The organism is Halomicrobium katesii DSM 19301, assembly GCF_000379085.1.
Taxonomy (GTDB): domain Archaea; phylum Halobacteriota; class Halobacteria; order Halobacteriales; family Haloarculaceae; genus Halomicrobium; species Halomicrobium katesii.
The window spans coordinates 2,236,057-2,289,661 of the sequence record NZ_KB905378.1; the positions used below are offsets into that span (position 1 = coordinate 2,236,057).

The 53,605-nt window shown below is 67.4% G+C and carries 61 protein-coding genes (2 of these 61 running past the window's edge); 28 read left to right on the top strand and 33 right to left on the bottom strand.

Annotated features, from left to right (window positions below; genetic code table 11):
* Positions 1-331, bottom strand: the beginning of a protein-coding gene (locus tag HALKA_RS0111770) for a redox-regulated ATPase YchF (protein ID WP_018258179.1). The gene continues 848 nt to the left of window position 1, outside the view; only the first 331 of its 1,179 coding nucleotides appear in the window; the start codon lies at positions 329-331; the stop codon falls past the left edge of the window.
* 194 nt (positions 332-525) lie between these two features.
* On the opposite strand from HALKA_RS0111770, the gene HALKA_RS0111775 reads away from it, so the two are divergent.
* Entirely contained in the window at positions 526-2,301 is a 1,776-nt protein-coding gene (locus HALKA_RS0111775; RefSeq protein ID WP_018258180.1) for a hybrid sensor histidine kinase/response regulator, read from the top strand.
* Between the two features lie 12 nt (positions 2,302-2,313).
* Here the strand turns inward: HALKA_RS0111775 and HALKA_RS0111780 are convergent, their stop codons facing one another.
* Positions 2,314-3,375, bottom strand: coding sequence for a polymer-forming cytoskeletal protein (locus HALKA_RS0111780; protein WP_018258181.1), 1,062 nt, complete (start codon positions 3,373-3,375; stop codon positions 2,314-2,316).
* A gap of 136 nt (positions 3,376-3,511) precedes the next feature.
* Here HALKA_RS0111780 and HALKA_RS0111785 point away from each other — a divergent pair, with 136 nt between their 5' ends.
* From HALKA_RS0111785 to HALKA_RS0111795, 4 genes are all read left to right on the top strand, one after another.
* On the top strand, positions 3,512-3,709 hold the full coding sequence (locus HALKA_RS0111785) for a DUF5800 family protein (protein WP_018258182.1): 198 nt from the start codon (positions 3,512-3,514) through the stop codon (positions 3,707-3,709).
* A gap of 177 nt (positions 3,710-3,886) precedes the next feature.
* Entirely contained in the window at positions 3,887-5,053 is a 1,167-nt protein-coding gene (locus tag HALKA_RS0111790; RefSeq protein ID WP_018258183.1) for a thiolase C-terminal domain-containing protein, read from the top strand.
* On the top strand, positions 5,050-5,175 hold the full coding sequence (locus tag HALKA_RS22150; protein WP_281170687.1) for a hypothetical protein: 126 nt from the start codon (positions 5,050-5,052) through the stop codon (positions 5,173-5,175). The genes HALKA_RS0111790 and HALKA_RS22150 overlap by 4 nt, the downstream gene beginning before the upstream one ends.
* On the top strand, positions 5,172-5,570 hold the full coding sequence (locus tag HALKA_RS0111795) for a Zn-ribbon domain-containing OB-fold protein (protein ID WP_018258184.1): 399 nt from the start codon (positions 5,172-5,174) through the stop codon (positions 5,568-5,570). The genes HALKA_RS22150 and HALKA_RS0111795 overlap by 4 nt, the downstream gene beginning before the upstream one ends.
* 154 nt (positions 5,571-5,724) lie before the next feature.
* On the opposite strand, the gene HALKA_RS0111800 is transcribed toward HALKA_RS0111795, so the two are convergent.
* The 3 genes from HALKA_RS0111800 to HALKA_RS0111810 all read right to left on the bottom strand — a co-directional run bounded on the left by HALKA_RS0111800 (position 5,725) and on the right by HALKA_RS0111810 (position 8,212).
* Positions 5,725-6,660 carry an alpha/beta fold hydrolase gene (locus tag HALKA_RS0111800; protein WP_018258185.1) on the bottom strand — a complete coding sequence of 312 codons (936 nt, stop codon included), beginning with the start codon at positions 6,658-6,660 and terminating at the stop codon, positions 5,725-5,727.
* Positions 6,661-6,806: 146 nt separating this feature from the next.
* Positions 6,807-7,787 carry a methylmalonyl Co-A mutase-associated GTPase MeaB gene (gene meaB, locus HALKA_RS0111805; RefSeq protein WP_015763753.1) on the bottom strand — a complete coding sequence of 327 codons (981 nt, stop codon included), beginning with the start codon at positions 7,785-7,787 and terminating at the stop codon, positions 6,807-6,809.
* The gene (locus HALKA_RS0111810; RefSeq protein ID WP_018258186.1) at positions 7,784-8,212 is read right to left on the bottom strand and encodes a cobalamin B12-binding domain-containing protein; all 429 of its coding nucleotides are present in this window, start codon (positions 8,210-8,212) and stop codon (positions 7,784-7,786) included. The genes meaB and HALKA_RS0111810 overlap by 4 nt, the downstream gene beginning before the upstream one ends.
* A gap of 104 nt (positions 8,213-8,316) precedes the next feature.
* Here HALKA_RS0111810 and HALKA_RS0111815 point away from each other — a divergent pair, with 104 nt between their 5' ends.
* Positions 8,317-8,895: a DUF420 domain-containing protein gene (locus tag HALKA_RS0111815; protein ID WP_018258187.1), complete on the top strand. Its 579-nt coding sequence runs from the start codon at positions 8,317-8,319 to the stop codon at positions 8,893-8,895.
* 134 nt (positions 8,896-9,029) lie between these two features.
* Here the strand turns inward: HALKA_RS0111815 and HALKA_RS0111820 are convergent, their stop codons facing one another.
* The 3 genes from HALKA_RS0111820 to HALKA_RS0111830 form a co-directional block, all read right to left on the bottom strand.
* On the bottom strand, positions 9,030-9,788 hold the full coding sequence (locus HALKA_RS0111820) for an ABC transporter permease (RefSeq protein WP_018258188.1): 759 nt from the start codon (positions 9,786-9,788) through the stop codon (positions 9,030-9,032).
* On the bottom strand, positions 9,785-10,726 hold the full coding sequence (locus tag HALKA_RS0111825; RefSeq protein ID WP_018258189.1) for an ABC transporter ATP-binding protein: 942 nt from the start codon (positions 10,724-10,726) through the stop codon (positions 9,785-9,787). The genes HALKA_RS0111820 and HALKA_RS0111825 overlap by 4 nt, the downstream gene beginning before the upstream one ends.
* 179 nt (positions 10,727-10,905) lie before the next feature.
* Complete coding sequence (locus tag HALKA_RS0111830) at positions 10,906-11,136, bottom strand: SelT/SelW/SelH family protein (protein ID WP_018258190.1); 231 nt, start codon at positions 11,134-11,136, stop codon at positions 10,906-10,908.
* A gap of 66 nt (positions 11,137-11,202) precedes the next feature.
* Here HALKA_RS0111830 and HALKA_RS0111835 point away from each other — a divergent pair, with 66 nt between their 5' ends.
* Complete coding sequence (locus HALKA_RS0111835; protein ID WP_018258191.1) at positions 11,203-11,958, top strand: sensor domain-containing protein; 756 nt, start codon at positions 11,203-11,205, stop codon at positions 11,956-11,958.
* Between the two features lie 54 nt (positions 11,959-12,012).
* On the opposite strand, the gene HALKA_RS0111840 is transcribed toward HALKA_RS0111835, so the two are convergent.
* A complete protein-coding gene (locus HALKA_RS0111840; RefSeq protein ID WP_018258192.1) occupies positions 12,013-12,699 on the bottom strand; it encodes a DUF7546 family protein in 687 nt (228 codons plus the stop codon).
* Positions 12,696-14,111, bottom strand: a complete 1,416-nt coding sequence (gene cyoE, locus HALKA_RS0111845) for a heme o synthase (RefSeq protein WP_026190289.1) — start codon at positions 14,109-14,111, stop codon at positions 12,696-12,698. The genes HALKA_RS0111840 and cyoE overlap by 4 nt, the downstream gene beginning before the upstream one ends.
* Before the next feature lie 184 nt (positions 14,112-14,295).
* On the opposite strand from cyoE, the gene coxB reads away from it, so the two are divergent.
* Together coxB and HALKA_RS0111855 are read left to right on the top strand one after the other, a co-directional pair.
* Positions 14,296-15,045 (top strand): cytochrome c oxidase subunit II, encoded by a 750-nt coding sequence (coxB, locus tag HALKA_RS0111850; RefSeq protein WP_018258194.1) that lies wholly within the window; start codon positions 14,296-14,298, stop codon positions 15,043-15,045.
* A 92-nt stretch (positions 15,046-15,137) separates the two neighbouring features.
* Positions 15,138-15,575 (top strand): MaoC family dehydratase, encoded by a 438-nt coding sequence (locus HALKA_RS0111855; protein WP_018258195.1) that lies wholly within the window; start codon positions 15,138-15,140, stop codon positions 15,573-15,575.
* 19 nt (positions 15,576-15,594) lie between these two features.
* Here HALKA_RS0111855 and HALKA_RS0111860 read toward each other — a convergent pair whose 3' ends face one another.
* From HALKA_RS0111860 to btuC, 4 genes are all read right to left on the bottom strand, one after another.
* Positions 15,595-15,861 (bottom strand): hypothetical protein, encoded by a 267-nt coding sequence (locus HALKA_RS0111860; RefSeq protein WP_245545391.1) that lies wholly within the window; start codon positions 15,859-15,861, stop codon positions 15,595-15,597.
* A gap of 138 nt (positions 15,862-15,999) precedes the next feature.
* Positions 16,000-16,764: a CAP domain-containing protein gene (locus HALKA_RS0111865; RefSeq protein WP_018258197.1), complete on the bottom strand. Its 765-nt coding sequence runs from the start codon at positions 16,762-16,764 to the stop codon at positions 16,000-16,002.
* Positions 16,765-16,798: 34 nt separating this feature from the next.
* Positions 16,799-18,043: an ATP-binding cassette domain-containing protein gene (locus HALKA_RS0111870; RefSeq protein WP_018258198.1), complete on the bottom strand. Its 1,245-nt coding sequence runs from the start codon at positions 18,041-18,043 to the stop codon at positions 16,799-16,801.
* Positions 18,040-19,128 carry a vitamin B12 ABC transporter permease BtuC gene (gene btuC / locus HALKA_RS0111875; protein WP_018258199.1) on the bottom strand — a complete coding sequence of 363 codons (1,089 nt, stop codon included), beginning with the start codon at positions 19,126-19,128 and terminating at the stop codon, positions 18,040-18,042. Before btuC ends, HALKA_RS0111870 begins: the two co-directional genes overlap by 4 nt.
* A gap of 61 nt (positions 19,129-19,189) precedes the next feature.
* Between btuC and HALKA_RS0111880 the strand changes: the two genes are divergently transcribed.
* From HALKA_RS0111880 to HALKA_RS0111895, 4 genes are read left to right on the top strand one after another with little or no spacing between them, the layout of a single operon-like run.
* The gene (locus HALKA_RS0111880) at positions 19,190-20,323 is read left to right on the top strand and encodes a PGF-CTERM-anchored ABC transporter substrate-binding protein (RefSeq protein WP_018258200.1); all 1,134 of its coding nucleotides are present in this window, start codon (positions 19,190-19,192) and stop codon (positions 20,321-20,323) included.
* 22 nt (positions 20,324-20,345) lie between these two features.
* Positions 20,346-20,624 (top strand): signal recognition particle subunit SRP19, encoded by a 279-nt coding sequence (gene srp19, locus HALKA_RS0111885; RefSeq protein WP_018258201.1) that lies wholly within the window; start codon positions 20,346-20,348, stop codon positions 20,622-20,624.
* Positions 20,621-20,848 carry an H/ACA ribonucleoprotein complex subunit GAR1 gene (locus HALKA_RS0111890; protein WP_018258202.1) on the top strand — a complete coding sequence of 76 codons (228 nt, stop codon included), beginning with the start codon at positions 20,621-20,623 and terminating at the stop codon, positions 20,846-20,848. The genes srp19 and HALKA_RS0111890 overlap by 4 nt, the downstream gene beginning before the upstream one ends.
* 40 nt (positions 20,849-20,888) lie before the next feature.
* Positions 20,889-21,944: a presenilin family intramembrane aspartyl protease PSH gene (locus HALKA_RS0111895; protein WP_018258203.1), complete on the top strand. Its 1,056-nt coding sequence runs from the start codon at positions 20,889-20,891 to the stop codon at positions 21,942-21,944.
* Here the strand turns inward: HALKA_RS0111895 and HALKA_RS0111900 are convergent.
* Together HALKA_RS0111900 and HALKA_RS0111905 are read right to left on the bottom strand one after the other, a co-directional pair.
* Positions 21,941-22,951: an ornithine cyclodeaminase family protein gene (locus HALKA_RS0111900; protein WP_018258204.1), complete on the bottom strand. Its 1,011-nt coding sequence runs from the start codon at positions 22,949-22,951 to the stop codon at positions 21,941-21,943. The genes HALKA_RS0111895 and HALKA_RS0111900 overlap by 4 nt on opposite strands.
* Positions 22,952-23,001: 50 nt before the next feature.
* The gene (locus tag HALKA_RS0111905; RefSeq protein ID WP_018258205.1) at positions 23,002-23,220 is read right to left on the bottom strand and encodes a DUF8015 family protein; all 219 of its coding nucleotides are present in this window, start codon (positions 23,218-23,220) and stop codon (positions 23,002-23,004) included.
* Between the two features lie 670 nt (positions 23,221-23,890).
* Between HALKA_RS0111905 and HALKA_RS21435 the strand changes: the two genes are divergently transcribed.
* Positions 23,891-24,058 (top strand): DUF7331 family protein, encoded by a 168-nt coding sequence (locus HALKA_RS21435; RefSeq protein ID WP_015763732.1) that lies wholly within the window; start codon positions 23,891-23,893, stop codon positions 24,056-24,058.
* A 227-nt stretch (positions 24,059-24,285) separates the two neighbouring features.
* Here HALKA_RS21435 and HALKA_RS0111915 read toward each other — a convergent pair whose 3' ends face one another.
* Together HALKA_RS0111915 and HALKA_RS0111920 are read right to left on the bottom strand one after the other, a co-directional pair.
* Positions 24,286-24,699, bottom strand: a complete 414-nt coding sequence (locus HALKA_RS0111915) for a DUF3054 domain-containing protein (protein WP_026190290.1) — start codon at positions 24,697-24,699, stop codon at positions 24,286-24,288.
* A gap of 42 nt (positions 24,700-24,741) precedes the next feature.
* Entirely contained in the window at positions 24,742-25,314 is a 573-nt protein-coding gene (locus HALKA_RS0111920) for a class I SAM-dependent methyltransferase (RefSeq protein WP_018258207.1), read from the bottom strand.
* Between the two features lie 136 nt (positions 25,315-25,450).
* On the opposite strand from HALKA_RS0111920, the gene HALKA_RS20995 reads away from it, so the two are divergent.
* On the top strand, positions 25,451-25,591 hold the full coding sequence (locus tag HALKA_RS20995; protein ID WP_018258208.1) for a rubrerythrin-like domain-containing protein: 141 nt from the start codon (positions 25,451-25,453) through the stop codon (positions 25,589-25,591).
* 47 nt (positions 25,592-25,638) lie between these two features.
* Positions 25,639-26,178 (top strand): GNAT family N-acetyltransferase, encoded by a 540-nt coding sequence (locus tag HALKA_RS0111930; protein ID WP_018258209.1) that lies wholly within the window; start codon positions 25,639-25,641, stop codon positions 26,176-26,178.
* Here the strand turns inward: HALKA_RS0111930 and HALKA_RS0111935 are convergent.
* Positions 26,161-27,030 (bottom strand): DUF8054 domain-containing protein, encoded by an 870-nt coding sequence (locus HALKA_RS0111935; RefSeq protein ID WP_018258210.1) that lies wholly within the window; start codon positions 27,028-27,030, stop codon positions 26,161-26,163. The genes HALKA_RS0111930 and HALKA_RS0111935 overlap by 18 nt on opposite strands.
* A 96-nt stretch (positions 27,031-27,126) precedes the next feature.
* Between HALKA_RS0111935 and fen the strand changes: the two genes are divergently transcribed.
* Together fen and HALKA_RS0111945 are read left to right on the top strand one after the other, a co-directional pair.
* A complete protein-coding gene (gene fen / locus HALKA_RS0111940; protein ID WP_018258211.1) occupies positions 27,127-28,107 on the top strand; it encodes a flap endonuclease-1 in 981 nt (326 codons plus the stop codon).
* A 107-nt stretch (positions 28,108-28,214) separates the two neighbouring features.
* Entirely contained in the window at positions 28,215-29,621 is a 1,407-nt protein-coding gene (locus tag HALKA_RS0111945; RefSeq protein ID WP_018258212.1) for a class II fumarate hydratase, read from the top strand.
* 195 nt (positions 29,622-29,816) lie between these two features.
* On the opposite strand, the gene HALKA_RS0111950 is transcribed toward HALKA_RS0111945, so the two are convergent.
* Positions 29,817-30,611 carry a hypothetical protein gene (locus tag HALKA_RS0111950; RefSeq protein ID WP_018258213.1) on the bottom strand — a complete coding sequence of 265 codons (795 nt, stop codon included), beginning with the start codon at positions 30,609-30,611 and terminating at the stop codon, positions 29,817-29,819.
* 115 nt (positions 30,612-30,726) lie between these two features.
* On the opposite strand from HALKA_RS0111950, the gene gatE reads away from it, so the two are divergent.
* A complete protein-coding gene (gatE, locus tag HALKA_RS0111955) occupies positions 30,727-32,595 on the top strand; it encodes a Glu-tRNA(Gln) amidotransferase subunit GatE (RefSeq protein WP_018258214.1) in 1,869 nt (622 codons plus the stop codon).
* Positions 32,596-32,679: 84 nt separating this feature from the next.
* Positions 32,680-34,185 carry a DUF7504 family protein gene (locus HALKA_RS0111960; protein WP_018258215.1) on the top strand — a complete coding sequence of 502 codons (1,506 nt, stop codon included), beginning with the start codon at positions 32,680-32,682 and terminating at the stop codon, positions 34,183-34,185.
* Positions 34,186-34,201: 16 nt separating this feature from the next.
* Here the strand turns inward: HALKA_RS0111960 and HALKA_RS0111965 are convergent, their stop codons facing one another.
* Both HALKA_RS0111965 and HALKA_RS0111970 read right to left on the bottom strand, forming a co-directional pair.
* The gene (locus tag HALKA_RS0111965; RefSeq protein ID WP_018258216.1) at positions 34,202-34,927 is read right to left on the bottom strand and encodes an RNA methyltransferase; all 726 of its coding nucleotides are present in this window, start codon (positions 34,925-34,927) and stop codon (positions 34,202-34,204) included.
* Positions 34,924-35,454 carry a DUF8114 family protein gene (locus tag HALKA_RS0111970; RefSeq protein WP_018258217.1) on the bottom strand — a complete coding sequence of 177 codons (531 nt, stop codon included), beginning with the start codon at positions 35,452-35,454 and terminating at the stop codon, positions 34,924-34,926. The genes HALKA_RS0111965 and HALKA_RS0111970 overlap by 4 nt, the downstream gene beginning before the upstream one ends.
* Positions 35,455-35,544: 90 nt before the next feature.
* Here HALKA_RS0111970 and HALKA_RS0111975 point away from each other — a divergent pair, with 90 nt between their 5' ends.
* From HALKA_RS0111975 to HALKA_RS0111985, 3 genes are all read left to right on the top strand, one after another.
* Positions 35,545-35,829 carry a DUF7577 domain-containing protein gene (locus HALKA_RS0111975; RefSeq protein ID WP_018258218.1) on the top strand — a complete coding sequence of 95 codons (285 nt, stop codon included), beginning with the start codon at positions 35,545-35,547 and terminating at the stop codon, positions 35,827-35,829.
* 177 nt (positions 35,830-36,006) lie between these two features.
* On the top strand, positions 36,007-37,182 hold the full coding sequence (gene folP / locus HALKA_RS0111980) for a dihydropteroate synthase (protein WP_018258219.1): 1,176 nt from the start codon (positions 36,007-36,009) through the stop codon (positions 37,180-37,182).
* A gap of 133 nt (positions 37,183-37,315) precedes the next feature.
* On the top strand, positions 37,316-38,014 hold the full coding sequence (locus HALKA_RS0111985; RefSeq protein ID WP_018258220.1) for a 6-hydroxymethylpterin diphosphokinase MptE-like protein: 699 nt from the start codon (positions 37,316-37,318) through the stop codon (positions 38,012-38,014).
* A 73-nt stretch (positions 38,015-38,087) separates the two neighbouring features.
* Here HALKA_RS0111985 and HALKA_RS0111990 read toward each other — a convergent pair whose 3' ends face one another.
* On the bottom strand, positions 38,088-39,086 hold the full coding sequence (locus HALKA_RS0111990; protein WP_018258221.1) for a TIGR04024 family LLM class F420-dependent oxidoreductase: 999 nt from the start codon (positions 39,084-39,086) through the stop codon (positions 38,088-38,090).
* Complete coding sequence (locus HALKA_RS0111995) at positions 39,083-39,853, bottom strand: SDR family NAD(P)-dependent oxidoreductase (RefSeq protein WP_018258222.1); 771 nt, start codon at positions 39,851-39,853, stop codon at positions 39,083-39,085. Before HALKA_RS0111995 ends, HALKA_RS0111990 begins: the two co-directional genes overlap by 4 nt.
* Before the next feature lie 118 nt (positions 39,854-39,971).
* Here HALKA_RS0111995 and rbcL point away from each other — a divergent pair, with 118 nt between their 5' ends.
* On the top strand, positions 39,972-41,243 hold the full coding sequence (gene rbcL / locus HALKA_RS0112000; RefSeq protein ID WP_018258223.1) for a type III ribulose-bisphosphate carboxylase: 1,272 nt from the start codon (positions 39,972-39,974) through the stop codon (positions 41,241-41,243).
* A gap of 59 nt (positions 41,244-41,302) precedes the next feature.
* Positions 41,303-42,319: a phosphotransferase family protein gene (locus HALKA_RS0112005; RefSeq protein ID WP_018258224.1), complete on the top strand. Its 1,017-nt coding sequence runs from the start codon at positions 41,303-41,305 to the stop codon at positions 42,317-42,319.
* A 164-nt stretch (positions 42,320-42,483) separates the two neighbouring features.
* On the opposite strand, the gene HALKA_RS0112010 is transcribed toward HALKA_RS0112005, so the two are convergent.
* Positions 42,484-43,353, bottom strand: a complete 870-nt coding sequence (locus tag HALKA_RS0112010) for an ATP-dependent ribose-1-phosphate kinase (protein WP_018258225.1) — start codon at positions 43,351-43,353, stop codon at positions 42,484-42,486.
* A gap of 276 nt (positions 43,354-43,629) precedes the next feature.
* Here HALKA_RS0112010 and HALKA_RS0112015 point away from each other — a divergent pair, with 276 nt between their 5' ends.
* Entirely contained in the window at positions 43,630-43,899 is a 270-nt protein-coding gene (locus HALKA_RS0112015) for a hypothetical protein (protein ID WP_018258226.1), read from the top strand.
* A gap of 130 nt (positions 43,900-44,029) precedes the next feature.
* On the opposite strand, the gene HALKA_RS0112020 is transcribed toward HALKA_RS0112015, so the two are convergent.
* The 3 genes from HALKA_RS0112020 to HALKA_RS22460 form a co-directional block, all read right to left on the bottom strand.
* Positions 44,030-44,368: a hypothetical protein gene (locus HALKA_RS0112020; protein ID WP_015763710.1), complete on the bottom strand. Its 339-nt coding sequence runs from the start codon at positions 44,366-44,368 to the stop codon at positions 44,030-44,032.
* 187 nt (positions 44,369-44,555) lie between these two features.
* Positions 44,556-45,551, bottom strand: coding sequence for a ribose 1,5-bisphosphate isomerase (locus HALKA_RS0112025; protein ID WP_018258227.1), 996 nt, complete (start codon positions 45,549-45,551; stop codon positions 44,556-44,558).
* A gap of 155 nt (positions 45,552-45,706) precedes the next feature.
* Complete coding sequence (locus HALKA_RS22460) at positions 45,707-46,321, bottom strand: HTH domain-containing protein (RefSeq protein WP_018258228.1); 615 nt, start codon at positions 46,319-46,321, stop codon at positions 45,707-45,709.
* 79 nt (positions 46,322-46,400) lie between these two features.
* Between HALKA_RS22460 and HALKA_RS0112035 the strand changes: the two genes are divergently transcribed.
* On the top strand, positions 46,401-47,297 hold the full coding sequence (locus HALKA_RS0112035) for an NAD(P)-dependent oxidoreductase (protein WP_018258229.1): 897 nt from the start codon (positions 46,401-46,403) through the stop codon (positions 47,295-47,297).
* 55 nt (positions 47,298-47,352) lie between these two features.
* Here HALKA_RS0112035 and HALKA_RS0112040 read toward each other — a convergent pair whose 3' ends face one another.
* From HALKA_RS0112040 to HALKA_RS0112055, 4 genes are all read right to left on the bottom strand, one after another.
* Positions 47,353-48,072 carry a metal-dependent hydrolase gene (locus HALKA_RS0112040; protein WP_018258230.1) on the bottom strand — a complete coding sequence of 240 codons (720 nt, stop codon included), beginning with the start codon at positions 48,070-48,072 and terminating at the stop codon, positions 47,353-47,355.
* A gap of 103 nt (positions 48,073-48,175) precedes the next feature.
* On the bottom strand, positions 48,176-49,018 hold the full coding sequence (locus HALKA_RS0112045; RefSeq protein ID WP_018258231.1) for a hypothetical protein: 843 nt from the start codon (positions 49,016-49,018) through the stop codon (positions 48,176-48,178).
* Positions 49,019-49,106: 88 nt separating this feature from the next.
* Positions 49,107-50,177, bottom strand: coding sequence for a glycosyltransferase family 4 protein (locus HALKA_RS0112050; RefSeq protein WP_018258232.1), 1,071 nt, complete (start codon positions 50,175-50,177; stop codon positions 49,107-49,109).
* A 277-nt stretch (positions 50,178-50,454) separates the two neighbouring features.
* Positions 50,455-51,783, bottom strand: a complete 1,329-nt coding sequence (locus tag HALKA_RS0112055; protein ID WP_245545392.1) for a glycosyltransferase — start codon at positions 51,781-51,783, stop codon at positions 50,455-50,457.
* Here HALKA_RS0112055 and HALKA_RS0112060 point away from each other — a divergent pair.
* Positions 51,776-53,206: an oligosaccharide flippase family protein gene (locus HALKA_RS0112060; RefSeq protein WP_018258234.1), complete on the top strand. Its 1,431-nt coding sequence runs from the start codon at positions 51,776-51,778 to the stop codon at positions 53,204-53,206. The two genes, HALKA_RS0112055 and HALKA_RS0112060, sit on opposite strands and share 8 nt — an antisense overlap.
* Positions 53,207-53,225: 19 nt before the next feature.
* On the opposite strand, the gene HALKA_RS0112065 is transcribed toward HALKA_RS0112060, so the two are convergent.
* Positions 53,226-53,605, bottom strand: the final stretch of a protein-coding gene (locus HALKA_RS0112065; protein ID WP_018258235.1) for a sulfatase-like hydrolase/transferase. It continues 1,042 nt past the right edge of the window; only the last 380 of its 1,422 coding nucleotides appear in the window; its start codon lies off the right edge, out of view; the stop codon is at positions 53,226-53,228.

The following is a 53,605-nucleotide window of genomic DNA, read 5'->3' on the forward strand; positions in this document are numbered from 1 at the left end:
AGGCGTCGACGACGTTGAGGATCACGTCGGCGTTGGTCAACTCGTCGAGGAACTGGTTGCCCAGTCCGCGCCCCTCGTGGGCTCCTGGGACGAGACCGGCCACGTCGAGCAGTTCGACAGGGACGTAGCGCGTGCCGTCCCGGCAGTGTTCGTCGCCACAGCGCTCCGCCCGGTCGAGACAGGGACAGTCGGTCCGGACGTAGCTGACGCCGCGGTTGGCGTCGATGGTCGTGAACGGGTAGTTCCCCACGTCGACCTCCGATTCGGTCGCGGCGGTGTAGAACGTAGACTTGCCGGCGTTTGGCTTGCCCGCCAGCGCCACAGAGAGCATGCCACCAGCTACCGCGGTCACGGAAAAGGGGGTTTCGGTTCCCCGCAGCACCGGTGCCCGTGAGTGACACCGCGGCGTGTCGTAACTCCGTCCTCGGACGGCCGCCGACTTCCGACCGCTCTGGTGCTGTCTGGCCGATATCGTTTCCCGATCTAGGAGTCGAACTTTTGTACGACGGCGCAAACAATAATCCAGTGCAATCCACGATTCGGATCCTGGCTGTCCGTGGGCAGCCGGAGGACGGTGACGACGTGGGGGCGGTGCTGAACCGGTCCGGTGAGGACTTTCGGGTAGACACCGTCACCGGGATCGACGGGATGGTCGGACGGCTCGAAGCGGACGCCGACGCCTTCGACTGTGTCGTCGTCGACCGCGGTCTGTCCTCGCCGCTCGTCCGTGACGCACTCGACGCCGTCCACGAGCGGCGGCCAGCGCTGCCGGTCGTCGTCGCTACGGACGCCGCGGCGACGGGAGTCGCCGCCGACGCGATCGATGCGGGCGCGACCGAGGTCTTCCAGTGGCCGGCGACGGAGCAGGCGACGCTGCTGGCTCGACGGGTGCGGACCGCCGTCTCGTCGGCGGTGACGACCGCACGCACCCTCACGCCGTCCGAGTGGACGGCGGTGTTCGAGCACGTCGACTGTGGCGTCGCGATCGTCGAGCTCTCCGAAGACGACTGCCGGTATCGCCGGTGTAACGAGCGGCTCGCGGAGCTGGCCGGTACGTCGGTCCCAGAAATCGAAGGCCGGACCCCGATCGAGGTGTTCGGTCCAGAGCACGGCCCCGACATCGAAGCCCGGTATCGGGAGTGTCTGGACGGCGACGAGGCGGTATCGTACACGATCGGTCCCGAGTCACTGGACGGACGTGTGTTCCACGAGGCACAGATCCGGCCGATCGGAAGCGGCGGGGACGCCGAGAAGCTCCTCGTCGCGGTTCGAGAGGTCACGAGCGAACACGAACGCCAGGCGGAGCTCAGACAGTCCAGGCGGCGGCTCAGGGCGCTGTTCGAACACTCGCCCGACATGATCAACGTCCACGACGCCGAGGGACGGATCGTCGAGACCAACGCCCAGATGCGCGAGATGACCGGCTACGACGAGTCGACGCTGACCGACATGTCCGTCTGGGACCTCGATCGGGCCGCCGATCCGGAGCGCGCCCGGTCGCTCTGGGAGGAGATGGAGCCCGGCGACAGGCGTCGCTCGGACGGCGAATTCCGCTGTCGAGACGGCACGACGTTCCCCACGGAAGTCCACATCCGTTGCCTGGGCGTCGACGACGGCGAGCGGTTCCTGGCGATCAGCCGCGACGTGAGCGACCAGCGGGAACGCGAGCGCGAACTCCAGCGCAAGAACGACCGCCTCGAAGAGTTCGTGTCGGTGGTCTCTCACGACCTCCGGAACCCCTTGCAGGTGTTGCGTGGGGCACTCGACGGCGCGGCCGAGACCGGCGATCGAGCGCACTTCGAGCGCGGTCACCGCGCGATCGATCGCATGGAGGACATGATCATCGACATCCTCGCCCTGGCCCGCCAGGGCGACGCCGTGGGCGAGTTCCGGACGGTCCCGCTCGCGAAGATCGTCGAGACCTCCTGGCAGAACCTCCGGACCGCCGACGCGACGCTCGTCGTCGAGACCGACCTGCGGATCCGCGCCAGCGAGATCCGGCTCAGACAGCTCCTCGAAAACCTCCTGCGCAACGCGGTCGAGCACGCCGGAGCGGACACGACGGTCCGAGTCGGGACGCTCTCGGACGGCTTCTACGTGGCGGACGACGGCCGTGGCATTCCCGCGGCCGATCGCGACCGGGTCTTCGACACCCAGTACTCGACCGCGCCCAACGGGACCGGATTCGGGCTCGCGATCGTCTCCGGGATCGCCGACGCCCACGGCTGGCGGATCACGCTCACCGAGAGCGAGGACGGCGGCGCACGGTTCGAGTTCTCCGGCGTCACGATCGACGAGTGAGGGTCGGCGACGTCACTCGCGTGCCTCGACCGGCTCGTCGTCGCTCGTCGTCGCGTCGGCTTCTTCGTCGCTCGCTTTCCCCTCTTCGTCGCTCGCCTCTCCCGCCTCCTCCGCGCTCGTCTCGCCGTGTTCGTCCGCGACCGTCTCGTCGGCAGCGGCGACCGCCGCCCGGTCGTCGCCGAGCTCCTCGGCGGCCTCGGCCATCGCTTCGGCCGTCTCGTCGGGACGATCGAGCACCTCGTCAGTGTGCATCCGCATCTCGCCGCTGGCTCGCATCGTCCCGTCGACGGTGGCGTTCTCGTGGAGCGCGACGTTCTCCGCCACCACGTCGCCCCAGACAGTGACGCCTGGGCCGATCCGAACGTCGCCGCTCCGGGTCGTCACGTCGCCTTTGATCTCCGTCCCGCGGCCGACGGCAACGTCTCTCCTCGCCCGGAGGCTCCCGAAGACCACGCCGTCGCGTCCGACCGTCAGTTCCTCGGCCCGGACGTTGCCGTGGAGCCGGCAGTCGTCGCCGATCGTCGCGGGCGTCGAGACCTGCCAGCGGTCGTCGCTCACGGTCGCGCCGCGAGGGATCAACAGCGGGTCGTGGTCCGGCCCGTCGTCCTCGGTCAGCGAGGAGAGGACTTCCTCGGCGGCCTCCTCCTCGCCGACCCGGAGCAGCTGCGAGAGGTAGACGAACAGGAAGACGATCGTCGGCATCGGGTTGCGGATGACGATCCAGCCGTTGGCCTCGAAGCCGTCTTCGATGTCCACGTCGTCGCCGATATCGAGGTCACCCGCGACCTTCAGCTGCCCGTCGATCTGGACGCGCTCGCCGAGGTACGCGTTCTCCCCGACCAACACGTTGTCGTCGACGGTCGACCACATGTCGAGCCGGCAGTCGCCCTCGGCCTCGATGTGGCCGCCGAAGGAGACACGCTCGCCCGCCATGACCGAGTGGCCCCGAACCCCGAAGTCGACCGTGCTCTGGCCGCCGACGATGACGTTCCCGTCGGTGACCAGATCGTGTTCCTCGACGGTCGTGCCGTCGGGAATACTCAGTCGGTCGAGTGGATCGGAGCCGAGTCGCACGCGTGCAATACGGTTTTCTGCGGTCTTAAAGCCTCATGCTGTGGCTGACGGCCGTCTGACGGGCGTCTGACGCCACGCCCTCGACGGTCGTCGCCGTCTGCAACCCTTTTTGTTCGTCCTGCGCGTACCGGCGAGCATGACCGTCCTTTCGTTCGACGAGCAAGGTGTCGACGTGGTGTACGACGGAACCGAATTTCGCCTGGAGAAGGCGTTGATCGAGGACGCGATCGGGAAGTCTTACCCGGACGTGACCGACCACGAGGTGCTCAAGATCGTCGAACCCGAGCCCTCCCTCTCGGGCGAGCCACGCCAGATCGCCGAGATCGTCGAGTGAGGCGCGACCGTCCGCTCGCCGCCGAACTGTTGCCCACGAAGGTCGTAAATCGCCACGAAGGAATGTATCGAACGACCGGTAGAAATAGCGCCGTATTGCGATTCTGACCGGACGGTTTCGTGGCAACTGGTCACACTGGCGGCAGGCATTTAACTACCGAGACCGATCAATCGGCTAATGACTGACCCACGCGTTGCCGGGGCCGGCGTCACGGCGTTCGGGAGCTACCCCGAACGCACTGGCCGTGACCTCTTCGCGGAGGCCGGGCTGGAGGCGCTCGACCAGTCCGGCGTCCCGGCCGCGGACGTCGAGGCACTGTACTACGGGAACTTCATGGGCGAACTCGCCGAACACCAGGGCCATCAGGGGCCGCTGATGGCCGAGATGGTCGGTGTCGACGCGCCCGCGACGCGCTACGAGGCCGCCTGTGCCTCTGCCGGCGCGGCGATACGGAGCGCCGTCCAGGCGATCCGATCGGGCGAGGCCGACGTGGTCATGGTCGGCGGTGCCGAACGCATGACCAACATCGGGACCGCCGGGGCGACCGACGCCCTCTCGATCGCGGCCGACGACCTCTACGAGATTCGGGCCGGCATGACCTTCCCCGGAGCGTACGCGCTCATGGCCCGCTCGTACTTCGAGGAGTACGGCGGCTCTCGGGAGGACCTCGCGCACGTCGCGGTCAAGAACCACGAGCACGCGATGGTCAACGACCACGCCCAGCTCCAGAAGGAGATCAGCGTCGCCGACGCACTGGAGGCCCCGATGGTCGCCGAGCCCCTCGGACTGTACGACGCCTGTCCGATCACCGACGGCGCTGCGGCGGCGATCGTCACCAGCGAGGCCTACGCCGCCGAGCACGACCTCGACGCGCCGGTCCGGATCTCGGGGACCGGACAGGGCGGCGACAACCTCGCGCTCCAGGACCGCGCTCACTACGCACAGACCCCTGCCGCCGACAAGGCCGCACGGGAGGCCTACGACGACGCCGGGATCGGGGCAGACGCCGTCGACGTGGCGGAGGTACACGACTGTTTCACGATCGCCGAGGTGCTCGCACTGGAGTCGCTGGCGCTGTTCGAGCGCGGCGAGGCCATCACGGCCGCCCGCGACGGGACGACGACTCGCCACGGGGAGCTCCCGGTGAACCTCTCGGGCGGACTGAAAGCGAAGGGGCACCCGGTCGGCGCGACCGGCGTCGCACAGCTCGCGACGATCGCGTGGGTCCTCGACGGCTCCCATCCCCGCGCCGACGCGGTGCCAGACGCCACCGTCGGCGTCGCCCACAACGCCGGTGGGACGGTCGCGAGCACGACGGTCCACGTACTGGAGGTGGGCGAATGAGCGAACGGCGTGACGCGAATGCGCCCGCCTCGGGAGTGCGCCGCTCTCCCGGCGGTCCCGCGAGCGAGCGGGGCGAGCGAGCGGGCAACCGACAGACTGCGGGTCTGGAGGTGGGCGAATGACCGACCGCGCACGCGACGGCGCGTTCGACGACTGGCTGGACGCGCTCGCGACGGGCGATCCCTACTACCTCGACTGCGAGAACGGCCACGGCTGGCTGCCGCCCCGCCGGGTCTGTCCCGACTGCGGCTCGCGCGAACTGTCCCGAGAGACGCTGCCCGATGCGGGAACGATCGCGACCCACACGACCGTCCACGTCGCCACGCCGCAGTTCGAGGACGACGCGCCCTACGTCACTGCGATCGCGGACTTCGGACCCGTCTCGATCACCGGTCTCGTCCGCGGGGTCGAACCCGACGCCGTCGAAATCGGGACGACTGTCGGGATCGAGATCGGCGAGCGGGAGACGACCGGCGAGCGGGCCGTCGTCTTCCGGCGGCGATATAGTAGCCATTGAAAATCAATGCACACCCGATCGCACGACGGTAGTGCGATCGGTGTGTAACTCGTTTCATACGGAAAGTTGTAGGTCTTTACCAGATCGACCGCACGCCGTCGTGCGGTCGACTGGGTAAACGCCTACAACCGTCCGTATCAATTGTTACTATAGCTCACGCGACGGCTTCGTCGTACTCGCCCCGAACCACGTCGACGAACCGGTCGGGGTGTTCCGCGTGGGGGACGAGCAACGCGTCGTCGAAGACGACCAGCCGGGCGTCGGCCTCGTCTGCCAGCTCTCGACCCTTCGAGAGGGGCGTGATGTCGGCGTCCCGTCCCCAGACGAGGGTCACCGGCACGTCGAGGGCAGCCAGCTCTGCGGCCAGATCGATCTCGCTGTCGAGGAACCCGCTCACGAACGACGCGGGGGCGAATCGAGCGCCGGGCTGGTGGCCCGACTGCCACTCGTAGTCGACGATCTCCTCGTCGAGGTTGTCCACGTCGTAGTACCCGTGGTCGTCGTGGAAGTACCGCAGCGAGGGCTTGCTGACGACGAGGTTGTAGATCCCCTGTCCGAGTATCGGCGAGCGCAACAGCGAGCGCAGCCACGTCTGGCGTCCGCCCATCGACGTGGCGGTGGGACTGATCAGCACGAGGTGCGCGACGTCCACGTCTCGTGCCGCCAGAGCGGCGTAGGAGCCGGTCAACGACGACGCGACGACGGTGGCGTCGGTGGTGTTGTCGGCCAGAAAGTCCGTGACGAACGTCGTCAGTAGCGACGAGGAGTACAGCAGCGGCGGCCGGTCGGAGTGACCGAAGCCCGGCAGGTCCGGTGCCAGGACGTGGTAGTCCTCGGCCAGGTCCTCGAAGACGGCGTGGAACTCGTGGCTCGACGCGGCGGCGTTGATACCGTGCAACAGGACGAGGTCCGGATCGGACGGATCCCCGGCCTCGGTGTAGGCCACGTCGAACCCGCGCCAGCGGTAGGTCCGCTGTGTGCCCGAGAGCAGCGGTTCGAACTCGCCGGCCCGCGCCGCCAGCAATCGGTTCGCGACCGCCGTCAGCCCGACCGTGCCCGCAGCGACTCCCAGGAGGTTCCGGAGTTTCATATCTCAATGGAAGTGCCTGTCGGATAAATAATCACTGCCCGAACCGCGACCCGCGGCGGTGGGTCATACGGAAAGTTGTAGGTCTTTACCAGATCGACCGCACGCCGTCGTGCGGTCGACTGGGTAAACGCCTACAACTTTCCGTATCAGTCCTGACTGGGCGCGTCGAGACACTCCCTGAGCGGCGCGACGATCTCCTCGGTGACGGTGTACGGGTCGGACTCGCGGGCAACGATCTCGTCGACGTACGCCTCGATCCCGCCGCGCTGGGCCAGCTCGGCTTCGAGCAGGTCGTTGGTGTCTGCCCGCACCAGCGCCCGGATCTCGGCGGCGTAGCGAGAGCGCTGCTTGGCCTCGCGCTGGCCCGACGCGTCGAGGTAGTCGAGGTGGTCGTCGACCGCCGCCATGAACTCCTCGACGCCCTCGCCGCTGTCGGCGATCGTCTCGATCACCGGCGGCTCCCAGTCGTCCGCGTCGCTCCCGGCCCGTCCCTGGCCGTAGTGGAGCATCTCTTTGAGCTGCTGGACGGTCCGGTTCGCCCCGTCGAGGTCGGCCTTGTTGACCGCGAACAGGTCGGCGATCTCCAGAATGCCCGCTTTGAGCATCTGCACGTCGTCGCCGCTGTCGGGCGGGACCAGCACTGCGACGGTGTCTGCCGTTCTGACGATGTCGATCTCGTTTTGCCCGGCACCGACGGTCTCGATGATGACCCTGTCCTTGCCGAAGGCGTCGAGCGCGGTGACCGCGTCGGTCGTCGCCGTCGACAGCCCGCCGAGCGACCCGCGTGCGGACATCGACCGGAAGAACACGTCCATGTCCCCGGCGTTCGAGCCCATTCGGATGCGGTCGCCCAGCACGGCCCCGCCGGTAAACGGCGAGGAAGGGTCGATCGCGATGACGCCGACGGTCTCGCCACGTTCCCGGTAGGTCGCGGCGACTTTGTCGACCAGCGTCGACTTGCCCGCGCCGGGCGAGCCGGTGACGCCGATCACGTCGGCCGATCCGGTGTGGCGGTGCAGTTCGGAGACGATCTCGCGGTACCCCGGCGAGCGGTCCTCGATCTTGCTGATCACTCTCGCCAGCGCCCGGTGCTCGCCCGCGAGCAGGTCCTCGACGAGGTCGCTCATCGCTCCCGGTCGGGCGCGTGCTCGCGAACGTACTCGATCATCTCGTCCATCGACGCGCCCGGACCGAAGATCTCGGCGACGCCCAGGCCCAGCAGTTCGTCCTTGTCGTCGTCGGGGACGATCCCGCCGACGATGACGAGCGTGTCCTCGGACGCGCCGTACTCTTCGAGCCCGTCGAGGATCTGTGGGACCAGCGTGTTGTGCGCACCCGAGAGGATCGAGATGCCGAGCACGTCCACGTCCTCCTGTACGGCCGCCTGGACGACCTCTTCGGGGGCGCGGTGGAGCCCGGAGTAGATCACTTCGAAGCCGGCGTCGCGGAACGCCCGCGATATCACGTGTGCACCCCGGTCGTGGCCGTCGAGTCCGACCTTGGCGACGAGACAGCGGATGCGTTGCCCCTCCGTTTGCTGGTCCGCACTCATGGCAGGTCCTACCACGCCGACCGGTTTCACTCTGACGGTGGCTGGCACCCGCCGATCCCGGGCGACCGGAAAGCACAAACACGCTGCGGGACCGAATTCGAACAATGGCAGTCGCACAACTCCAGTCGCGCGCTCGTGCTCGGCCGCGTGCGGTCACGGCCGTCCTGTCGCTGATCGGATACGCGCTGGTCGCTGGCGCGTTCACCGGGACGCTCCCCCTGCCCGAGATCTCGACGGACGCGGTCATCTTGCTCGGGGACGCCATCGCCGTCGTCAATTTCTTCGCGCTCTGTTCGATCCTGGCGGGCGTCTACTTCATCAGGAACGACGCGGTCCGGAAACACCGGGCGGCGATGCTCACCGCCTTCGGGCTCATCATGCTCTTTCTCGTGCTCTACCTCACGAAGGTCGGGGCGGGCTTCGAGAAGGAGATCCTCGCCGAGGGGGTCGTCTGGGGTGCCTACATCGCGATGCTCGCCGTCCACATCCTCCTGTCCGCCGTCTCGGTCCCGGTCGTGTTACACGCCGTCGTGCTCGGGCTGACCCACTCGCCGGCAGAGCTTTGCGAGACGATCCACGCCCGCGTGGGACGCATCGCGGCCGCCGCGTGGTCGCTGAGCCTCTTTCTCGGCCTGGTGACCTACGTCATGTTGAACCACGTCTACATGTGGCAGCCGCGGTAGCGTCCCGGCGGCGTCGGCCCGTTCCGGTCATACGCAACGACAACGTTCCGTATCATACGGTTTCTTGTAGTTGCTTACTGGTGATCGTCTACTCCGTGGCGACGATCACCGGTAAATCGCTACAATAATCCGTATCAGTCCGTCCGAGGGAGTGCGAGCGCACCGGCGAAGAAGACCACGACACCGACGGCTGTCAGCACCGCGAGGTGTTCGACGCCGCCGGCCACGTCGCCCCGCGTCGCGACCGCCCGGACGCCCCGCGAGAAGTACGTCAGCGGCGAGAGCCACGTCGGCAGCCACCCCGGCAGCAGGCTCGTCGGGACGAACGTCTCCGAGAGGAACAGCAGCGGGAGTGCGACCCCGTTAGAGGCCGCGATGACGCCGTCCTGAGAGTCGGCGTAGCTCCCCAGCAACGCGCCGACGCCACAGAACAGCGCCACGCCGACCGCGACGAACAGCGCCGTGAGCACGACCGTCGCGGGGGTCACCACGATCGACGCACCGGTCAACAGCACCATCACACCCAGCACGAGCAGACTGGCGAGGCCGATGACGCCAACGTTGACGAGGCTCTGACCGACCAGCCACTCCGGGCGGGTCAGCGGCGTCGTCGCGAGCTTCTCGAAGCGGTTGCCGTCGCGGTGTCGCGCGACCTCGCTGCCGACGCGAGACAGCGGGGTAAAGAGGACGACGACCGCGAGATAGCCCGGCACGTAGAAGGCCGGGGACTCGGTGAACAGCCCGCCGTCGCCGGGTCTAGTCTGGACCAGCGCTCCGAAGATCACGACGATCAACAGGGGGAAGAAGAACGTAAAGAAGACGGCCGTCCGTCGCCGCAGGAAGGCCTTCCGGGCGGCCGTGAGTTCCGCACCGATCCGACCGATGCGGCTCACGACTGCTCACCCCCGACTGCCGTCGCCGGCCGACCCGCACCGCCCCGGACCGCACCGACGGCGTCTCCGGTCAGTTCGAGATAGGCGTCTTCCAGATCGGGCTCGCTCCAGGCGAGTTCGTCGTACTCGACGCCGGCCCCGTCGAGCGTCGCGACCACGCCGCCGATCTCCGCGGGGTCGACATCGAAGACGACGAGCCGGTCCTCACCGACCTCGACCGGTCGATCCAGCGTCTGTGCGACCGACGGGTCGAACGTCCCACCGACCGTGAGCGTTCGCTGTCCGCCGTACTCGGCGACGAGCGCCTCGGGACTGTCGACCGCGACGAGAGAGCCGTCGGCCAGCAGTCCGACCCGATCGGCCAGCCGGTGGGCTTCCTCCATGTAGTGGGTCGTCACGAGGATCGTCACGCCGCGGTCGGCCAGCCCGGAGAGCAGTCGCCACAGCGAGCGCCGGCCGGCCGGATCGATCCCCGTCGTCGGCTCGTCGAGCACGAGCAGGTCGGGGTCGTTGATCAGCGCCGTCGCGACGCAGGCCCGTCGGCGCTGGCCGCCGGACAGTTCCTCGTACCAGGTGTCGGAATCCGCTTCGAGACCCACGTCCGCGAGCACGTCCTCGACGGAGCGAGCGTCGTCGTAGAGCCCGGCGTAGTACGAGACAAGCTCCGTCGCCGTGAGCCGCTCGTGTGGCGTGAAGTCCTGTGGGAGCAGCCCGATCCGAGCTCTGTCGATCGCCGTCGGCGACTGGCCGAACAGTTCGACTCGTCCCGCCGCGTCGGTCGTCCCCGTCAGCGCTCGCACGAGCGTCGTCTTTCCAGCGCCGTTGGGGCCGACCAGCGCGAACACCTCTCCCGCACCCAGCGACAGCGACACGCCGTCGACCGCGACCGTGTCCCCGTAACTGCGGCGTACGTCCTCGGCGACCAGTACCTCGTCCATACGCTGTGGTCCGGTCGTGTCGCCGAAAGACGCTTCGACTCGCCACCGCGCTCGGCCGCGGTGTGCTATAGTAACAATTGAAACGATTCACACACCGATCGCACTGCCGTCGTGCGATCGGGTGTGCATTGATTTTCAATGGCTACTATACCCCGGTCCGAAAGCGACACGCACCCCGCTCACAGCGCCGACCGAACCGTCCGAACGACCTCGTCCAGTTCGGCGCTGTCCTCGGCTTTGTCGTACACCGTCTCGCCGTCGACGTTGACCCGGAACACGCCGTGGTCGCCCATCACCAGCGACAGCTCCTCCAGCTCTCGCTCACAACCGTTGAGGATCGCCTCGCTCATCTCGATCGCTCGCTCCCGGAAGCCACACGGAACGCAGTACTCGATTTCGACGGTGCTCATACGGACACCCCTCGCGGAGCCCGGAAAAGAGTAGTTTTTTGCATTGAGCCATTGATACGTATCGGTATGAGTCTCCGGTCCCGCCAGATCAAGGGACATTCGTTGTCGTCCCCGCCGGTCCTCGGTGTCGTCGTACGGGCACAGACCTACAAGAACCTCCTCTATCTGGCGTTGACGTTCCCGCTCGGCCTGTTTTACTTCACGCTGCTGGTCGCCGGCGTCCCGCTTGGAGTCATGCTGCTCTCGGTCGTCGTCGGCCTCCCGGTCCTGATCGGCGTCCTCGTCGTCTCCGATCGGCTCCTCGTCTTCGAACGCTGGCTGGCCTGTCGGCTGCTGGACCGCTCGATCCCGCTGGATCGAGACACCGAGACCGACGACTGGCGCGATTACGTCAGACAGCCGATCACCGACCTCGGGACGTGGGTCGGCATCGCCTACCTTGCGGCCAAGTTCGTCGTCGGCGTCGTGACGTTCGTCGTGTTGACGGTGCTTTTCGCCCTCGTCGCGAGTCTCCTGCTGGCACCGCTGTACTACGACACGACCTCGCTTGGCTTCTACCTGACCGGTCCCGTGGAGTTCTCGCTGTCCTACGTCGTCCAGTTCTGGGACGGTGCGGCCGTGATCACGCTGCCCTTTACCATCACTTCCTGGCAGGTGACGACGCTGCGAGAGGCCCTCGCGGTCTCCGCCGGAGGCGCAGTGCTCGGACTCCTCTCGCTGCACCTCTGTAACCTGCTCGCACGCGTTCAGGGATGGCTCGCGACGGTCGCCATTCGTCCGCGGCCGGTGGACGTAGAACTCCCGTTCTATAGTAACAATTGAAACGATGTACACACCGATCGCACTGCTGTCGTGCGATCGGGTGCGCATTGAGCTTCAACGGCTACTATAGCCGCGCTGCCAGCCCGGTCGGTAGTACAGCAGCGCGATCGTCACGAGGAAGACGACCGTCGAGAGCAGGTAGGACTGGTCGTACAGCTCACCGGCCAGCGCCGCGGAGCCGCCCAGTACCGTCGAGAAGATCGACGCGAGGATCGGCCACGAACAGGAGACACACGAGAGCAGCCCCAGCACGCCCGTGATCGCCGAACCGGCCGCGTCCAGCACCGTCGCGTACACCAGGTACGCCAGCGCGAGATAGCCCACCAGCTGGTAGGGGATGACGCTCACGCGGAGGAGGTCGCTGTTGAGCAGTACGGCCGGTGCCCAGCCCGGTGGCAGCGAGAACCACGCGATTCGGAACTGCGTCGGAAACTCCGGGACACCCGCGCCCCAGAGCCCGCCGAAGTAGGTGAGGAGCCCGAAGTACGCCACTGCGACGACGAGCCCGATCACCCGCTGGCGATCGGACGTTCGCGGGACCTCCGCACGCGCGAAGACCCACAGCGAGACGTTGATCCAGACGAACGGGATCACGAGCGGCTCGACGCCGGTGACCTGGCTGCTGCCGAGGAAGACGTAGCCCAGGACCAACAGCAGCTCCGTGTTGAGGACCAGCAGTCCCCACAGGAGGATCCCCCGGTCGAGCTCGAACCGGTCGATCGAGTACGTGGTCGTGCTCATATTGCGAGTGCGTCCACGACGATCGCGATCAGCAGCGCCCCGAGGTAGGCGTTCGAGGCGTGGAACGCCCGGAAGGCCGCCTGCTCGGTCCGTTCGCGGTGGAGCCGAACGACCGCCCACAGGAAGACGGCACCGAGTAGCGCCGTCGTGAGCGTGTACAGCGGGCCGAGGGACGTGATCGAGACCATGACGCCGGCCGCGATCAGCGTCGCGCCGAGGTAGTAGACGATGTGCTTTCGCGTCTCAGTCTCGCCGCGGACGACCGGCATCATCGGGAAGCCGCCCCTGGCGTAGTCTTCCTTGTACGCCAGCGCGAGGTTGTAGAAGTGGGCGGGCGTCCACAGGAAGATGATGCCCGCCAGCGCGAGCCCGGGCAGGTCGAAGCTCCCGGTGACGGCGACCCAGCCGATCAGCGCGGGCAGCGACCCAGCGAACCCGCCGATGACGGTGTTCTGGACGGTGTTGGGCTTGAGGACGAGCGTGTAGACGACGCTGTAAAACAGGATCGCCGCCAGTCCGAGCGCGGCCACGATCGCGTTGACCTGCCAGAACAGCGCGAGGGAGGCCACGGCCAGCGCGATCCCGAAGGCCAGCGCGTTCCGGACCGGGAGCTGGTGGGTCGCGATCGGTCGGTCGGACGTTCGGTCCATCCGCTTGTCGATGTCGCGTTCGAGGACGTGATTGAACGTCCCCGACGCGCCGATCGCGAGCACGCCCCCACCGAGGGTCAGCAGGATCGTCGACGTCGCGAGGTCCGGGTTCGCGGGGCCGGCGACGTGTGCGGCCGCCAGTGCCATCCCGGCCGCCGCGACGAGACAGAGCAGCCACATCAGCCGGGGCTTCGTCAGCCGGAAGTACGCGAACGCGGTCGCAGTGATGCGCTCGCGGGTCGAGAGCGCGCCGATCGGCGGCCCCTCGGGCCCGTCGTCGATCTCGGGCACCTCGACCGTCTCGGTCACCGGCGTCTCGTCGTCGGTCCCCGTCTCGGCTTCCAGTTGCCACGCCAGCGCGCCCACGAGGGCGGCGAAGATCGCCATGCCCGTCGCGAGGTGGGCACCCGGGAACGGAGCGGTAGCCCCGTTGAGCGCGACGAACGCGCCGAGCGCGATCTGGACGGGATAGAGGACCAGCGCGACCGCGAGCGTCCCCAGGACCCGTCGTCTGGCACCGGTACGGACGCCGACGACGGCCGCGCCGACTACCAGCGCACCGACCGCGGCCGCGAGCAGCCTGTGGGTCCAGGCGATCGCGAGTCCCACGTCTCCGAGAATCGGCCCTTCACACGTCGGCCACGTCGTACAGGCGTGGACGGCGTCGGCGATCGAAGTCGTCGCGCCAGCGACGACCAGCAGGTAGACGCCAACCGCACTCGCGGCGAGCATCGTCGTGAACCGTGGGCGGCGGCCGTTCATCGTTCGTTGTCTCCTTGTTGGAACCTGTGGATGCCTGCACTTAGACCCCCTGATTCGCCCCGGTCGCTGACCCGACGCCGGCGCACACTCGGCGTGGCCGACCGCCTCGAACCGCGACCGCGGCGGCGGGCACTGGCTCAAGACAGCAGCTATTTACCTCCGAAATACTAAGCGGCGAATACGCATGAAGAGAGATCGAGCCGGGCTCGTCGCGCTGTTCGGGGCGATCGCGTTCGCCGCCCTGACACAGCCGGCCGTCGCCCAGCCGTCTGCCTCGGAGACGTCGGAGCTCATCTGGGGGCTCAACATGGACCTCCTGTCCGTCGCGATCCCGATCACGGTGCTGGTCGAGGGCATCCTGATCTACACCGTATGGCGGTTCAGCAAGAACGACGAGCCGCTTCCGACGATGGAGAACCGACGCCTCGAAATCACCTGGACGGTCGCGACCGCGATCATCCTCCTGTTCGTCGGCGTCGCGTCGTATCAGGTCATGGCCGAGCCGATGGTCACCGCCCAGTCGACACAGCAACTCGACACCGGCGAGGAGCCGCTCGAAGTCGAAGTGGTGGCCCAGAAGTACGCCTGGACGTTCAACTACAACGGCACCGCCGCCAACACGTCCCAGGAGTACAGCGCCGACAACAGGCTGAGCAACGGCGGAACCTTGGTGTTGCCGGCCAACCGGACGGTCCGGCTGTCGGTCACCTCGACGGACTGGCTCCACGCCTTCCACGTTCCGGGGCTCGCGCTGAAACAGGACGCCATGCCCGGACAGCACAACACGATCCAGACACGCGTCACCGAGACCGGCACCTACCAGCTGTACTGTGCCGAATACTGTGGCTCGGGTCACTCGCAGATGCTCGGTGAGGTACGCGTCCTCCCGCAGGACGAGTACCAGAACTGGGTCGAGGACCAGCAGTCTTCCTGACACCGTCGGCGCTCTCTTCGCGACGAGCTTTCTCACCCGAGGGGTGACCGTCGACAGGGTGGCTTTTTTTCCCGGCGGTTTCTCTTCCGGATATGGAGTACTTCGAGGAGCTCACGGTCGGGCACACGGAGTCGTTCGGTCGCTACGAGGTCACCGAAGACGAGATCGTCTCGTTCGCCGAGCAGTACGATCCACAGCCGTTTCACACCGACGCCGACGCGGCCCGAGAGTCGATGTTCGGTGGGCTCGTCGCGAGCGGCTGGCACACCGCCGCCATGACGATGCGACTGCTCGTCGACGAGTACATCGCGTCGTCCCGCGCGCTCGGCGCGGCCGGCGTCGACGAGCTCCGCTGGCGAAATCCGGTCGAGCCGGGCGACGTTCTGACCGTCGAGACGGAAATCGTCGAGACCGAACCGTGGGACGAGAGCCGCGGCCTCGTTCACGTCGCGATCGAAACCACGAACGACGAGGGAGCGCCCGTCCAGACGATGACTGCGCTGGTCCTCTGGGAGCGGAAGGAAGCGTAATCTGGCGACGAACGGAGGCTCACTCGACTGGGAGTCGGTCCCTGGCAGACTCGGGACTCCGATCGACCAGCCGCTGTCCGCGCGCGGTCAACCGATACAGCGGCTCCTCCGAGACCCGTTCGAGCACGTCGTTGGCCGCGAGCCGTTCGCAGTACCGCTCGAACTGTGTGTTGTCCATGCCGAGCTGGTACGCGATCACCGGCCCGTACTCCGGTCCCGTCCGTGAAAGCGTCGCGAGGATGTCGCCGTCGTTGGGCTCCATCCAGTCGACTCCTGAGGTAGTCATCTGTCGTTACCGTCTGGCCATGTGTGTCGTTACCACATAACACTGTCGGTGGGTCGGGTCGCGACTCGGCGGCGACTCCTGGACGTGTCACGGGCAGACAAAAGGGATCGATGGCGGTTCGCGGGCGAGAGCGGCCGACTACTCGCAGATTGCCGTCGCCGCGTACACCCTGCCGTCGTCGGTGACAGTGACGCCGACGGCCAGCAACTCGACGCCCCTGTTGATCAGCGACGGTCGGTAGGTCGACGAGTCGAACCAGTTCTCGACGAGCGCCGTCGCGACCTGTGATTCGTTCCCGTTGAACCGGCGCTGTCCGTCTTCCTGGTAGGCCTGGCCGGCGACCGTGGTTCCGACGGCCTGGAACTTGTTGGTTGGCCGGATGATGTCGCCGGTCTCGGGGTCCTGATACTGACATCGACCGTACAGGCCCGCGTTTTCGTACCGGTCGGAGCTACTGTTGCCACCGGCCGAGAACGTCACACTCCGCTCCTGGGCCATCGCCTGGCTGTGGGATCGGACCATCGTCCGGAGCCGCTGCCAGGTGGTGGTGTCGTTCCTGAACGTCTCAATTTCCTGTTCGGCGCGCTTCTCGTTGATGGCTGCGAGTACCTCTCGCTCGATCGCTTCGCTGTCGAACTCGTGGGCGGGGACCGTCGTCTGCACCGGCGTCGCGGTCGCGGTCGCCGTCTCCGTCGATTCGACGGCCGTCGCCGTCTCGTTGGAGGCTGTCGCTGTCGACGTCGTGGCGTCACCGCCACCCCCCGTGGCGGAGCCGTCACTGGCGTCGGTATCGGGGACCGCTGTCGCGTCACCGCCACCGAGTTGCGTCCCGATCAACACCCCGACGCCGAGCGACGTCAGGACGATGAGGACGAGAATCCCCACGATGGCTTTGTTGACCATAGCGTCCGACGCTTGCAGGTCGCCCCATGTAAGTCTATATCTCTCGACGGCTAACGCGTCGGCCGGCGTCTGCCTCGACCGACCGCACGGTCGCCGCCACGTCGTCAAGCCCGCTCGTGGTCGCTCGCTCGCGGAGCCGCTCGTAGCGACGCCGCTGGTCCGTGCCAGCGCGGTCGCGCTCGTCGAGCGGTCGCTCCTCGACGACGACGGTCCGCCCCGCCTCCGCGGCGAGGTCGAGCAGTCCCCCGTCCGGCGTCAGCGTGAGGTCGGCGAGCACCGTCACGTCGGCGTCGTCGATCCGCTCGCCCGTCGCTGCGAGCGTCGACCCGTCCAGCGCCGACATCGGCGGGACGGTCTCGGTCGGAACGTCCAGTCGCTCGCTCACGCCGAGCAGTTCGTCTCCCTCCGGCACCGGGCCGGCAGTGACCTCGAAGCCGGCAGCGTGGAGGCGCGCGACGACTGCCGCACCGACGCGTCCGCCACCCAGCACGTGGACGGACCGCCGCTCGTCGCCGGTGTCCGACAGCGGTGTCACCGTCGGCGCTCCCGTGACGGGGTTTCGCGTGACGACACTCTCCATGTCGAAACTCGTCGCCAGTGCGTCTGCCGTGAGCACGTCGGCCGGCGCGCCCGACGCGACGACCTCGCCGTCCGCGAGCATGACCAGGCGATCGCAAAAGCGTGCGGCGGCCTCCAGGTCGTGGATCGCTCCCAGCACGGCCCGGTCGTCGGCCACGAGCTCGCACACGAGCGAGAGCGTCCGCGTCGCGTGGTTCACGTCGAGACTGGCCGTCGGCTCGTCGAGGACGAGCGCCGGGGCCTCCTGAGCGATCGCGCGGGCGACGAAGACCCGCTGGCGCTCGCCCCCGCTGAGCGTGCTGATCCGCCGATCGCGAAACGACGCGATCGACGTGCGTTCGAGCGCGCGCTCGACGGCGTCCCCGCCGTCGTCGGAACCGAAGCGCGAGCGATGCGGGGTCCTGCCCATCGCGACCACGTCCTCGACGCTGAACGCGAACCGCGTTCCGGTGTCCTGAGGAACCGTCGCGACGCGGCGGCTCCCGGCTCGCGAGGAGAGATCGCTCATCCGATCCCCGTCGACGAGGACCCGCCCCGCGTCGGGATCGATCGCGCCGTTGACCGTGCGCAACAGCGTCGTCTTGCCCGCGCCGTTCGGACCGACGAGTCCGACGAACTCGCCGGCCGGAACCCGCAGCGACACGTCACGCAATATCTCTGTGTCCCCCAGCGACACGTCTACGGATTCGACCTCGATCATACGGTGTGGACCTCCCGTCGCCGGAGCAAGTACAGGAAGAAGGGCGCGCCGATGGCGGCGGTGACGATCCCCACCGGTACTTCCGCCGCGCCGCTGCGGGCGAGCGTGTCGGCGGCGACGAGAAACGACGCGCCAGCGAGCGCGCTGGTCGGCAGGAGAATCCGGTGGTCGGGGCCGACCAGCAGGCGCATCACGTGGGGAACGACGAGCCCGACGAAGCCGATGACGCCCGTGACCGCGACCGCGGCCGCGGTGACGACGCTCGCCAGCGCGAGCAAGATCCGCTTGGTTCGCTCGACTTCGATGCCCAGCGCGTGGGCGTCGGCTTCGCCCATCAGCAGGACGTTCAGATCGTGGGCGTAAGCGTAGAGGACGCCGACGGCGAGGACGGCCACGGGCAGCGTCGCCTCGACCTCCGCCCAGGTGCTGTTGTGGAGGTGGCCCATCAGCCAGAAGATCGCCTCGCGGAGGCTCTCGCCCGACTGGACGAGCATGTAGGAGATGACTGCGCCGAGAAACGTCTGGACGGCGACGCCGGCAAGCAGTAGCGTCGCGACCGGCGTCTCGCCGTTCTGGGTCGCGATCGCGTAGACGCCGAAGGCGGCCAGCAACGCGCCGGCAAACGCCATCGCGGGAAGCGGGAGCGCGACGGCGAAGACGATCGCGGCGACCGCGCCGACGGCTGCCCCGGACGAGACGCCGATGATCGACGGGTCCGCCAGCGGGTTCCGGAAGAACCCCTGCATGACGGTGCCGGCAGCCGCCAGCGCGAAGCCGACGACGGCACCGAGGACGATCCGCGGCAGGCGAATCTGGCGAACGATCGTCTCGCTGGTCTCCGGCACGTCGAAGGCGAAGGGGTAGCGGTACTCGACCGACGGGACGGGAAGCGAGAACTCGACGCCGAACAGTCCGGCGTGCTCGCTCTCCAGGGCGAGGCCGACCGGGACGCCGACGGCGTTGGCCGCCGCCCTCGCGACCGTCGGCAGGTCGATCGAGACCGGCCCGATCGTCGCACTCGTCAGTACCGTCGCCAGCAAGATCGCGGACAGCAGCGAGAAGACGAGCCAGTGACGAGACGACACGGTTCCAACCACAGTTGGGATAGACAAGAACTTATTGTGTTCGCCCGGACGGGACAACACGATGAGACGACTCAGTGCGATGGCGCTCGCGGCAGTGCTCGTGCTCTCTGCCGTCGCCGTCCCGGTGACGGCGACCACGAGCGATGGACAGAGCGACGGCTGTGAGTTCCCTCACTCGACGACCGACGCGACCGGCACGGAGGTCACCCTCGACAGCGCGCCAGACCGGGTCGTCGCGCTCCAGCCCAGCGACGCCCAGACGATGTGGGAGATCGGCGCGCGCGACCAGGTCGTGGGTATGCCCCGGAACGCCAACACGGCGTACCTGAACGACACCGGGAACCGAACGGACGTGACCAACGACGACGGCACGACCGACGTGGAGGCCGTCGTCGGGGCGAACCCGGACCTCGTGTTGGCGGCCAACGCGACGCGCAGCGACACCGTCGACCAGCTCCGGAACGCGGGACTGACGGTGTATCACTTCCCGCTGGCGACGAGCCTGGACGACATCGCGAACAACACCGAGACGGTCGGTCGGCTCACCGGTAACTGCGAGGGCGCGACCCAGACCGTCGCGGAGATGGACGAACGCGTCGAGGCCGTCCGAGAGACGGTCTCGGATCGCGATCGGCCGCGCGTCCTCTACTACTTCTACCAGTACACCACCGGCAACGAGACGCACATCCACGACCTGATCGAGACCGCGGGCGGCCAGAACGTCGCCGCGGACGCGGGCCTCTCTGGCTACCAGCCGATCAACGCCGAGGTCGTCGCGGACAGCGACCCGCAGTGGCTCGTCTACCCGTCTGACGCCGCCCAGCCGACCGGTGCGCCGTACAACGAGACGACCGCCGTCCAGCGGGAACAGGTGCTCTCCGTCGACGCCAACTACGTGAGCCAGCCCGCCCCCCGCGTCGTCCTCGCGCTGGAGGCGATGGCCGAGGCGTTCCATCCGGCGGCCTTCGAGACGGCGACCGCAAGCGAGACGCCAGCGACGACAGAGTCCGCGACGCCCGACACGATCACCGAAAGCGAGACGTCCGACACCGTTACCGAGAGCGCGACGCCGGACATCGTGACCGAGAGTGCCACGGTGACGACAGACGGGAGCGGTCCCGGCTTCGGCCTCGTCGGCGCGGTCCTGGCGCTCGTCGCGACGCTCGCACTCGGCGTCCGTCGGAAAGGCTCATAAGGCCCACGCGGCCACTGCACGTATGGTCGAGAACGTCATCTGGCCGGCCGCGCTCGACGCGGCGCTGTCCCGCAACGAGGGCCGGCGTGTCTCGCGCGAACAGGCCGTCTCCGAGCCGACGGTCGACGAGATCGCGAAGGCAGTCCAGCAGGTCGGCTACGACGCCGTCATCGAACGCGAGAAGACGTATCCCCGCGAGTACGAACCGCGGGGACGCGTCCTCGTGAAAGACGCCGACGACGCGACCAAGAGCGACCTGCTGGGTGCCGTCGCGGCGTACCTGCAGGCCCTGCGGGCATGAAACGCGTCGGCGAGGTCGTCCGGATCGCACAGGGGCTGGCGATCGTCCGCTCGGGCGACGACGACTACCCCGGCTTTGGCACGGAGGTCGTGACCGAGGACCTCGCGACTGCCGGCTCGGTGGTCGACGTGTTCGGTCCCGTCGAGAACCCCTACGTCGCCGTCACGCCCGACGACGAGGTGCGGCTCCCGACGCTGGTCGGCCAGCGGCTGTACGCCCGGTAGGCTCCGAAATCCTCATACCTGCGGCGACGGAGTCCCGGGCATGGAGGAGCGAAAGCGCGTCGTTCTGGGGCTCGGGATCGTCGTCGCGATCTTCCTGTTCGTCCAGCTGGGCGCTCTGGCGCTGGTCGAACCGTTCGACCAGGTGTACGACCCGGTCGAGAACCCCCAGGACCCGACGAACACGATCTACTACGTCGTCGCCATCCTCGTCGCCACCGGCGTGATGCTCGCGGCGTTCAAACTCGGCGTCGACGAGCTGATCCGATTGCTGGTGGTCGGCTCCGGTGCCTGGCTCTCGCTGTACGTCTTCAGCGTCCTCGTCCCGCCCGCACCGCTGGTGTTGGGGATCAACGCCATCGCACTCGTCGGCGCGGTCGCTATCGGCGTCGGCCTGTACGTCTACCCAGAGTGGTACGTCATCGACACCGCCGGGGCGCTGATGGGAGCGGCGGGAGCCGGACTGTTCGGCATCAGCTTCGGCGTCTTACCGGCGTTGCTCCTGTTGACCGTGCTCGCGGTCTACGACGCGATCAGCGTCTACGGGACCGAACACATGCTGACGCTTGCGAACGGCGTCATGGACCTGAAGGTGCCGGTCGTGCTGGTCATTCCGCTGACGCTGTCGTACTCGTTTCTCGACAGCGACACCCCCGACGCGACGGCCCAGACGAGTGCCGAAGACGACGGGAGCGCCGCGGACGACGACACGGCGGCCACGCCGGTCACCGACGGTGACGTAGCCGCCGACGCCGACGGCGACGACTCCGTCGAGGGGGTCGCCGAGGAAGGCCCGCTCGAACGCGACGCCCTGTTCATCGGTCTGGGCGACGTGGTGATCCCGACCGTGCTCGTGGCGAGTGCCGCCCACTTCGCGAGCGAGGGGACGCCGGAAGTACTGTCGATTCCGCTGCCGGCCCTGACTGCGATGGTCGGATCGTTCGTCGGGCTCGCCGTCCTCATGCGGATGGTGCTGAAAGGACGGGCACACGCCGGCCTCCCGCTGCTCAACGGCGGAACCATCGGCGGGTACCTCGTCGGCGCACTCCTCAGCGGCCTGACGCTGATCGACGCGCTCGGGCTGGCACCGTACTTCTAGCGTCCCGTCAGCGCTTCGCTGGCCGGCGCGAACTCGATCTCCTCGCCGAGCCCGCGCCCGCGCGCTCGCTCCAGCAGCATCTGTGCGGCCGCGACCGTCTCGATGGCCGTCCCGCCGCTGTCGAACAGCGTGATCTCGTCGTCGCTGGTCCGACCTCGCGCCGTGCCGGCGACGATCTCGCCCAGTTCGGCGTGGACGTGGTCCTCGTCGACGACGCCCTCCTCGACGGCGCGAATGAACGCACCGGCGTCGTTCGTGACCCGCTCGCGGAGGTCCGTGACGTACGTCGCCCGCTCGATCGTCGTCGCGTCGACCTCACGTTTCTCGGGGTGGTACTGGCCCATCGCTGTCACGTGGGTGCCCGGTTCCAGCTCCGAGCCGTCGAACACCGGTTCGCTGGCGTTCGTGGCCGTCACGACGATGTCCGCGCCCTCGATGGCCGCCGACGGCGACGCGACGGCCGCGACGGCCGCGTCGAGCTGTTCGTTCATCTCGGCCGCGAAGGACATCCGGCTGTCGGCGGTCGGGGAGTACACTTCCACGCGCTCCAGCTCTCGGACCGCGGCGGCGGCCTTCAGCTGTGCGCGCGCCTGCGCTCCGCTCCCGAACAGAGCGAGGTCGTCCGCGCGTGGCGGGGCGAGTTCGTCGATCGCGACGCCGCCGGTCGCTCCGGTCTTGAAAGGGTTCAGCGACGCACCGTCGAACACCGCGAGGGGATCGCCGCTCTCGGCGTCGAACAGGGGCAACACGAAGTGAGCGTCCTCCCCGCCGAAACCGGCGGCGTAGGTGTAGCCACCCATCGCGCCCACCGTCGGCAAGATCGCCGTGTACCCCGTCAGCATTCCGGCCGGTGAGTCGGCGTACAGCGTCGTTCTGGGCCGGGCCGGCGCGCCGTGGCCCCGGTCGCGATAGCCGTCGCGAACGGCTTCGACGTACTCCGCCATCGTCGCGAGTCCGTCGATGTCGTCACTCGTCAGGAACAGCGTCGGTTCGTCGGAAGCGGACATACGACCTCCTTCGAGGCGAGGGGGTAAGAAAACGTCGCGGCGACGGGGACCTAGTCTGCGATCTGTGCCGACTCCGATCCGTTCGCGGTCGCCGGCGGCGAGTCGACCGGCGCACGGACGAACATCGCGTGTCCGATCAGGCCGACCGCGACGACGGACGCCATCGGAATCGCCGTGGTCAACGGGATGCCACCGATCACGAGTGTGCCGGAGATGCCTGCGAGCGCGACCGGAATGAGACCGAGTACAAGATCGTAGTATCCCGTCATGAATGTGATTACTGGTATGACGAATACACGTATAAGCGTTTCGCATAATTACTGAATTATCGTCTCTATAGGCATTCGATACTTCTCTCGTCGCCATTGCAAATTCAATTCATAACTTATGAATAGCTACCTGATCGAGAACGTGTGTCTCAGGCCCCAAACCGTCGAAGCCTGATACGGTTTATTGTAGTTGCTTACCGGTGATCGTCTACTCCGTGGCGACGATCACCGGTAAATCGCTACAATAATCCGTATGAGTCCTGTTGGGAGAGGTTCACTTGCCGTCGTCGTCCCGACGCTGGCTGGTGTCACGAACGCCGTTGCCGTGGCGGGGATCAACCACTGCCTATAGTGACAATTGATACGGAAAGTTGTAGGTCTTTATCAGATCGACCGCACGCAGTCGTGCGGTCGACTGGGTAAACGCCTACAACCGTCCGTATGAAACGATTTACACATCGATCGCACTGTAGTCGTGCGATCGGGTGTGCATTGATTTTCAATAGCTACTATAGCGAGATATCTACGCTGATACTCGGAGCGTATCGAAGGGAGCCGGTCAGACAGTGAATTATCTGACGTGATAACTAGGGGGTCGTGCTTAAGGGATCCCGTCTGCAACCGGAGAACGGAGGGACAGAGGCACATCCTACTGCTCCCCTCGATACCTATGAGCACGAATGCCACGGACGACGTGACGGACGCCACGACCGACGAGCAGACTCGGCGATACGCCGAACTCACTATCGGTGACGACGAGTTCGTGATCTACGACCGGGAGAACCACCAGGCGTGGATCCAGTCGACGGTGGCACTCGACGTAGGCACGCTCCAGTAGACCGGTCGCGTGGCACGCGGTCCCTCCGGAACGGGGCACTCACCACGGGCACGACACCGCTGTACGCGTCCCCGCCGAAACGACGGGACCAGCCGATCGCCGGCCACAGACCGTTTCGATCGGGGACGATTCTCACACACACACCGTCTCGTCACTCACACTGACGAGCGACCGCCGTGTCGCCGCTCGGCGCTACGGAGTGGCGACGATCGTGACAGCCAGCGGTATCAGAGCACCACCGACGCGATGGCACGCCACACGAGCAACAGGACTCCCCCGACGATCGCCGAGACGATCGCGAACGTGATCGCGGCGTTACCGGGGAAGACGGCCGTCGCCCGGAGCAACTGGGCGACGACGACTGCCACGATCCACGCCGGCACGATCAGCGAGACCGCCCGCCCCGGTGACCTGATCGCGTCTCGCGTGTAGAGCCCGCCACCGACGGTGACGACGGCGAGTCCGATCAGGAACGGCGCGAGCGTTCCCGCGACGCGGCCGGGCTGTGCGATCGGGTTGACACCGTGGGTGATCTCGCCGATGCCGACGAAGATCGTCACCGCGAGCACGTCTCCCAGCGCGAGCAGGACCATCGACAGTTCCGGATCGACGCGCCGGCCGACCGACGAGGAGACTGACATACCCGCGTCTCGGAGTTCCACCGTCTTTGTTCTCCCGTTTCGTCACGCCGTCGAACGGACGCCGGCCACGACGTAGCCGAACCCGTCTTCGACGAGCACCGGCTCCAGCCCCGCGGCGGCCATCCGTCGGTGGAGCTGCTCGGGCGTGTCGAAGCGAGAGGCGAAGCCGACCAGGTGTTCTGTGGCGACCAGTCCCCGCCCCCTGATCGTCGACGGATCGAACTCTGCCACCACGAGGACCCCGCCCGGTGCGAGCACGCGCTCGGCCTCGCGGATCGCCCCGTCGCGGTCCGGGAGGTGGTGCAAGGCGTCGACGATCGTCACCGCGTCGGCGCTGTCGTCTGCGAGTGGCAGCGCCGCCGCGTCGCCCTGGACGGTCGCCAGCCCGTGGCGCGTGGCCTGCCGGAGCATCCCACGGGCGGCGTCGACGACGAGTCGTTCACCGGCCGAGACCGCTCTGAGTGCGCGACCGCTGCCGCCGGCTACGTCGACGACGCGGTCCACGTCTCTGTCGGCCTCGGCGAGTCCGGCCGCGAGCGCACCCGCGTCCGCCGACGGCATCAGCCGGTCGTACGCCCAGGCGAACCGATCGAAGACCGCAACATCGCCGTGCATACCGGCCCGTCTCGGCCCAGCCGCTTGACCGTATCGTCGAACGTGACCGCACGTTCGATCCTCGACGGATCTGAATATGTATCATATAATGTGTTCTAGGGGAGAGGGTATTAGATTGGACTTCGTATCGGCGAATATGCGCCCGAGTACCACGACGACAGAAGAAGAACTGTACGAATGTTTCGATTGCGGCCAGCGCCGGCAGTCGACGACCGACCGTACCTGCGAGGAGTGTGGCGGCACGCTCCGGAACATCCACCGTTCGCGGGACCTGTAGCCGCCCCGGACCGCCGGACTCTTTCGCTTCCCCGCCGAGGCGTCGGTATGGAGTTCGTCCTGCTGGGGTGGCCGCCGGACGGCCCGACGCTCGAACTGGACTACCGGACGTTCAGCTACGCGGGCAAGTTCGTCATGTCCGCTACCGGCAAGAGTGTCGCACGCGAGGACGGCGAGATCGTCGCTGCGGTCGCGTTCAACGAGGACCGTACCGACGAGACGACCCTCTGGCTGCGCTACGTCACGGTCCGCGAGGATCGCCGCGGCGAGGGGATCGGTCCCAGACTGCTCTCGTTTACGCGCGCTCGGGCCGCCGACCGCGGGTACGACTCGCTTCGGATCGCCGTCAACAACCCCTTCGCCTACGAGGCCGGCTACCGCGCGGGCTTTGCCTACACCGGCGAGACGACCGGCATCGCCGAACTCGTGCTCGCGTGGCCCGGCGACCGGTCGCCAGCGCGCTACCGATCCGGTCTGGAACGCTACCGCGAACGTGACCTCAGTCCCGAAGAAGTCGCCTTTCTCGACGACCGTCGCGGTGCCGATCCACCGGCGACTGTCGCCGTCCCGTCACCCGACGGGGTCTGATTCGAAGACTCGCGTCTCGCAGTCCTCACAGGAGACGGCGGCCACCTCGTGGGTCGTACAGCAGGACTCGACGGTGTCGGTGCCGAAGGCGAGCGCTCCGCCACACGAGGGACACGTCGTCAGGAAGAGCCTGAGACCGTTGAGCAACTGGCCCCGGTGCGTGACGGGGACGCTCTCCCAGTCGTCGAGCCACTCGCCCAGCACCTCCGCCGCGGCGATGTCGGCGACGAACGCGCCGCGGGACTCCCAGGTGCCGACGTACTGGCCGTCGACGCGGGCGCGGAACGCCGAGCCGTGCTCTTCGACGGTCACCTCCTCGGCCGTGGTGTCGAGCAGCGCCGGCAGGCGTTCCCGCCCCACGTCCGCGTCCCGAATCCGCTCGATCGCCCCGTTCCACTCGGCCTGGAACGGGTCGGTGAGACAGAGGTCCTCGCCGCCCCGGCACGGTTCGAGCGCGCCGGCCTCGACCAGGTACGTTTCTAGGTCGATCTCCGCCGGCTCTTCGGTCTCCGCTCTGACGGCGGGGTCGGCGGTCGACTTCGCGACGCCCGCCGCGGCCCCTGCCGGTTCCTTCCCGAACAGTTCCAGTAGCCAGGGCGGGAAGTACCGCTTGGTCAACGCGGGCGTTCCCGGTACGAGATACCCCTTGAAGTAGATACTCACAGCCGAGACCAGGAGGACGACGCCCGCGCCAGCGACCCCGACGGCCGGCGTCGCCCAGATCGCCCCGGCCGCACCGATACCCCCACTCAGCAGGATCCCGATGGCGCTGTTGACCAGCGTACACGGCACGCACCGATTCGTCCCGGTGTACTCCGAATCCTGGTAGCGACGCAGTGTGTCTGTCGCCATACGATTCGGTACCGATCCGGACGATAATAAATCCCGTGTGGGACCGACGACGCCGACCACCACCATTCAAACCCCGCTCGCACTTACCTCGGTGCGATGGGAAACGCAGACCTACGATCGCTGGCGTCGCTCGAAGACGTTCCCTTCGAGGAGCTGAGTGACAGCGTCGTCGCCGTCGACGCCCACAACTGGCTCTATCGGTATCTCACGACCACGGTGCGGTTCACCAGCGACGAGAAGTACACCACCAGCGACGGGACGGAGGTGGCGAACCTGATCGGCGTCGTCCAGGGGCTCCCGAAGTTCTTCGAACACGACCTGACGCCGGTCTTCGTCTTCGACGGCGGCGTCACGGAGCTCAAAGACGACGAGGTCGAGCAGCGCCGCGAGGCCCGCGAGGCCCGCGAGGAGAAACTCGAAGCGGCCCGCGAGCGCGGGGACTCGGAGGCGGTCGCCCGACTCGACTCCCAGACACAGCGCCTGACCGACACGATCCTGACGACGACGCGCGAGGTGCTGGCACGGCTGGACGTGCCCGTCGTCGACGCGCCCGCAGAGGGCGAGGCCCAGGCCGCTCACATGGCACGCCAGAACGCCGTCGACTACGTCGGGACCGAAGACTACGACGCGCTCCTGCTGGGCGCGCCCCTGACGCTGCGCCAACTCACCAGCAGCGGCGACCCCGAACTGATGGACTTCCAGGCGACGCTGGACCACCACGGCATCACCTGGGAGCAACTGGTCGACGCCGCGATTCTGATGGGGACGGACTTCAACCCCGGCATCGACGGTGTCGGGCCGAAGACTGCGATCAAGCTCGTGCGAGAACACGGCGACCTCTGGGGCGCGCTCGACGCCCGCGACGCCCACGTCGAACACGGCGACCGCATTCGAGAGCTGTTCCTCGATCCGGCGGTCACGGACGACTACGACCTCGATCTGGCGGTGAACCCCGACCTCGACGCCGCCCGCCAGTACGTCACCGGCGAGTGGGAGGTCGACGAAGGCGAGGTCGCGCGCGCCTTCGAGCGCATCGAGGCCAGCGTCGTCCAGACCGGGCTGGACGACTGGGCCTGACCATCTTTTTCCCCGGCGGGTTCGAGTCGCGGCGACGCCCCCGCAACCGCTGGCGCGAGCGTGAAAGCGGTGGGTTTTACGCCGACCGGGGCGACGTTTCACGTGTCATGAGCGACGAGTTCCGGACCGAACGCGACAGCCTCGGAGAGATGCAGGTGCCGGCCGACGCGTACTGGGGCGCACAGACCCAGCGCGCGGTCGAGAACTTCCCGATCTCGGAGGAGACCTTCGGTCGACGCTTCGTCCGAGCGCTGGGCATCGTCAAGAAGGCCGCCGCGCGGGCCAACGAGGACCTGGGCACGGTCGAGAGCGAGACGGCGGCGTACATCGTCGAGGCCGCCGACGAAGTGGTCGACGGCGAGCACGACGACCAGTTCCCCGTCGACGTGTTCCAGACGGGGTCGGGAACGTCCTCGAACATGAACGCCAACGAGGTCATCGCCAACCGCGCGACCGAGCTCTCGGGCGGCGAGATTGGGACGCGGGCGATCCACCCCAACGACCACGTCAACTACGGCCAGTCGAGCAACGACGTGATCCCGACGGCGATGCACGTCGCCGCACTGGAGGCCGTCGAGAAGGACGTGCTGCCCGCGCTGTCGACGCTGCGTGACGCGCTGGCGGACAAAGAGTCGGCGTTCGACGACGTGGTCAAGACCGGCCGCACCCACCTCCAGGACGCGACGCCGATCACGCTGGGCCAGGAGTTCTCTGGCTATCGCGCCCAGGTCGAGAAGGGGATCACTCGCGTCAAGCACACGCGCGATCACCTCTCGGAGCTGGCGCTCGGCGGCACCGCCGTCGGCACCGGCCTGAACACCCACCCCGAGTTCCCCGCCAGAGCCGCCGAGTACATCAGCGAGGAGACGGGGATCGACTTCCGAGAGGCCGACAACCACTTCGAGGCACAGGCCGCACACGACGCCATGAGCGAGGCCCACGGCGCGCTCCGGACCGTCGCCGGCAGCCTCAACAAGATCGCCAACGACCTCCGCCTGCTCGCTTCCGGCCCGCGCAACGGTCTCGGCGAGATCGACCAGCCGGAGAACCAGCCCGGCTCTTCGATCATGCCCGGCAAGATCAACCCCGTCGTCGCCGAGGCCGTCAACCAGGTCCACAAGCAGGTCGTCGGCAACGACGCCGCCGTCTCTGCCGGCGCTGCCGAGGGCCAGATCGACCTCAACCTCTACAAGCCGATCCTGGCCAACAACTTCCTCCAGTCGGCGCGTCTCATCGCCAACGGCAGCGAGGTCTTCGCCGAGAAGTTCGTCGCGAAACTCGAAGCCGACCGGGAGCACTGCGCCGAGCGCGTCCAGCAGTCGATGGCGCTGGCGACGGCGCTCAACCCGGCGATCGGCTACGACAAGGCCAGCAAGGTCGCCAAGCAGGCCCTCGCGGACGGCAAGACGGTCAAGGAGGTCGTCGTCGAAGAGGGGTATCTCTCGGAGTCGGAGGCCGACGACGTGCTCGATCCGGCCAAGATGACCGAGCGCGTGATTCTCGGGGACGGCTAGCGAGGCGGGCCTTCGTCCCCCGATTGGCGGTTCGTACTGCCGGCTGGACAGCCGTGACGAACGTCGCCACCCCGGGGTGGCGAATACCCGCGCGAAGGTACGGCTGGCGGTATCATACGGAACGTTGTAGGTCTTTACCAGATCGACCGCACGCCGTCGTGGGGTCGACTGGGTAAACGCCTACAACCGTCCGTATCAGTCGCTCGTCCGGACCCACGACGGTTTCTCGACGGTCGTCGTCCCGAGCCGTTCGTACGCGAACGAGTAGCGAACGAACTCGCCCCAGTCGCTGTTGCCCCGCCAGTAGCGCACCGAGAGCGACCGCACGAGCCCGTCGTGTCTGATCACCGCGCTGACCGAGACGTTCCGGATCGGGCGCTCGGTGACGAAGGTTCGCTGCTCGCCCCGTAGTTCGTAGTGGCGCTCGCCGTCGTCTCGCAGGACGCTGACGGTCGCGTTGTCGATGGTCAGGAACCGCTCGATGGCGACCGTCGCCTCCCTGTCGAGTTCGGGACGCGGGGCCGTCGAGCCGAGTTGGCGCTGTCGGGTCTCGCCGTCCAGTTCGGTGTAGCGAACGTACCGGCCGTCGGGGTCCTGAAACTCGGAGTAGTTGTCGAAGTAGCGAGCCCGGCTCTCGTCCCAGACGACGCGCTCGTTCGTCCAGTAGGCGTACGTCGACTCGTTGGCGACCCGGGCGACCTGTCGCGTGTCGAGGGTCTCGTTGGCCCTCTGGCGGCTCGTCGACCGCTCCGTCGTGAGGGTGTACGACTGGTCGGCCGTCGCGCGCTGATGTGCGGCAGTGAGCCGGTCGACGTTCGCGACGCCGTTCCCGGTGACGCCCGGCGGGAGTGCCCCCGTCTCTGTCGTCGCGTCGGCCGGCTCCGGGACCGGGGCCGGCGTGAGCGTCTCGGTGCCGCCGTCGGAGGTCGCGATGCCGCCACAGCCCGCCAGGAGTACCGCCGCGAGAACGGCGACGAGCCTGCGATCCATACCCGTATCACGGGCTCGACGATCAAAAGTGACACCCAGCCACCCGGCGGCCGCTCGGTCCCGGACCGGCCGACAACGGTGCGTTTTTTGCGGGTGGGGCTCGGACCGCCCACTAATGACTGAGTACGACTACGAAGAGCTCGGGCTGGTGGCCGGTCTGGAGATCCACCAGCAACTCGACACGGCGACGAAGCTGTTCTGTCAGTGTCCGACCCGAATCCGGGAACCCGAGGAGTCGACGCGGTCGCTGACTCGCTACCTCCACCCGACCAAGAGCGAACTCGGCGAGATCGACGACGCCGCGCTCGAAGAGAGCATGGTCGACCGCGAGTTCGAGTATCTGGCCTACGACACGACCTGTCTCGTCGAGGAAGACGACGAGCCGCCACACCGCGTCGACCGCGAGGCGATGGACGTGGCCCTGGAGATCGCCCAGCTACTGGACATGAACGTCGCGGATCAGGTCCACGTGATGCGCAAGATCGTCATCGACGGCTCGAACACCTCGGGGTTCCAGCGCTCGATGCTGGTCGCCAACGACGGCGAGATCTCGACCAGCGAGGGGTCGGTCGGGATCGAGGACATGCTGCTCGAAGAGGAGTCGGCCCAGCGCGTCGAGGAGACCGACGCTGGCGTCCGGTTCTCGCTGGATCGGCTGGGGATTCCACTGGTCGAGATCGGGACCAAGCCCGACATCCGCTCGCCGGCCCAGGCCCGCGAGGCGGCCGAGCGCATCGGTATGCTGCTGCGCTCGACCGGACAGGTCAAGCGCGGACTGGGGACGATCCGCCAGGACGTGAACGTCTCGATCGCCGACGGGGCCCGGATCGAACTCAAGGGCGTCCAGAGCCTCGACGACATCGACGACATCGTCCGCAACGAAGTCCGCCGGCAGGTCGAACTGCTGGACATCAGGGACGAGCTGAACGAACGCGGAGCCAGCGTGGGCGACCCACAGGACGTGACGGCGGTCTTCGAGGACACGGACTCCGGTGTGATCCGCGGCGCGCTCGATTCGGGCGGTGTCGTGCAGGCCGTCCGGCTCTCGGGCTTCGACGGCCTCGTCGGCCGCGAGATCCAGCCGGATCGCCGCCTCGGAACGGAACTGTCCGACCACGCCAAGCGTCACGGTGCCGGCGGCATCTTCCACACGGACGAACTGCCGGCCTACGGCGTGACTGAGGACGAGGTCGCTGCGCTGCGGGAAGCTGTCGATGCTGGCCCCGAGGACGCCGTCGTCATCGTCGCCGACGACCCCGAGACCGCCGAGCTGGCGATCGAGGCTGCGGCCGAGCGGGCCGAGACCGCCCTCGACCGGGTGCCCGAGGAGACCCGGGACGCCAACGACGACGCCACGTCTCGGTACCTCCGTCCGCTGCCGGGCGCGGCGCGGATGTACCCCGAGACAGACGTGCCGCCGGTGACGCCCGACGAGAGCGAGGTCGAGACGCCGGAACTGCTGACCGAGAAGGTCGACCGCTACCAGTCCGAGTTCGGCCTCGACGCCGGGCTGGCCGAGCAGGTCGCGTACGGCCAGCGATGGCGGCTGTTCGAGGACGCCGTCGATCGGGGCGCGGACGCGACGCTGGCCGCACAGACCCTGGCGTCGACGGTGACGGAACTGCGCCGGGACGACGTGCCCGTCGCACATCTCACCGACGACCACTTCCGTGCGACGCTGGAGCTGGTCGCCGACGGCGAACTGGCCAAAGAGGGCGTGCCGGAGCTGCTGACGGCGCTGGCCGAGGAGCCCGGCATGGACGCGGCCGAGGCCGCCGAGGCCGCCGGGCTGGGCAGTGCCGGCGAGGACGAGGTCCGAGCGGCCGTCTCGACGGTCGTCGAGCGCCACGACGAGCAGGTGGCCGAGGAGGGCATGGGCGCGTTCTCGGCGCTGATGGGCGAGTGCATGGGGGAACTCCGCGGGAAAGCCGACGGCGACGTTGTCAGTGACGTGCTGCGAGAAGAGATCCAGAAACGGGCGTAGATAAGCGTATTCAGCGGCTTAGCAGTGGTTCGACCGGTGCCTTGACCGTGGGTTTTGTATACACTGGGCGTCATAGGTTTGTGCATGGTACGCACCGGGGGCCGCCTGCCAATCGATTCCGTCCCCGGTGGGACGACGCTGCTGTGCGTCGGCCCGCCGATGGCGGGCAAGCGACGACTCGCACTCAGACTCCTCGCCGACGGGGCCACCGACGACGATACGACCGTGCTCGTCTCGACGGACAGTAGCACGGCCGCCCTGCGCGCCGAGTACGAGAGCGCGCTGGACGGCTCCTCACCGGCGGTCGGCATCGTCGACTCGGCCGGCGACGCCTACGGCGAGGCGACGGACAACGAGTGGACTCGCCACGTGTCGATGCCGGCGGAGCTTGGCAACGTCGGGAGTGCCGTCTTAGACCTCCTCGACGCGCTCGGCGAGGGCCGGGACGGCAGCGTCGATCGAATCGGCGTCCTCTCGCTGACGACGCTGGCGCTCAACGCCGACGTCGATCAGACGATTCGGTTCGTCCACTCGCTGTCGCGGCTGGTCGAGGAGCGCTCCGGGTTCGCCGTGCTGACGGCACACGAGAACTCGTTCAGCAAGACGGACCTGGGCCAGGTCGAGGCGCTGGTCGACGGCGTCGTCTACACCCGAGAGGGGGCCGACGGCCTCGAAGTCCGCGTCGAGGGCCTGGACGGCGGACGACAGTGGGCGTCCGTCCCGATCTCGACCGCGCCTCGGGGCGAACTCGGCGTTCCCCAGCCCGCGACGCCGGCCTCCGGCACGTCCGAGCCGACCGGCCCGACGACGGACCTCGCGTTCGACTCGCTGTCCGAACTGATCGAGCAGGTCGACAGCGACCGTCCGACGCTGACCGTCTGCAACCGAGAGAGCCCGGACGACCGGCTCGAAACCGTCCGCGCGTTCTTCGAGGATATCGACATCGACGTTCGCGAGACCGAGCTCGCGTCCGAGAACCCCAGAGACGTGGCGCTGCTACACCGGGGGCCGGTCCAGATGGCGTCATCGCCGCTCTCACAGCTGGCAAGCGGCGTCGAGACGGCCAACGCGGACGACGACCCGTTCGCGACGCGCCGGGGACCGGACGTGCTCGAAGCGCTCCACGAGCGGATCTTCGGCGCGCGCGGCGTCGAGAAGCAGTTCCTGATCGACGCCAGCACGGCCATCGAGATGACGGCCTGGCAGACCGGCGGCGGACAGTTGCTCGCGGGCTTTCAGCACCTCTCGCGCTACTGGGAGAGCCAGCGATCCCGGCGGGTGATGCACCGGATCGCCGACGCGGGCGTCGACGTACACATCTACGGCGTCCCAGACGTCGTGCCGACCGTCGACCGCCCGAACGTGACGATCCACCCCGACTCCTCGACCGAGATCGAAGCGTCGTGGTTCGTCACGTACGACGGGGACGGCCGCACCGACCGGACGGGCACCCTCGTCGTCCGAGAGACCGACCCGGAGGTCTACGAGGGGTTCTGGACCTACGAGCCCTCGATCTCTCGGGACGTGGTTCGCTATCTGCGCGACACCTACGGCGTGCTCGAAGAGACCGGACAGCAGGCACCGTCGTAGGCGGCCGGGGTCGGCGTCACTCCTCGTCTGAGAGCCGCTGGCTCGCCTGCCGGAACAGCCCTCGCAACGTCGTCGTCTCGCGGCCGGTCGGATGTGCGCGGCCGATCAGCCGCTGGAACAGCCGCCGGGTCTTCGCCCGCTTCTCCTCGGGGTGGTCGATCGCGTCGAGGAAGCCGGCGAACTGCTCGTGGAGCCCCTCGATCTCGGGCTGGGCGGCCCGGTCGTGGGTCGGGTCCGGAAGCTGCGTGTCCTCGACGGTCAGTGACCGCAGTTCGTAGAGGACGATCGTCGCCGCCTGCCCGAGGTTGAGCACGGGGTACTCCTCGCTGGCGGGGATCGAACAGACCTGGTCGAGCCGTTCGATCTCGTCGTTGGTGAGCCCGACTCGCTCGCGGCCGAACACGATCGCGGTGTCGGCGTCGAGGCCCGCAAGGTCGTCGGCGAGGTCTCGGGGCGTCACGAAGGGGTACCGGACGTGCTTGCTCCCGTCTTCGTTCGTGATCGCGGTGCAGCCGACGGTGTGGTACTCGGTGACGAGCTCGTCGAACGAGATCTCTCGGGCCTCGGGGAGAACGTCCTCGCGTGCCTGCCCGGCGTAGCCGTAGGCCTCGCTCTCCCGAGGGAGCTCCGGCGGATCGATCAACAGCAGCTCGTCGAGCCCGAAGTTCTTCATCGAGCGAGCGATCGTCCCGACGTTGCCCGGCGTCTCGGCGTCGACGACGGCGACAGCGACCGAACTCATACGTCGAGGTCGTCCAAGTCGATGTCGAGCGCCTCCAGATCCTCGTCGGCGACGCGCTCGATCTCCTCTTCGATGCCGGGCAGTTCCTCGTGGGGGTCCGGCGTCTCGGGGACGCCGTCTGGGTCCTCGTCGACGTGTTCGACGCCCGCGTACGCTTCGGGGGCGCGACCGCCGTCGGCGAACCAGCCGTGGAACGCGTCTTGCAGGTCTCGGGTCCCGATCAGTTCCTCGTCGGCGACCTCGCGGAACCAGTAGACGAAGTCGGTCTCGTGGTCGCTACAGAGGATCACCTCGCCGCGGGGTTCGCCGTAGATCACCTCGGCCGGCGAGCACTGCTGTGGGTCGTCCTGTCCGTACTGGAGCCAGCAGGCGTCACAGGGGTCCGAGAGCCGTTCGGTCAGCCGCAGCACGCGCGCCTTCGTGTCCTCGTCCATCACCCCGAGCGGTCTGACGCGGCCGTCGTCGTCGTCGAAGACCTCGTCCTCGTCGAAGCGCCACCCTCGGAGTCCGATGTTGACCTTGCCCATGTAGTGCGTTTGCCCGGAGCGGATAAAAGCGGCGCGATGCCGACCCTCGTCGGCACAGTGCTTATTCTGACCGAACCCCAAAGTAGGCGTATGGACCCGCTCTGGGTCGGACTGGCGCTTCTCGCTGGACTGGTCGCCGTCGTGCTGTGGCGGCGGCGAGCCCGCAGGCAGCCCCAGCGCGGCGGTCGGCCGGTGGTGCCGGCGCAGTATTCGAGCCTGCTCCAGGCCGACCACTCGCGATACCCCGGCCTGTGTTCGTCCTGCGGGACCGAGAACACGGCCGGGTACGACTTCTGCCGGGAGTGTGGGGACCGACTGCCCGGTGGGACCCGGGCACGGACGGACGTGGACGTATCGGACATCTTCGGGGAGTGATACGGAGTATTGCCGCTGTTTGCCAGGTCGGCCACACGTCGTCGTGCGGTCGATCCGGTAACGACCGACAATGACCCGTACGATGGGGCACCAGCGACTGGTCAGGGAGCGAATCGGACGGCGCGAACGGACCGCCGCAAGCGGGCCGTTTTTGAGTGGTGAAGCCTCAGTTGGGCCATGCAGAACGTCGACGCCGCCGGACTCGGGATCGGTGACGACCACCCCACCCGGATCATGGGTGTACTCAACGTCAGCCGGGAGTCGCCGTACGACCCCAGCGTGTTCGACGACCACGACGAAGCGGCCGCCTACGTCGAGGAGGAACTCGTCGGCGAGGGCGCGGACATCGTAGACGTGGGCCTGGAGTCGGCCAACAAGCGATTCGACGTGCTCTCGGCCGAGCAGGAACTCGACCGGCTCGACACGGCCATCCAGACCATGGAGTCGGTGAGCGGCGACGCGATCTTCTCGATCGAGACCCGCTATCACGAGGTCGCCGAGGCGGCCATCGAGGCGGGTTTCGACATGGTCAACGACATCTGTGGCTTCGCCGACCCGGAGATGCCACGGATCTGCCGGGAGTACGACGTGGCGGTCGGCAAGATGGCGAGTCCGCCGGACCTCGAACGGCCGGGGGCCGTCGAGGAGACCGACTGGGCGGCGCGCAACTCTCCGTCGTGGGCCCAGCAGGCCGACTACGTCGATCAGGTGTACGAGGCCCTGGGGCAAAACGGGCTGACGGACAAGACGATCGTCGACCCCGCTTTCGGCGGCTGGTCCGAGGCGAAGACGCTCGCGAACGATCGCGAGACGTTCCGACGACTGCGGGAGTTCCGAGCGCTGGACCGACCGATCCTGGTCTCGATCAACCGCAAGAACTTCTTGCGGTCGCTCGCCGATCGCTCCACCGAGGAGGCGCTGCCGGTGTCGCTGGCCGCCACGTCGATGGCGATCGACCGCGGCGCACACGTCGTCCGAACCCACGACGTGGCCGAGACGCTGGACGCCGCCCGCATCGGCGACGCGTTCGCTGGCTCGCCCCTGCGTGAGGCGTCGCTGGGCGTCGAGGAACTGGACGTGACGAACGGCACGGAGGTCGCCCGCCACGTCGAGGCAGTAGACGCCGACTTCGACCCCGAGAACGGGACGACGAGGGCCTTCCGGATCACCGGCCTCGACCCCGCCGGCCGCAAGTCACTGGCAGCGGCCGCCGCCGACACGAGCGTCCGAATCGCCGGCGAGTCGACCGTGGTTCTCTTTGGCACACCGCGTTCGCTGACCCGTCTCGCGGCGACGCTGGACGACAGCGGCCGGGTCGGCGACGTGATGGAATGGATAGCAAACGACGTATAGTAAGAGAAAACTTATACCCAATGCCCCAGAAAGGACGGATGAAGGCCGAAAGGGCACCCGGGTAGGGGTACACGGTCGTGCCATTTCGGCTCAAACTACGGTTTATCCCGACACGAACTCGATAGCAGTAGCTATGGACTACCACCACTGGAACCCGGTCTACGAGGCGATACTGTCGGACTTTGGCTATCCGCGGGCTGGCGACGAGCGGGCCAGGGACCGACTGGCGGCGCTGCTGGCCGGAGCCTCGACCCTCGATCCCGAGTCGATCGATCTGGCGGGACGGACGGTCGCCGTCGCTGGCGGTGGGCCGTCGCTGTACGACGACATCGACCTCGCGGCCGAGGCCGACGCGGTCGTCGCGGCGTCGACGGCAGCGGATCGACTCCTGGCGGCGGGCGTCGAAGTCGACTGCGTGGTCACGGATCTGGACAAACACTCCGAGACAGTCGTCCGGCTCACGAACGGCGGGACGCCGGTCGCGATCCACGCTCACGGGGACAACCTCGGACTCGTCGAGTCGACGGTGCCCGAGTGCGACCCGGCGGCGGTCCTCCCGACGACCCAGGCCGCCCCCGCCGACGGCGTGGCGAACTTCGGCGGCTTCACCGACGGCGACCGGGCGGCGTTCCTGGCCGACCACCTCGGTGGGGCCACGCTGGTCTTTCCCGGCTGGTCGTTCGACGACCCGTCGGTCAGCGCCGAGAAGCGGCGCAAGCTCGACTGGGCCGAGCGACTGCTCTACTGGCTCGAACGACGCCGCGGCGAGCGCTTCGACGTGCTCGACGGGCGTCGCGGCGGCATCGACACGTCGGCGTTGCCAGTCGAGTAACGAGAGCGCCATCCGGCACGGTTCCGCGGTGTGGGTCGCTCGGCGGTGGTCGCGGCCTCGTCCTCGACCCCGGTCAATCGGGTGCCAGTGCAGAGAGGGTCGCGTCGATCTGCTCGGGGTCTGCGGCCCGCGGGAACGAGACCGAGACGGCGTCGACGCCGTCGATGTCCGCGAAGCTCGCGAACCGCTCGCGACACTGCTCGGGCGTGCCAGCCGCCGCCAGCGCGTCGAGCAGGTCGTCGTCGATCGCGTCCATGGCCGCCTCGTGGTCGCCGCCGGCCCACTCCTGTGCGATCTCGTGAGCGGTGTCCTCGTACCCCTGGCGGGCCAGGGCGTCCCGGTAGAAGGTGCCCATGCCGCCGACGTAGAACGCGATGTGCTGGCGGGTCAGCCGACGGGCCTCCACGTCGTCGTCGAGCGCACAGCAGGGCAGCGACAGCGTTACGCGCTGTTCGCTGCGGTCGCGGTCCCCGAGGTCGCCGCCGCGTTCGAAGTCTTCGAGCCGATCTTCGAGTCCGTCTTTCGTCGTCATCAGCGCGTGCCAGCCGTCGCCAAAGCGGCCGGCGAGTTCGACGGATTTGGGACCCAGCCCACCGGCGTCGATGCCGGGCACGGGCTCGGGTGGCTCACAGCGAAGCCGGAACCCCGACAGCTGGAAGATGTCGCCGTCGTAGTCGACGGTCTCACCCGCGAGGACGGACTTGACGATGTCGATCGTCTCGCGGGTGTAGCGCAGCGGCCGCTCGAAGTCGACGCCGTGCCACCCCTCGATGACCATCGGGCCGGAGGGACCGAGCCCGATCCGCAGCCGCCCGTCCGAGACCTCTTGCAGCGTCGCGGCGGTCTGGCCGATCAGGGCCGGACTCCGCGAGTAGACGTTCATGATCGAGGTCCCGATCCCGACGGATTCGGTCTCGCGGGCGATACAGGTCAGCGTCGTGACCGCGTCTCGACCCCACGTCTCGGGGAGCCAGACGCGGTCGTACCCCAGCGATTCTGCGCGCTGACTCATCTCGACGAGCGTGTCGACGCCGGGCTGTGCTGCGACGGGCAAGAACACGTCTCGGTTCATAGTTCTGGGTTCTCCTCGATGTCCGGCACGCCACGCGGCGTGATCGTCTCACCGGTCAGGAACGACGCGCCCTCGCTGGCCAGGAACTGGACCACGTCGGCGATCTCGTCGCTGGTGCCGACGTTGCGGTCCGGGTCGTCGCGGTCGACGTCGTCGGCCTCGATCCCCATCTGGGAGGTCAGGCCCGGCGTGGCGACGTAGCCCGGCGCGACGCAGTTGACCCGGACGCCGTCGCCGGCCCACTCGTAGCCCAGCGTCTTGGTGAGGTTGATGATCGCGGCCTTGGCCGCCGCGTAGTGGCTCATGTAGGGCGCGCCGTCCTGGCCGGCGACGCTGGCGACGTTGACGACGCTCCCGCCGCCCGTTGCCAGCTCGTCCGCGGCGGCCTGCGTGCAGTTGTACGTCCCCGTGAGGTTCACGTCGACGACCGACTCCCAGCCGTTGGGCGAGATGTCGGTAAACGACGACATGAACGACGCGCCCGCGTTGTTGACGAGCACGTCGAGGCCGCCGAACTCGTCGACGGCGGCACCGACGAGCGCCGACACCGCGTCTTCGTCGCGTACGTCACAGGCGACGCCGACGGCGTCCCCCGGATGGGCTTCGCTGATCTCGTCGGCGGCCGTCGTGATCTCCGATTCGTCTCGCGAGCAGATCGCCACGTCGACCCCGTCGGCGGCGAACGCTTCTGCCGTCGCGCGGCCGATTCCGCGCGAGGCACCCGTGACGATGGCCACGTCGCCGTCGACACTGAACTGGTCTGGCATACACCCACAGAGGACCGCTCGCCTGATAAATCCGGGTAGAGAACACGATCGACAACGGAGCGGCCGTGGTTTCGTCGGGCGTCCCACATTTATACGACCGGATGACGTAGCCGTGGGTATGATTGGCATCACCTACGAAGACTTCCTCGACCTGTCCTACGACCCGGCCGACTCCGATCTCGTCTGCGAGTTCTACGTCGAACCCGCCGCCGACCAGCACGCAGAGTCGGCGGCCAGCCGGGTCGCAAGCGAGTCCTCCAACGGCACCTGGGCGGAACTCCAGGTCGACGGGGGCGTCACCGACCTCTCGGCGACGGCCTGCGGGATCGAGGCGGCCACGGCCGGCGACCGCGAGGGCTACCGCGTGACCGTCGCCTACCCCGACGCGCTGTTCGAGGGCGGGAACATGCCCCAGATCCTCTCCTGTATCGCCGGCAACATCCTCGGGATGAAGGCCGTCGACCGGATCCGCCTGCTGGACTGTACGTGGCCCGAACCGCTGGCGACGAGCTTCGCGGGCCCGCAGTTCGGGACCAGCGTCCGCTCCGAGATCTTCGACGCCGACGACCGGCCGATCACCGCGACGGTCCCGAAGCCGAAGGTCGGGCTCTCGACCGACCAGCACGCCCAGATCGGTTACGAGGCCTGGACTGGCGGGCTCGACCTCCTGAAAGACGACGAGAACCTCACCGATCAGGCGTTCAACCCCTTCGAGGACCGCCTGACCGAGAGCCTCGCCCAGCGCGACCGCGCCGAGGAGGAGACCGGCGAGTCAAAGAGCTACCTGCTCAACGTCACGGCCGGCGGCACCGAGATGCTCGAACGCGTCGACATGGCCGCCGAACACGGCTGTGAGTACGTCATGGTCGACGTGGTGACCTGCGGATGGGCGGCCGTCCAGCAGGTCCGCGAACGCTGCGAACGCCACGGGCTGGCGATCCACGCCCACCGCGCGATGCACGCGGCCTTCGATCGCCTGCCGTCTCACGGAGTCTCCATGCGGGTGATCGCCCAGATCGCACGCCTCTGTGGCGTCGACCAGATCCACACCGGCACCGCGGATCTGGGCAAGCTCGCAAACGAGGACACTGTCGGGATCAACGAGTGGCTCACGAGCGACCTGTACGGGCTCGACGACGTGTTGCCGATGGCCTCCGGGGGACTGCATCCCGGCCTCGTTCCGGAACTGGTCGATCGCTGCGGGACGAACATCGGGATTCAGGCGGGCGGGGGCGTCCACGGCCACCCCGACGGGACCCACGAAGGTGCGAAAGCCCTCCGTGCGGCCGTCGAAGCCGCTGCCGAGGGCCGATCGATCGAGGCCGCTGCCGACGACGAGCCCGCGCTGGCGACGGCCCTCGACAAGTGGGGCACCGAGACGCCCAGGTAGCCACCGCTCCGAGACGAGAAACTACCAGATTTTTGCCGACCCCGGTCCTACGGGCGGTCGTGTCGACTCCCGTCACCGACATCGAAGCCGTTCTGGAGGAGTCCGGGCCGGACTACACCGACTTTTCGTTCGAGCGACCGGGCAGTGGCCACCAGAGCGACGTGTACATGGTGACGCTCGAACACGCCGGCCAGGAGTACGAGGTCGTCGTGAAGTTCGAGCCCGACGACATGGAGTCGTTCGCCGTCGAGCCCACGCTCCACGACTACGTCTCGGAGCGAACGACGCTGCCGGTGCCGGATATCCTCGTGTTCGAACAGGAGCCCGACGTCGCCGTCCCGCCGTACTTCGTGACGGCGCGCCTCGAAGGGGACAACCTCGCGGAGAGCTACGCCGACCTCTCGACGGCCGACCACGAGCGCGTCCTGAAACAGGTCGGCCGCATGCTCGGCGACCTCCACTCCGAGATCGCGTTCGAGGCGTTCGGCTGGCTGGACCTCTGGAACGACCGGATCATCGTACGGGATCTGACCGCCAGCTGGCGTGCGTACTTCGAGCAACTGACGACGGCTCACCTGGACGGCCTCGCGCACACGCCGTTCGCGGACCTGCGCGAGCGGGCCGAGCGCAACCTGAAGCCGGCGCTCTCGCTCGTCCCCGAGGAGGGGGTCCCGCGGCTGGTCCACGACGACTTCCGGCCGGCCAATCTCCTGTTCGATCCGACGCTGGACGACCCGATCACCGCCGTGCTCGACTGGCAGGACGTCCTCGCCGCGCTCCCGGAGTACCACCTCGCACAGACGGAGTTCCTCTTCGTCGACTCGTCGTTCCAGGACGAGAGCGTCCGTGAGCGCCTCCGCACGGCCCTCTACGAGGGGTACAACAGCGAGCGCCCCTTTGCCTTCGACGAGGAGTACGTCCGGAAACGCCCGATCTACCAGCTCTCGACGCTGCTGTGGCGGATGGGCGGGTTCGAGGGATCGTTCGCAGCGGACTCCGGCCTCGCACGGGCACGCGCCGAGGCCCAGTACCGCCAGGAGTTCGAGCGCCTCGTCGAGGCGCTCCCGCGGCCCTGACTCATACTATAGTAGCCATTGAAAATCAATGCACACCCGATCGCACGACTGCAGTGCGATCGGTGTGTAAATCGTTTCAATTGTTACTATACCGGCTGTAAATCTGTCACGGATTTCGCCACCCCAGGGTGGCGAATATCTGAACGAAGTTACAGCCGGCAGTATCACTCTCCCGGCCCGATGTCGAGCAGCGCCTCGACGTCGCGCCACTCCGCGTGGAGTCGCGCCCCGGTCGTTCTCGCCGCCAGTGCGCCACAGGCGTTGCCCACCGCCAGCGCGTACTCGTCGCTACCGGACTGGCTGGCGGCGAGAAACCCCGCCGCGAACGCGTCGCCGGCACCAGTCGTGTCGACCGGATCGACGGCGAATCCGGGGTGACTGATCGTCTCGCCGTCAGTCCGGACCTCGGCCCCGCCCGCGCCGTGCTTGACCACGACGCGGTCGACGCCGGACAGCAGCCCGGCCTCGGCGGCGATGTCGGCCTCGCGCCGATTCAGAAAGACCAGATCGACCGCGGCGAGCACCGGCTCGTAGTCGCGCTCGTCGAGCCGTCGGCCCGGGTCGAAGCTCACCGGACAGCCCGCTTCGGTCGCCCGCCGGGCGAGCGCGACGGCGGTCGCCGGCCGCTGGCTCGTCAGGTGGAGCCGATCGGTCGCGTCGAGGGTCCCCGGTTCGAGGTCGTCGGCCCGAAAGGACTCGTTCGCGCCGTCGTTGCCCAGCATCATCACCTCGCCGCCCTCGTCGACGACGAGGTACTTCACCGCGGTCGCGTCGTCGGCCTCGACCAGCACCGTCTCGACGCCCGCCCGATCGAGTTCGCGCGCCGCCAGCCAGCCGTGTTCGTCGGCACCGACGCTGCCCAGCAGCGTCGTCTCCACGTCCAGGCCCGCCAGCAGGACCGCGACGTTCGACGCGCTCCCGCCGCCGGACTGGCACTGGTCGACGATCTGGGCTTCGCCGTCCGGACCCGGAAGCCGATCGACCTGCAGCGTCACGTCCCAGTTGACGTGGCCGGCACAGAGCACGCGCGCCATTACGCCACTGTCGGTCGGGCGTGAATAAGTACCTCGGGGGAACGATCCCGCGCTGGCGGCCCCCGCGACCGCGCACATCGCCGGCCGTCAGTCCGCGTGACAGTTCGCCAGTTCGAGGTGCGGATATCGCCCACCGGCGACGGCCACCACCAAACTATCCGCGTGGCGTCGCTACATGCATCTCACCGGGCGCAGGACAGTCGCAAGTCTGCAATTCTGGGGGAGTGGCCGTTCAGATGACAAGAGATTATTTCGCCCGGACACGAGTGGTTCGTTGTGAACGTTTCACCCTCCAAACTGATCGGCGTTCTCTTTACCCTGACAGGTACACTGAGAGCCATCAACGGGGTTTTCCTCGAGGGCACCGCATCGGGACTCGAAGTCGCCGTCGACGTATTCTTCGTCATTACAGGAGTTGTCGTGTTGTTTCAATCGACGCGGAATCCGCCGTTCAGCGAATATAGTGTCGGGATATCCATCATCATCCTCGCTCTCGCTGCAGCGGTCGTCCTGACATCGCTGCAAATACTCCTACACATGATTTGAACGCCGTCAAAAAGAGACGCGAGACGATAGCACGTCGATAATTCGGTATGTTGTCGGAAATCCTATATGATGGTTGCTTTCTACCCCAGTGGCTGTGGAATAGCTGAACCGTGCATGTGCGAACACACCGTTACAGATCATGTTTTGAGGGGTCACAAAGTGCGATTCGCACCTCCTCGGCAGAGACGGTGAATATCACGACTTCCAACCCGTGTTCAGTGGCGATATTGCGTATGCTTTCGGGGGCGTTTTCTGGAGCAGCATCCACGGTACCACCGTTCCATGATAACGTGTCGAGAATTCGCATCCAAAGTGTTTGATTCTCGTGTTTCAATCCTCCCTCGCGTGGGATTTTACCGGATACCCACTCACCGGACAGCCCCGACACAGCCGTATCGCCGCTATCGAACTCGAATCCAGAATAGCCCGCTTCTTCGAGTTCCTGTCTCACACGCTCCCAGTCCGTCATTAACCGTCTAATCGAACAATACGGGGTTAAATATATCGTCTATACTGAATGAGACGTGCTTCACCTGTACCGACCGTACACCGACCGAATCGAGACGGTGAGGGTCGGGGCCGTTCTGTGACTCTTCGGTAGGCGCGACCCCTTGACCTGGATGTCCATCCGAGAGCCAGCGCCGGACTCCAGTCGCCTACGACTCGTCCTCGGGTCGGCGTTCGGCTTCCCTCGTCGTCGGCTCCGCCCACGGCTCTCGGGTCCCTTCGCCGAACAGTTCGCGCATCAGCGTGACGACGCTCTCGGGCGGGAACTGGCCGCGCTCGGTGACGATGGCGTCGACGTGGCGAGGTGGCGTCACGTCGAAGGCGGGATTCTCGACCGTGATCTCGCCGATCTCCGCGCGGTCTTCGGGAGCGATCACCTCCGACTCGTCGCGCATCTCGATGTCGACGGTGTGGCCGGTCATCGTGTCCGGGTGGAGCTTGATCGTCTGGGCGGCGACCATCACCGGCGTGCCGCGCTCGCGGGCGTTGACCGCCAGCCCGGACGTGCCGATCTTGTTGACGACGCTGCCGTCGGCGGCGATTGCGTCGGCCCCCACGAGGACGTGGTCCACGTCGCCCAGAGAGCGTCGGGCGGCGCTGTCGACGATCAGGGTCACCGGGACCCCGAGCTCTCGGAGTTCCCGCGCCGTGATGTGGCCCTGCTTGCGCGGTCGGGTCTCCTTGACGACCGCGCTGATGGCTTTGCCCTGCTGGACCGCGTGCTCGATGCAGGCGACGGCGTCCGTCGAGTGGCAGTGTGTCATCACCCGGTCGCCGTCTCGAAGCCGGTTCGCGCCGATCTCGCCGAGGTCGTCCTGCGCGCGGTCGAGCTGGTCGCGAAACGACGACCCGGCCCGCTCGACGGACGCTCGCAGCGCGGCGACGCTCTCGCCGTCCATTCGCTGGAGCACGTACCGCAAGGCGTTGGGCAGGCTCACGGCGGTCGGCCGCGTGTCCAGCAGGGTGCGTGCCGCCGCTCTGATCTCCCCGCGAAACGCTGCCGGGGTCTCGGCCCGGCTCTCCGCTGCCTGTGTGACCAGTGTCGACGCCGCCGCGTCGGCGATCGTCGCCGCCCCGCGGGTCTCCATGGTCTCGATGTCCTCGGCCACGGTCTCGACACGGGAATGCAGCGGTGGCTCGCCCATACGTGGCTTTGGCTATCGGTTCCAATAAGCACGGCGGCGCTCGCACTGCTGTCGTGCGATCGAGTGTATCTCTCATACGGAAAGTTGTCGGTCTTTACCAGATCGACCGCACGCCGTCGTGCGGTCGACTGGGTAAACGCCTACAATCGTCCGTATCAGTGGCTCCTGTAGATCAGGCGTCCAGTCCCGGTTCGAGCCGCAGCGCGGTGCGGTCGACGGTCACCGTGTCGAACTGCGTGAGCCACCGCTCGTCGCCGCGTTCGAACGCGTCCAGGCAGTCCTGGACGCGGTAGTTTCGCTCGCCGTCCGAGCACGGAAAGACCGCCCGGAGCCGGTCGCGCTCGTAGATCGCCAGCGAGACGACCGGGAAGACGACGACGTCGTCGACCCGACTGATACGGTTTATTGTAGTTGCTTACCGGTGATCGTCGCCACGGAGTAGACGATCTCCGGTAAATCGCTACAATAATCCGTATGAGGCCGACGTAGGACCGCGCCCGTCGTTCGAACGCGGGCTCTAGCGCGTAGTCGTTTCGCTGTGCCCAGGCCGCGAACTCGTCGTAGCTGGCGAGTGCGCCGTCGCGGCGATCCTCGTTCAGGGTCCGGATCCGCTGCCACTCGTCGGCGACGGTCGACTCGTCGATCACGTTCTCGGTTTCGAGTTCGCGGACCCGCTGTAACACGTCTCGCTGGGCGTCGTAGGTCCCGTAGGTGTCCCCCCGTAGATACAGCTCCGCCCGCAGCTGCCGGTCGTGGCTCTGGTCTGTCATTCGAGTTGACATGATCGCGCGGGGCTCAAAACTCTTTCCCGGCCCTGTTTTGAAGTCCCCGGCGACCGAACCCGGTGACATGGCACGATCCGTCGGTTTCGTCGGCCTCGGTGCGATGGGTGCGCCGATGGCCTGGAACCTCGACGACGCGGAGTTCGACCTCACCGTGTACAACCGGACGACCGAGCGAGAGCACCCCTTCGCCGAGGCGGGCGTCAGCGTCGCCGACTCGCCGAAACACCTCACCGAGCGCGTCGACGTGGTCTGTCTGATCGTCACCGACGGCACGGCCGTCGGCGAGGTCCTCGAACGCGACTTCGGTATCCTGGCGGGGATCGACGAGACGACGACGGTCGTCCAGATGAGCACGATCGGTCGCGACGAGACGCTGGCGGCGGCCGAGGCCGTCCGCGAGCACGGTGGCCGCTTTCTCGACTGCCCCGTCTCGGGGACGGTCGGCCCGGCCCGCGAGGGGACGCTCGTCGGGCTCGCCGGCGGCGACGGCGACGTGATCGACGACGTCGAACCGGTGCTGTCGGCCATGTGTGACCCCGTCGTCCGGTGTGGCGAGGTCGGGCAGGGGACCAGCATGAAGCTGTTCGTCAATCTCCTGTTGGGCACCGCTATGGGCGCGTTCGCCGAGGCGCTGACCTTCGGCGCGAACCAGGCGCTCGAAATCGAGGACATGCTCGAAGTCGTCGAGAACGGCGCGCTCGACTCGCCGCTGTTCTCGGCGAAGGGCCAGCAGATCCGAACGGACGACTACGACTCGCGGTTCCCCGTCGACTACCAGTTCAAGGACCTCGACCTGGCGCTGGACGCGGCGGGCGACGCCCGCGTCCCGATGCAGGTCACCGCGGCGGCCCGCGAACTGTTCAGCGGTGCCCGAGCGGCCGGCCTCGGCGATCGAGACATGGCTGCCGTCGTCGAGCCGCTGGCCGAACAGACCGGCGTCTCGCTCTCGTCGGACGACTGATACGGAAAGTTGTAGGTCTGTCGCGGCGAGCGTCGGAAAATCGAGTGTAGCGTCGTCACTCGGCGACGGTGATCGACTCGTCGCCCGCCAGAATCCGCACCTCTGCGGAGCTCCCGGCGGCAGTGACTTCACGCCGGAACTCCTCGGGATCGACTTCGATCGGCGGGAAGGTGTCGTAGTGCATCGGCAACGCCACGTCCACGTCCAGCCAGTCGACGGCGATCGCGGCCTGCATCGGCCCCATCGTGAAGTGATCGCCGACGGGGACCGCGGCCACGTCGGGCTCCAGATACGGACCGATCACCTCTCGCATCTCGGTCATCAGCCCCGTGTCACCGGCGTGGTAGAACGTCGACGATTCGGCGTCTGACACCTGCGTCGGCTTCGTGTCGGAGATGACGAAGCCGGCCGGCATCCCACCGCCGGTCGACTCGTAGGTGGTCTCCATGCCGTTCGTGTGGTCGGCGCGGTGGAGGGTGACGAACGCGTCGTCGAGTTCGACGGTCCCGCCGAGGTTCGCGCCGATCGTCTCCGAGACGCCGTAGTTGTCCGCACAGTACTCGACGACCTCGGGCAGTCCGACGACGGTCGTCTCTGAGAACGCTCCGACGTCTGCGATGTGGTCCATGTGACCGTGGGTCAACAGGACGTAGTCGGCGTCGACCGCTCCGGGCTCCAGATCCGTCTTCGGATTGTCGAAGAACGGATCGACGAGGAGTGCCGTGTTGTCGACCGTTACGTGGAACGTCGAGTGGCCGTGCCAGGTGATCTCCATGGTCACGTGGACGTACTGCCGGCTGTCACTTAAGCGTATAGCAGCGCACCACACGGCCCCCGTGTCCCGGTGGCGATCGACGCGCCAGCTGACAGCCACAGCCTCACTCTGCGTAGCCCAGCGCCTTCAGTCGCCCCTCGACGGACTCGGCGGCGTCGGTCGCCGTCCGCGGCCGGAACTCGACCCACGGCACCTCGACGAGCGGGTCGACGTGACAGCCACAGGGGTGCTCGTACAGGCGCAGTTCCCGCGCACGGCCGAAGATCTCGCCGTGGTCGGCGGTCACCACGGTCGTGTAGCCGGCGTCGAGCCACTCGCGGAGGTACGGTGCAATGGCGTCCCAGACGCTCCAGACGGAGGCGTTGTAGGCGTCCCTGGCCGCCTCGATGTCGACGTGGCCCCGCGCCATCGCGACTTGCAGGGAGTCGATCTCACCGTCGTTGCCCGCCCACGGACCGAGGTCGTCGTAGGCCAGCCGCCACGAGCCGTCGAGTTTCGCCACGTAAGGCCAGTGTGGCTGCTGGAGGTGTCCGACCGCCGGCCCCGCCCCGCTGTCGGCGATCTCCGTCACCCGGTCGAGGATCGGCTCGGGCAGCACCGTCGAGAGCTCGTCGTTCCAGTGGCGCTCCCAGTACCGCTCGACCGTCGCTCCGAGTTCGTCCGTCACCTTCGCGTACTGGGCGTTCCCGGAGACGACGGTCGCCGCGTCGAGCACGCCCGAGGAGACGCACTCGCCGAGCCACTCGGGCGTACAGCTCGCTGGCGAGGTGACCGTCTCGATCGGCCAGTGGGCGACTGCTCGGAGCGCGTCCGCTCGACAGGCGTCGAGCACGAGGAGGATGTCCCAGTCGGTGGCGTCCAGTCGCCGGTGCTGTGAGCCGCCCCGGCGGCCGGTCACCTGCTGACAGAGGTACTTCCTGGCCCTGTAGGGGAACGGCTCTTTCATCTCCTGTCCGGAGTTGCCGGAGGCAATCGTATAAAACGGTCGGAACGATCGGTCTGTCTCGTCCGGACTCTCGTCCGTGTGGCGATGTTCAGCGGTCGGTACACTCCGCGTACAGCGCGTCGAGGCGTCCGACGATCGCGTCCCACGAGTAGGTCTCGATCACGTACTCGCGGGCCCGCTCGCCCATCTCGCGGGCTCGCTGCTCGTCGGCGTAGATCGTCTCGATACGGTCACGCAGCCGTTGCTCGTCGCCCGGCTCGACGACGTAGCCCGTCTCGCCGTCCACGATCGCGTCTGCGACGCCGCCGGTATCCGTGGCGACGACCGGGAGGCCGGCCGCCATCGCCTCCAGCACGGCGTTGGGGAGCCCTTCGCCGCGGACCGACGGCAACACGAAGAGCCTGCCACGCTCCAGATACTCCCCGACGGCCTCGGGGGCGACCTCCCCGACGAACGTCGCGTCGACGCCCAGCTCGTCGGCCAGCGCCTCCAGCTCCGATCGCCGGGAGCCGTCCCCGACGACGGTGACGGCGGAGGCCGCCCCAGTCCCGGCCAGTGCGCGGAGCAGGACGGCCACGCCCTTCTGTTCTTCCAGCCGCCCGACGAACACGATCTCGTCGCCAGACGCCGTCTCCGCCGGCACGTCGACGCCGTTGCCGAGGACGCGCACGTCCGTCGGATCGAACTCCGCGGTCACGTCCGCTCTCACCGCCTCCGACTGGACCAGGACGGTCGTGTCCCACAGCACGGTCCGTATCAGCCACCGCTTGACCGGATTGGCCTTCATGAAGTAGTAGTCCCCGCCCCGGATCCACGCGAAGTAGGGAACGCCCGTCAGATAGTGGACGACCGTCCCGACGAAGCCGTTGGGGTAGATCATCATGCACTGCAACACGTCGATCTCGTTCCGGTCCCGGACGAGCAACGCCGTCAGCGCGAGCAGGTACGTCAGCGTACTCAGAAACGACGACCGCCGGCAGTTGGGGACTCGAACGATCTCGTAGGGCTCGTCGAGTTCGGTCTCGCGGCCGTAGGCCTTCGTGTAGACGGTCACGTCGTGTCCGGCCCCGGAGAGCGCGCGGGCCATCCGGCGCGTCTGGGTCTCGGTCCCGCCGATGATGTCCGGCGGGAACTCTTTGACAGTTATTGCGACGTTCATCACTGGATCTCCGTGGTCGTCACGGGCTCGCGGGCGACGCCGGTCGCCCGGTCGAGTACCGGAAGGTGTCGGCAGTTCCATTTAAGCGGTCGGGTTTTACTGCCGACTGTCCGTCTGTGACGAATTTCGCGACCCCATCTCGCGAATATCGTGATACGGATTATTGTAGATCTTTACCGGATCGACCGCACGTTGTCTTGCGGTTGAACGGGTAAACGGCTACAATAATCCGTATGAAACAGTGACAGCCGGCAGTATTCCGACCGGCGTCGCCGTGCTACAGGAGCGATCTGTACAGGTCGACGTACTGCTGTCCGATCGCTCGCCAGTCGTACTTCCGTTCGACGCGTTCGCGAGCGCGCGCCCCCATCGCCCGCGTCAGCTCGAAGTCGGAGAGGAGTTCCAGCAGCGCGTCGGCGATCGGCTCGGCCGCTTCCGTCGGGACGACGAACCCCTCGTTACCGTCTCGGACCATCTCGTGTGCGCCGGAGGTGTCGGTGACGACGACCGGACAGCCGACCGCCATCGCTTCCAGTCGGACCAGCGAGAAGCTCTCGGAACGCGAGGGGTGGACGAACGCTCGGGCCCGCGCGAGGTGGTCCCGAACCACCGACTGGTCGACGTAGCCGTGGAAGGTGACGTTGTCCGCGACGCCGAGGCTGGCCGCCTGTTCGCGAAGCGCCTGCTCTTCGGGTCCCTCGCCGAACACGTCGAGATGGACGTTCGGGACGGCTTCGACGACGGTCGCGAGCGCGTCGAGGAGCACGTCGTACCCCTTGCGCCGTTCCAGTCGTCCGATCGCGACCAGCGTCTCCGTGTCCTGGCGCTCCGTGAACTCGAACAGCTCCGCGTCGACGCCCAGGGGGATCACGTCGATCTTCGACTCGTCGACGTGTCGCGCGTACGCCTCGCGCGCCTCTTCGTGGACGACGGTGATCCGGTCGGCGGCTTCGAGGGTCCGCCGGAACAGCGACATCCGGGCGGGATCGATCGTCACGTCGCGCACGGCGTCCATCGGGTAGTAGACAGCGTTACTGACTGGCAGCGGGAGCTCGTAGCCGATCGCCTGTGAGAGCATGTTGTTGAACTCCTCGGCCATGATCGCGTGCCCGGTCTGGCACGGGCCGAGGACGGTCGGCGTGTCGGCGGCGATCCCGGCGAGCAACACGGGGTTGAACCACCGGTAGCTCAGGTTCATGTGGTGGTAGATGTCGACAGATCCGGCCCGGATCTCGCGGGCGGCCGTCCGGAACGACCGGCCGTAGTACTGGAGCCTGTTTTGCGTCCCCAGCTCCCGAACGGTGACGTTCTCGGCTTCGACCGTCGTCTCCTCTTTCCCGACCAGCGCGTCGATCCTCACGTCGTCTGCGGTCATGTTGTTCAACACGTTGTAGCTCTTGCCGTACCGCAGATTCGAGAGACGGGTGTCCGCCGGGGCGATGAGGACGCGCGCCATGTCCGAGGGGATATTCCGGCCACGGATATAGACCCCGGTGGTCGGCCGGCGGGGCACCGCCGTGGAACGGTTCGGACGGCGACCGACGGCCGCCGAACCGTCCAATATAAACCACTGCTTGCCGACGTTCGACTCGATAGGGATGCGCATCGGCCAGACCTCGTTCGTCACGTTCGTCTCCAAGTTTCTCGCTTCTGGCGCGGGGTTCGTCGGGACCATCGTGTTCGCCCGGCTGCTGGGCGCGGACGTGCTGGGTCGGTACTACCTGTTGCTCTCGATCGTCGCGTGGCTGGCCCTCGCCGGGACGCTGGGCTTCGAGAGCGCGATCGCCAAACGGCTGAGCGAAGGCGAGGACCGGGGTGCCTACAAGGTCGCTGGCGGGCTCTGTATGGCCGCGCTGACGGGCTCGATCGTCGTCGTCCTCTTCCTCGGCGAGGGGCTGGTCGAACAGCTGTTCGACATCCGCCGGGTCGAGTTCGTCGCGGTCTTGCTGCTCGTCGGCGTGGCGAGTTCGTACGTCGACTCGATGCTGAACGGCGTCCATCTGGTCCACGTCGCGTCGTCGCTGCGGCCGGTCCGACAGATCGTCCGGACCGCTCTGCAGGTCGGCGGTCTCCTGCTGTCGTTCGGGCTGGCCGCGCTCGTCTACGGCTACGCGGCCGGGAGCCTCGTCGTCGTCGTCGTCGGGCTGTACTTCGTCGGCCGTCCGTACCGACTGCCGACGCGGGCACATTTCGAGAGCCTCTACGAGTACGCGAGGTACGCCTGGCTCGGGCGTATCCGGGGCAAGACGTTCAACCAGGCAGACGTACTGGTCCTCGGTGTCTTCGTCTCCGACGAGCTCCTGGGCGTCTACGCGATCACGTGGAGCCTCGCGAACTTCCTCATCATCTTCAGCAACGCCATCAGCTCGGCGCTGTTCCCGGAGCTGAGCAAGCTCTCGGCCGAGGACAGCTTCGATCAGGTGTCGTCGCTGATCGAGGACTCGTTCGCCTACGCGGGCCTGTTCACGATTCCGGGGCTGGTCGGCGGAGTGCTGCTGAGCGATCGCCTCTTGCAGATCTACGGCTCGGAGTTCCTCAAGGGGACTGAGGTGCTGTGGCTGCTCATCGTCGCCGTCCTCGTCTACGGCTACCAGAGCCAGATCGTCAACGCGCTCAGCGGCATCGACCGGCCCGGCGAGGCGTTCAGGGTCAACGCCGTCCTCGTCGTGTCTAACGTCGTCCTCAACTTCGCGCTGATCTGGCAGTACCGTATCCTCGGAGCGGCGATCGCGACCGCCACGTCGGTCGTCCTGAGCTTCGTCGTCGGCTACTTCGTCCTGCGGAGCCACGTCTCGGTCTCGCTCCCGGTCGAACGGATCGGGACGCAGGCGGTCGCCGCCGCCGGGATGGGCGTCGTCGTCGCGACCGTCGAACGGGTCGCACGACCGGTCTTTCCGCTGGTCGACCCCACCGCGACGGCAGCGCTGCTGGTCGTGGTGGGTGCGCTGGCGTACTTCGCCCTTCTCTGGGCGCTCTCCGGGGATTTCAGGACGGTCGTCCGCGAGAACGCGCCCGCGATCGCGCTCTGACTCCGAATCCCGTCGCAGTCTACCGGATGTAGCCGAGACTCTCTAGCTGGTCTTCGACGGCGTCCTCCAGGGAGTCCGACTCGCCGTCGCTCACGTCGGCCCCCTCCAGCTCGCCGTACGACTGCGCGACGACGCCGCCGTCGTCGTCGGCGACGCGGTAGGAGACCTGTGCGTCTCTGACGCGTATCGTCGCCGACGCCGAATCGTGGCTCCCGTACTTGTACACGCCGTCGTCGTCCTGCTCGTAGACCGCCCGCCACGGTCCGGCGTACCGCTCGGGATCCTCGCAGGCGTCCGGTAGCATGACCGCCGGCCGTTCGAGACGGTGGGTCGAGGCGAACGCGCGGTCGTCGACGGCGAAACTCTCCGTCTCGCCGTCGAGCGTCGCTTCGACGACGG

Bases quoted from the DNA above. Each gene is read 5' to 3' on its own strand.
- HALKA_RS0111785 (WP_018258182.1), top strand. From the start codon at position 3,512: ATGACCGTCCTTTCGTTCGACGAGCAAGGTGTCGACGTGGTGTACGAC.
- HALKA_RS0111790 (WP_018258183.1), top strand. From the start codon at position 3,887: ATGACTGACCCACGCGTTGCCGGGGCCGGCGTCACGGCGTTCGGGAGC.
- HALKA_RS22150 (WP_281170687.1), top strand. From the start codon at position 5,050: ATGAGCGAACGGCGTGACGCGAATGCGCCCGCCTCGGGAGTGCGCCGC.
- HALKA_RS0111795 (WP_018258184.1), top strand. From the start codon at position 5,172: ATGACCGACCGCGCACGCGACGGCGCGTTCGACGACTGGCTGGACGCG.
- HALKA_RS0111800 (WP_018258185.1), bottom strand. From the start codon at position 6,660: ATGAAACTCCGGAACCTCCTGGGAGTCGCTGCGGGCACGGTCGGGCTG.
- meaB (WP_015763753.1), bottom strand. From the start codon at position 7,787: ATGAGCGACCTCGTCGAGGACCTGCTCGCGGGCGAGCACCGGGCGCTG.
- HALKA_RS0111810 (WP_018258186.1), bottom strand. From the start codon at position 8,212: ATGAGTGCGGACCAGCAAACGGAGGGGCAACGCATCCGCTGTCTCGTC.
- HALKA_RS0111815 (WP_018258187.1), top strand. From the start codon at position 8,317: ATGGCAGTCGCACAACTCCAGTCGCGCGCTCGTGCTCGGCCGCGTGCG.
- HALKA_RS0111825 (WP_018258189.1), bottom strand. From the start codon at position 10,726: ATGGACGAGGTACTGGTCGCCGAGGACGTACGCCGCAGTTACGGGGAC.
- HALKA_RS0111830 (WP_018258190.1), bottom strand. From the start codon at position 11,136: ATGAGCACCGTCGAAATCGAGTACTGCGTTCCGTGTGGCTTCCGGGAG.
- HALKA_RS0111835 (WP_018258191.1), top strand. From the start codon at position 11,203: ATGAGTCTCCGGTCCCGCCAGATCAAGGGACATTCGTTGTCGTCCCCG.
- HALKA_RS0111840 (WP_018258192.1), bottom strand. From the start codon at position 12,699: ATGAGCACGACCACGTACTCGATCGACCGGTTCGAGCTCGACCGGGGG.
- cyoE (WP_026190289.1), bottom strand. From the start codon at position 14,111: ATGAACGGCCGCCGCCCACGGTTCACGACGATGCTCGCCGCGAGTGCG.
- coxB (WP_018258194.1), top strand. From the start codon at position 14,296: ATGAAGAGAGATCGAGCCGGGCTCGTCGCGCTGTTCGGGGCGATCGCG.
- HALKA_RS0111855 (WP_018258195.1), top strand. From the start codon at position 15,138: ATGGAGTACTTCGAGGAGCTCACGGTCGGGCACACGGAGTCGTTCGGT.
- HALKA_RS0111860 (WP_245545391.1), bottom strand. From the start codon at position 15,861: ATGACTACCTCAGGAGTCGACTGGATGGAGCCCAACGACGGCGACATC.
- HALKA_RS0111865 (WP_018258197.1), bottom strand. From the start codon at position 16,764: ATGGTCAACAAAGCCATCGTGGGGATTCTCGTCCTCATCGTCCTGACG.
- HALKA_RS0111870 (WP_018258198.1), bottom strand. From the start codon at position 18,043: ATGATCGAGGTCGAATCCGTAGACGTGTCGCTGGGGGACACAGAGATA.
- HALKA_RS0111880 (WP_018258200.1), top strand. From the start codon at position 19,190: ATGAGACGACTCAGTGCGATGGCGCTCGCGGCAGTGCTCGTGCTCTCT.
- srp19 (WP_018258201.1), top strand. From the start codon at position 20,346: ATGGTCGAGAACGTCATCTGGCCGGCCGCGCTCGACGCGGCGCTGTCC.
- HALKA_RS0111890 (WP_018258202.1), top strand. From the start codon at position 20,621: ATGAAACGCGTCGGCGAGGTCGTCCGGATCGCACAGGGGCTGGCGATC.
- HALKA_RS0111895 (WP_018258203.1), top strand. From the start codon at position 20,889: ATGGAGGAGCGAAAGCGCGTCGTTCTGGGGCTCGGGATCGTCGTCGCG.
- HALKA_RS0111900 (WP_018258204.1), bottom strand. From the start codon at position 22,951: ATGTCCGCTTCCGACGAACCGACGCTGTTCCTGACGAGTGACGACATC.
- HALKA_RS0111905 (WP_018258205.1), bottom strand. From the start codon at position 23,220: ATGACGGGATACTACGATCTTGTACTCGGTCTCATTCCGGTCGCGCTC.
- HALKA_RS21435 (WP_015763732.1), top strand. From the start codon at position 23,891: ATGAGCACGAATGCCACGGACGACGTGACGGACGCCACGACCGACGAG.
- HALKA_RS0111915 (WP_026190290.1), bottom strand. From the start codon at position 24,699: ATGTCAGTCTCCTCGTCGGTCGGCCGGCGCGTCGATCCGGAACTGTCG.
- HALKA_RS0111920 (WP_018258207.1), bottom strand. From the start codon at position 25,314: ATGCACGGCGATGTTGCGGTCTTCGATCGGTTCGCCTGGGCGTACGAC.
- HALKA_RS20995 (WP_018258208.1), top strand. From the start codon at position 25,451: ATGCGCCCGAGTACCACGACGACAGAAGAAGAACTGTACGAATGTTTC.
- HALKA_RS0111930 (WP_018258209.1), top strand. From the start codon at position 25,639: ATGGAGTTCGTCCTGCTGGGGTGGCCGCCGGACGGCCCGACGCTCGAA.
- HALKA_RS0111935 (WP_018258210.1), bottom strand. From the start codon at position 27,030: ATGGCGACAGACACACTGCGTCGCTACCAGGATTCGGAGTACACCGGG.
- fen (WP_018258211.1), top strand. From the start codon at position 27,127: ATGGGAAACGCAGACCTACGATCGCTGGCGTCGCTCGAAGACGTTCCC.
- HALKA_RS0111945 (WP_018258212.1), top strand. From the start codon at position 28,215: ATGAGCGACGAGTTCCGGACCGAACGCGACAGCCTCGGAGAGATGCAG.
- HALKA_RS0111950 (WP_018258213.1), bottom strand. From the start codon at position 30,611: ATGGATCGCAGGCTCGTCGCCGTTCTCGCGGCGGTACTCCTGGCGGGC.
- gatE (WP_018258214.1), top strand. From the start codon at position 30,727: ATGACTGAGTACGACTACGAAGAGCTCGGGCTGGTGGCCGGTCTGGAG.
- HALKA_RS0111960 (WP_018258215.1), top strand. From the start codon at position 32,680: ATGGTACGCACCGGGGGCCGCCTGCCAATCGATTCCGTCCCCGGTGGG.
- HALKA_RS0111965 (WP_018258216.1), bottom strand. From the start codon at position 34,927: ATGAGTTCGGTCGCTGTCGCCGTCGTCGACGCCGAGACGCCGGGCAAC.
- HALKA_RS0111970 (WP_018258217.1), bottom strand. From the start codon at position 35,454: ATGGGCAAGGTCAACATCGGACTCCGAGGGTGGCGCTTCGACGAGGAC.
- HALKA_RS0111975 (WP_018258218.1), top strand. From the start codon at position 35,545: ATGGACCCGCTCTGGGTCGGACTGGCGCTTCTCGCTGGACTGGTCGCC.
- folP (WP_018258219.1), top strand. From the start codon at position 36,007: ATGCAGAACGTCGACGCCGCCGGACTCGGGATCGGTGACGACCACCCC.
- HALKA_RS0111985 (WP_018258220.1), top strand. From the start codon at position 37,316: ATGGACTACCACCACTGGAACCCGGTCTACGAGGCGATACTGTCGGAC.
- HALKA_RS0111990 (WP_018258221.1), bottom strand. From the start codon at position 39,086: ATGAACCGAGACGTGTTCTTGCCCGTCGCAGCACAGCCCGGCGTCGAC.
- HALKA_RS0111995 (WP_018258222.1), bottom strand. From the start codon at position 39,853: ATGCCAGACCAGTTCAGTGTCGACGGCGACGTGGCCATCGTCACGGGT.
- rbcL (WP_018258223.1), top strand. From the start codon at position 39,972: ATGATTGGCATCACCTACGAAGACTTCCTCGACCTGTCCTACGACCCG.
- HALKA_RS0112010 (WP_018258225.1), bottom strand. From the start codon at position 43,353: ATGGCGCGCGTGCTCTGTGCCGGCCACGTCAACTGGGACGTGACGCTG.
- HALKA_RS0112020 (WP_015763710.1), bottom strand. From the start codon at position 44,368: ATGACGGACTGGGAGCGTGTGAGACAGGAACTCGAAGAAGCGGGCTAT.
- HALKA_RS0112025 (WP_018258227.1), bottom strand. From the start codon at position 45,551: ATGGGCGAGCCACCGCTGCATTCCCGTGTCGAGACCGTGGCCGAGGAC.
- HALKA_RS22460 (WP_018258228.1), bottom strand. From the start codon at position 46,321: ATGACAGACCAGAGCCACGACCGGCAGCTGCGGGCGGAGCTGTATCTA.
- HALKA_RS0112035 (WP_018258229.1), top strand. From the start codon at position 46,401: ATGGCACGATCCGTCGGTTTCGTCGGCCTCGGTGCGATGGGTGCGCCG.
- HALKA_RS0112040 (WP_018258230.1), bottom strand. From the start codon at position 48,072: ATGGAGATCACCTGGCACGGCCACTCGACGTTCCACGTAACGGTCGAC.
- HALKA_RS0112045 (WP_018258231.1), bottom strand. From the start codon at position 49,018: ATGAAAGAGCCGTTCCCCTACAGGGCCAGGAAGTACCTCTGTCAGCAG.
- HALKA_RS0112050 (WP_018258232.1), bottom strand. From the start codon at position 50,177: ATGAACGTCGCAATAACTGTCAAAGAGTTCCCGCCGGACATCATCGGC.
- HALKA_RS0112060 (WP_018258234.1), top strand. From the start codon at position 51,776: ATGCGCATCGGCCAGACCTCGTTCGTCACGTTCGTCTCCAAGTTTCTC.
- HALKA_RS0112055 (WP_245545392.1), bottom strand. From the start codon at position 51,783: ATGCGCATCCCTATCGAGTCGAACGTCGGCAAGCAGTGGTTTATATTG.